This window comes from Corallococcus terminator (assembly GCF_003611635.1).
In the GTDB taxonomy this organism is placed as follows: domain Bacteria; phylum Myxococcota; class Myxococcia; order Myxococcales; family Myxococcaceae; genus Corallococcus; species Corallococcus terminator.
The window spans coordinates 55887-104813 of record NZ_RAVZ01000003.1; the positions used below are offsets into that span (position 1 = coordinate 55887).

The window sequence follows — 48927 nt, forward strand, 5'->3', positions numbered from 1 at the left end:
CGAAGATGAGCAGTCCTCGTGAGGAATCCACGACGTAGACGTGGCCGTCGCCGGGCACACGGACGCCGTAGACACCCTCGAAGATGCTGTCGCCCCGGTGGGGGTCGCCTTCGCGGAAGGTGTTGTAGTGCGCCACCTGCGTGGGCTTCGTGGGGTTGGACACATCCAGCACGCGCAGGCCCTCGTGGTACCAGGCCACGTAGAGGCGGGTGCCGCGCAGGATGAGGTTGTGGATGGAGGTGATGGACCGCATGCGGAACTCGCCCAGCTTCACGATGCGGGCGGGGTCGGTGACGTCGAGCACCCGCAGGTGGGAGCTGTTGAACTCTCCTCCTTCGAACGCGAGGGTCCGGCCTGCGAAGGCCCCCACCGCGCTGTGGTGCGAATAGGCGAGGTCCGGCCTGAGGTACTGGCCGAGGGGCTTCACGTCGTCCAGGTCGGTGACGTCCACGACAGTGTAGGGACCGAACGCATTGCTGACATACAGGCGGTTCTCATACGCGAACGTGTCATGGGGCCCACCTGAATCCGGGTCCCCGGGGACGGTGATGCGAGCGCGCTGCACGGGATTCAGCGGCTGGGACACGTCGTAGACGAAGGTGCCGGTGTTGGGGACCATGGCGTAGAGCCGCTCCCCGTCGACGAGCACCGTGTGGGCGCCGTAGGTCCCCGTCGGCAGGTTCCGCACGAAGGTGGGCTCCGCCGGATTGGAGATGTCGTAGACGAGCGTCCCCATGATGCTGCTGGCCACGTAGAGGGCATCGCCGTGAGCCCAGACGCCGTTCCAGAAGTTGTCGCCCGGCAGGTTGATGGAGGTCTTGAAGAAGGGGTGCTTCGGGTCGCTCACGTCGAAGACGGTGAGGCCTCCGGCCCGGCCGAGGTAGGACAGGGAGACGACGTAGGCGTGGCCCTTCGTGACGTAGACATCCACGGGTTGCCCCAGCTCCACGTGTCGCTCGGAGAGCAGCGTCAAGCCGCCGGAGGACTCCGGCTCGCCCGCCCATTTCGCGACACGGTGGGCCTCGAAGGTGCCCTGCTGGGTCAGCTTCCCCCGGCGGCAGGAGGCGAAGCAGCCCGTGATGATGTCCGGGGCCGGCGTCTGGCAGCCCACCATGGCGACGGTGAGGCCCAGGCGCGTGTGCTTCCCGACGACGGAGAAGCGCCCGCCCTGTGTGTCCCGCTGGAGCAGCGGTTCGTTGTACATCGTGCTCGGGCCACCGTCGCTCCGGAGCTGGAAGCCTTCGGAGCCGTTGCTGACGAGGATGCCGCCATCCTCCAGGCGCTTTTCGTTCCGGGTGTCGGCCAGGTAGATGCCCTCCTGCTCAAGCGCGGCCAGGGCCTCTGGGTCGCACCGCGACACGTCGAAGCGCGGCAGCTCCTCGCAGGCCGTGGTGGACGCGTCCCGGGCGTCGAAGCCGCACGGCGCGAAGGGACCCTTGTCGACCCAGTCTCCGTGCTCTTCAAGCTCGGTGTAGGTGCCGTCCCAGACATAGGGGCCGGCGTCGGGGACTCCCGCGTCGCTGGAGGGTCGCGGGGGCGGGTCATCACAACCGGCAAGCAGTTGGAGGGACAGGACGGCCAACAGGGGCCGGAGGGCGCGGCGGACGGTTGCCATGGAGGACCTCGCGAGAAGCTCGCCCCACGACGATTCGTGGGGGGCCCCGGGTGAACGTGCCTGGCTCGCCCGGCTCCTCACCTTCCTGGCAAGACAGGTCTGGGTTCAACCCCGTTGGGGACGGGGCCCGGTGCGGCGTTCACTGAGGGTGCGTTAGGCTGGGGGCCCTCATGGTCAAGATCACCCGGTCCCTCGCCCCGAAACCGTCACGCGTCTCGAAGGCGGAGGCGCCTGTCTCCCAGACGCCCCCCACGACGGTTTCCTCGCGCGCTCCCACCCGCGCCGCCTCTTCCATGGCGGCTCCCGTCGCGGCCGGCGCGAAGGCCCCGGCGCGGCAGAAGGTGGAGCAGCGGGTGTCCTCGCTCCCCGAAGGCATGACGCGTCAGGCGCTGCTCCAGGCGCTGTCTGGAGGGATGCCTGCGGCGGATGTCGATGCGGTGACCACGGCGCTCGCGGACTTGAGCCCCGCCCAGCAGAAGGAGCTGGCGAACCTGTTGTCAAAGGCAGGCGTCAGCGCCACCGCGTCTCCTCGCGCCGATGCGGGCGCCGAGCGCGCGTTCCTCTTCAAGGCCATTGCTGGCGGCGCGAAGGGCGCGACCCTCAAGCGTCTGGCCGACCAGATTCGCGGGCGGCCTCCCACCAACCAGGCCTTCGCGTTCAATCCGATGTCCGCGGGGGCCGCGAAGCGCACGGTGAGCGCCAGCCCCGTGGATGCGGCGGCGGCGAAGCTGAAGGCGGCGATGGATGACATCTGGGGCACCGACGAGGACGCCGTCTTCGAGGCCCTGGAGGGACTGGACCCCGCCCTGCTGCCCAAGGTCGCGGAGAAGTACCAGAAGCTGACCGGCACCTCGCTGCAGGACGCGCTCGCCCTGGAGCTCGAAGCGGAGGACCTGAAGCGCGCGCTCGCGGCCTTCGAGCCCCAGGTGCCGGTGGCCACCACCGCTCCGGTGAAGACGCCCGCGAAGGTCTCCGCGGCGGCAAAGACCTCCGCCTCCGACATCCAGAAGAACCTTGATGCCATCCAGGTCACGTCCCGGGACGAGGGGGTCATCCAGCGTGGAAACGCCGTCGAGCTCAACAACCTCATCCCTATCAACGTCGCGAAATGGAAGCCTCCGAAGGCCGCCATCTACAAGCCGCTGAAGGAGGCCGTGAAGGCCCGAGGCGATGCGCAGGCGGCCGTGGACAAGGCGACCACCGAACCGGCGAAGAAGGCCGCGCAGGCGAAGCTTGAAGCCGCCGACAAGCAGGTCGCCGCCGCGGGCGAGAAGATCAAGGGGTGGTTGAAGGAGCACATCAACGCGAATCCGGAACTCGGTCGCGCCAACACCGCCGTGAAGCACGCCAAGGAGCAGGTCGCCGCGTTGGAGAAGAAACACGCCAAGGCGAAGGTGCCGAAAGAGCCCGAGGCCGCCGAAACGCTCAAGCGCGAGCAGAAGACCGCGCTCGATGCGGCGAAGGCGAAGCTCACCGCGGCCCAGACCCATGCGCAGTCGGTGAAGGACGGCCTGATGGCCCGCATTGACGGGTACACGCCGATGGTCGACGTGCACCAGACCCGTTCCGACGTCACGGTGGACGGGACCACCGTGCGCATGCGCGATGGCCGGGAGACCGCCTACACGAACTCGTGGAAGGCCATCGATGGCGGCGCCACCCAGGGCGACTCGCACACCGACGTCGACACCCAGCTCGCGAAGAGTGGCATCAGCGAGGACCGGCAGAAGATCCTGGCGTCCATCTCCGGGCTGGAGGGCACCTTCAGCAAGGTCAACACCTGGGACACCGGGCGCGTGTCGTGGGGCTTCACCCAGTGGACGCTCGGCAAGAGCGGCAACGGCACGCTGGCCGACTTCATGCGGGACCTGAAGAAGACCGACCCGGCGCAATACGAGAAGAGCTTCGGCAGGTACGGGCTCGACGTCGATTCCAAGGGCGTGGTGCTCACCCGCGCGGATGGCACGGTGCTCAAGGGTGTCGAGGCGGCCGAGGCGATCCGCACCGACGTGAAGCTGTCGGCCGTCTTCATGGCCGCGGGGGCCGACCCGGCGATGCAGCAGGCGCAGATCCGCTTCGCCAACGAGGGGAAGATTTCCGACGTCCGTGACCGCTCGGTGAAGGTGTCGGGCAAGAACGCCAGTGGCGAAGCCGTGAGCGCGAAGCTCCATCTGAAAGACGTCGTCACCAGTGAGTATGGCAACGCCATCATGACCGACCTGGCGGTCAACGCCGGTTCGGGCGGAGCCGTGGCCGCCGCCGCGCTCGAGAAGTATGTGAGGGACCACGGCGTGGATCCCGCGAAGGTGGCGGAGTGGGGCCCGGACGCGGAGAAGGCCATCATCGCCGCGCTCGAACATGCCTCGCGCGCGGAGCGGTTGAGGCACCACGCGAAGGCGGGTTTCAGCAAGGAACCCGGCTCGTTCGCAAGCTGACCCGGGACGGGAAGTCCCATGGGCCCGTCCGGGCCACAGGATGGGAAAGGGATTGCCCAGGGCGTGGACCGGAGGTCCCCGTCGCTGTCGGCCTCATGGCAGCGCGCTGCCACCTCTGGGAGGTGAACCGTGCAGGGGTCCGATGGTTAGCCTCCTCCCTCCGGAGGCGGGAGCTTCCGGCCGGGAGGCATCATGTCGCAGGTGAGGGATTGGGTGGGCGTCGTGGCCCTGGCGTCCATGTTCATGGAGGGGGGCGCCGCGCAGGCCCAGGGCAACGCGGTCCGCTGCGGTGACACCCTCACCCAGCACACGCGGCTCACGCGCGACCTCTTGTGTCCCGGCACGGAGGCGCCCGCGCTCCGAGTCGTCGGGACGGGCATCGTCCTGGATCTGGGCGGTCATACCGTAGGCCGCACCGGCCCGGAGATGGGGGACTCGCAAGGCATCGTGGTCGAGTCCAACGGCACGGTCCGCAACGGGACGATCCGCGGGTTTCGTTGGGGCTATGTGCTCGACAGTGGAGCGGACAGCGTGCGGCTGCACGAATTGTCGCTCGTCGACAACGGGACGGCCGTCTACCACCGGGGCGGCTATGCGCGCTTCCTCATCACGAACTCCCGCATGCAGGGGAACACCACCGGGATGAGCAGTGAGTTCGACGCGGCCACCGGTGAGTTCAACATCCGCTCTTCGTTCTTCACCGGCAACGGGCGCGTGATGTTCGTGGATGCCCACGACGTGGATGTGCTCGGGTCGACCTTCAATGCGAATGCGAACGTCATCGAGTGCTTCAATGGCAACATCCGCATCCGCTCCAGCACCCTGGCGATGAACACCGCCGTAGGCTCGCTGGCGTTCGACCCGGCCGGCGGCTTCGATTTCTGTTCGGAGCTGCGGTTCGAAGACACGCTCATCGCGAACAACACCGCGCTGGCCCCTCCGGAAGCTCCGGTCTGGGGGCCGTTCCGGTTCGTGATGCGCAACTCGTGGGTCGTCAACAACGGCAGTGGGCTCCACGCTGGAAGCCGGACCGTCTACCTGGAGGGCAATACCTTCTGGGACAACGCAGGTGGCCTGACGCTGGCCGACCTGCCGGAGACCGTTCCGTATCCCCTCAAGGGCATCGTTCGCGGCAATCACTTCCTGCGCAATGCCGGCGACGGCTTCCGCGTCCTGGAGCCCAGCAAGCCCACGGTGGAGGACAACACCGCGATGAACAACGTGGGCTGGGGCATCCACGCGCCGAACGCCTACGACGGGGGGGGGAACGTCGCGCGAGGCAATGGCGCGGGCAACTGCGAAGGCGTCTTCTGCTCCGACTCCTGAGCGCGCACCTGGAGGCGCGGACTTCGCGATAGAAGGCGGGGACCATGAAGACTCCCCGACTCCCCGTGAGCCCACCCCGCACAGCGATGCGGCTCGAGGGCATGGAAGGCAAGGCCCGTGTTTTCTGGTCCTACGCGCAGCACGGCGAGCGCCTGGACCTGCACCACGGCAAGCAGGGCACGGATGGCAAGCGCGAATCGCGCACCTTCCCTTCCGCCGAGGCGGCCGCGGCCTTCGCGCGCAAGCAGGTCTGGGTCCGGGTGGACAAGGGGGCCTGGTCCAGCGACCTGGCCTTCGAGTCCACCACCTGGGAGCAGGTGAAGGACTCGGTGCAGGTGCCCGGCAACTCCGAACAGGACGACGACCGGGTCCTCGTGCTCACCGGGGATGTCGTCGTGCCCCATGACCTGTGGCTCGACTTCCATCGCGGCATCTTCGCCCAGGACGACCCGGACGCGGAGCCCTTCACCGGACTCCTGGTGCGGGGCAACCTCACCGTCGAAGGCTGTGTGTTCAACGGGGAGAACGACTTCGGACCGTTCCTCCAGGTGGACGGCAACCTCGTCGCGACGAGCATCGCCATCGGCGGTTCGCGGCTGCGCGTCACGGGCGACGTCACGACCGGGGACTTCGTGGCGGTCTACAACCACGGCAGCGTTTCCATCGGGGGCGGGCTCGTCGCACGCACCATCGCCTCGGACTACACCCTGAAGGTGGAGGGCCCCGTGGATGCCTACCGCTATCAGGGACAGGGCTCGAAGGTGTTCGCGGTAACGGACGGGGTGGAGGACACGCAGGATCCCTATGAGGTGAAGGGCGTCTTCCTTCCGGCGGCGGTGTCCGGCGAGCGCGTCCTGCTCGACAAGGCGCGCAAACTGCTGGCCGTCGGCAAGCCCATCTCCCGTCCTGGATTCACCAGCATCCGGGCCGCGTTCCGCCAGCTTGTCTCCAAGAAGATGGCGGAACCCGACAAGGTGAAGAGCCTGTCGCTGAACAGCAAGAGCCTCAAGTCCCTGCCGGACGAGCTCTTCCTGTTCCGCCGCCTGGAGAAGCTCAGCCTCCAGAGCAACGAGCTGAGGACGCTTCCCGAAACCCTGGGGCTGCTCACGGAGCTGCGCGAGCTGGATCTGCGCAGCAATGGCCTGTTGGCGCTGCCCGAATCCATGGGGGCGCTGAAGAAGCTCCGGGTGTTGAACCTGGAGACCAACTGCCTCTGGCGGCTCCCGGACTCGCTGGCGGAATGCGTGGAGCTGCGCGCGGTGTACCTCGTGAACAACCCGTATGCCTACGTCCGGAGGGCCTTCGGGGCGTGGAGCAAGGTCCAGCTCATGTGGGAGCTTCCGGAGGTCCTCACGCGGCTGCCGAAGCTGGAGGTGTTGAAGTTCGAGGGCACGCCGCTGCGCACGCTGCCGAAGCGCCGCTTCGACAGCGCCGCCCTGACGAATGCCACCGTGTGCCGGTCGCTCATCACGCAGGTGGATCCGGACCTTCATTCCCAACTCGACGTGGTGGACGTGGCGTCCAGCCCCGGGAACGCGGCCGCGTACATCGGCTACTGGTTCAAGCGGGAGAACGTGCGCCTCGAACACATCCATGACGTGAAGTCGGGCCGCTATGACTTCACGGAGGTCATCGCGCTGCTGGGGCTGCTGCTGCGCCTCAACATCCCCACGGCTGCGCCCTATGATGAGGCGCTGAAGAAGTTCCGGGAACAGAGTGAGGACATCGCCCGGAGCATGGACTGGGAGGGCGCCTATGCCCACCATGTCCGTGCGCTCTTCCTTGCCCTGGGGGACGCGCTGGGGCCATTGGGCGAGCCCCATCCCGGCAATGCGCTCATCGCCGGGCTGAGGGACATCTTCTCCGTCCATGCGCGCAGGGGCCTCTGAGCGCTCAGGGCGCGGGCTTCGCCGCCTTGCTCAGGATGAGGTCCCGCACCGCTTCGGCCGTGCCGGTGGCGGACTGCGGGTTCTGTCCGGTGACGAGCCGGTCATCCACCACCACCTTGGCCGTCCAGTTGGCGGCGGGCTGGTGCTTCGCGCCACGCTCCTTCAGCGTGGTGGCAAGGAGGAAGGGGACCACCTTCTCCAGCTTCACCGCGCGCTCCTCGTCGTCGGTGAAGGCGCTCACCTGCTTGCCGGCGACCAGGTACTTGCCGTCGCTCAGCTTGACGTTCACCAGCGCCGCGGGACCGTGGCAGACGGCGGCGACGACGCGGCCGGCTTCGTAGACTTCACGCGTCACCCGTTGCACCGCCGGGCTGCCGGGGAAGTCCCAGACGGCGCCGTGGCCGCCCGCGTAGAAGACGGCGGAGTAGCGGGCCACCTTCACGTCGTCCAGCTTGAGGGTGGTGCGCAGGGACTGCCGGAACGCGGGGTCGTTCCAGTAGCGCGCGTTGGTGGCGTCCTTCAAATCCAGGCCATCCACCGGAGGCTCACCGCCCTGGATGGACGCGAACTCCACCGGGATGCCGGCGGCCTGGAACACGGCCAGGGGGTGGGTGACTTCTCCCAGGTAGAAGCCGGTGGGCTCGCCGGTGCTGCCCTTGGTGGCGTGGCTGGTCATCACGATGAGGACGGGGGTGGGGGAGGGCGCGGCCGGCCTGGCGGTCGGCGCGGCGGCGGTGGCCACCCCGAGCAGGGAGGCGGCAAGGAGGGAGGACATGGTTGGGACTCCTGAGGGAAGGGCCTCGCGCGGGGCCGGTCTCGTCACTCAAACTATTGTCGCCGCCGTCGGCGATAAATGGGGGTGAGGGCATGTCACTTTTGCTACGGAGGCATGAATGGGCCGGCGCTTCGACCATCTGAACGACGTGGAGGCCTTCATCGCGGCGGTGGAGCGCGGTTCGCTGACGGCCGCCGCCACCGCGCTGGGGACGACGCCGTCGGTGGTGAGCCGCGCGCTCGTCCGGCTGGAGCAGCGGCTGGGGGCGCAGTTGCTGCGGCGGACCACCCGCAGCCTGAGCCTGACGGACGCAGGGCGGCTGTACCTGGAGCAGTCACGCACCGCCTTCGGCCTGCTCGCGGAAGCCGAGCGCGCCATCCAGGGGCAGGGCGGCGAACTCACCGGCAGCGTGCGCCTCAGCGTTCCCACGACCTATGGCCACTACCGCCTGCCCGCGAAGCTGCGGACCTTCGTGCGTCGCCATCCGCGCGTGCAGGTGGAGCTGAGCATCTCCAACCGCAACGTGGACCTGGTGGCGGAGGGCTTCGACCTGGCCATCCGTCAGGGAGAGCTTCGCGACAGCGGGCTGGTGGCACGGCGGCTGGAGGATGCGCCCCTGTGCCTGGTCGCATCGAAGGCGTACCTGAAGGAGGCCGGGACGCCCCGAACACTGGCGGACCTGTCAGGCCATACGTGTCTGAGCTTCGTCATGCCCAGCACCGGACGCGTGCCGCCGTGGAGCCTGCGCGAGGACGGGCGCGACGTGGACTGGACGCCTCCCGCCTCGTTGCGGGTGTCGGACGACGTGCTGGGGTTGGTGTCGCTCGCCGAGCAGGGCATGGGGTTGTGCCAGACGTATGACTTCATCGCCGCCGACCGTCTGCGCCGGGGCACCCTGGTGGAGGTGCTGCCGAAGCTGCGGGGCCGCTCGCGGCCCTTCTCCGTCATCTACGTTCCGCACCGCAGCCTGTCCGCGGCCTCGCGTGCGTTGATTGCCGTGTTGACGGAGGCGGCTTGAGGCGCAGGGACGCGTTCAAAGCCCGAGCGCCGCCCGACACGTCTTCGTGTAGAGGTCCCGGAAGAGGTTGTCCGGGTCGGTGCGCTGCTTCACCGATTGATAGGTCTCCCGGTTCCAGATGCTCCAGAAGGTCTCCTCGTCATAGTAGTTGTACGAGATGAGCGTCTTGGTGCCGTTGACCCGTTGCAGCGCGTCCTCGAACTCCTTGTAGAGGTTGCGGCCGGACGGCTGCTTGAGGCCGTAGACCGCGAGGTCGAGGAACAGCGGGTCGCTCATCCCGGACCACCATCGCGGCGTCAGCCATTCATAGTCACGCGTCCGCCGGAAGGGCACGCACCACACCGGGTAGTGGCGCATCTCGCGGTGATACCAATCCATGAACTCGGCCGTGCGCGAGAAGGGGACGAACACGTCCACGATGACTGGCGGGTCCTTCTCTGGCAGCAGGAGGTTGTGGAAGCGGTTCGCGGCCCTCAACACGCTGTCGGAGTGGATGAGCTTGCCGAACAGCGCCCGGGCCAGCAGGTTCTGGGGCCTGGCGTGCGTGACGCCCCGGTTGTAGCGGAAGAGGTAGTCGTACGTCGTGAGGTAGTCCTCGGCGCGGCGCGGGATGGTCTCGCAGTACGCCGTGAGCCATTCGTAGCGGCTCACGTACGGGGCCTTCTCCACGAAGTGCCCCACGCACAGCACGTGCTTCGTGGGGGAGAAGATCTGCCCGTCCAGGTAGTCCGTGTCCTTCGCGCTGAAGTGACGCCAGATGGCCTGCTGGAAGGCTTCGAGCGTGGGGTACGTCTCATACGTCATGCGCACGTAGGGCGCCGCGCGCACGAGCTTGAAGCGGATGCGCGACAGGATGCCCAGCGTTCCGAACGAGCCGTGGAGCATCTGGAACATCAGCGGCTGGTCCGTGGGCGAGCAATGCAGCACCTCGCCCTTCGCGGTGATGATCTCGTATTCCAGACAGGTGTCGTGGAAGCCGCCCTGGCGGAACGACATGGACTCGATGGAGCACCCCGCGATGGCGCCCCCCAGCGTGATGGTCTTGTGTTCCGGGACGATGAACGGCACGAGCCCCAGGGGCAGCGTTGCTTGCACCACCTGGTCGAAGGTCACCGCGGGCTCGGCCGTGCAGGTCAGCCCCACCGGATCGATTTCGAGGATCTGATCCAGGTCCCCCAGGTCCACCTTCTCGTCGCCGCGCCGCGAGTCGTTCCGCTTGGGCACCTGATGGGGCGGCGACTTCTTCTTGAAGGAAGCGGGCCCCGTACCCTTGCGCTGCCTCAGTTGCCTGGCGATGGCTTCGACCCTGGCCGAATGCAGCGCCTCCCGCAGTGAGGACTCCCCCGACCCCCGCACGCTGGAAACCGACTCCATGGTCATCCGCCCCTCCGTCCTTCGTTCGCTGGAATGTGGGGACTGTACGGTGGCGGGTGGGCTTTGGGCTGACAGCCCTGGCCACCCCTGGTCGGCTGCACGACGGGCGGGCGCGGGGCCCGCGGGTCCTGGGCTTTGAACTGTAATTTTCCGTGACGGTCAGAATGGCAGCCGGCGAACACGTATGGGAAAGCCCTCTCTTCCGGTTCGCACGCCTTTGAGTGGATGATCAGGAATTCGTGCCTTGGCGGCAACCCCGGGAGTCTCACATGACTGTCAACGGAACCCGCAGCAACAACAGCTATCGCGTTCGTTCGGGCGACACGCTCGGTGAGATTGCCCAACGCCACAACACCACGGTCGACGCGCTCGTCCGTGCGAACAACCTCTCGGATCCGAACAGGATCCTCAGCGGAACCCAACTGACCATTCCGGGCGCCACCGACGGCTTCGAGCGGGCCCCCCTGCGGATGTCCCCCGCGTCGCAGTCCCGGACGTCGCCGCGCAACGCTGACGGCTTCGACAGGGGCACTCCGGCGGGCGGCAGGATCGCGCCCACGCCCCGACCGCCGTCCGAACGTCCGGCGGCGCCCGCGGTGGTGGCCCCCGTGCCCCTCCCGCTGTCCCAGCGCCCGGCGGCGCCCGTGGTCAATGACAGCAGCGCGACGCCGACCGACTTCAACGACACGTCCGTCATCGCTCCCGCCACGGACCTTCCTGACGTCCGGACGGACACTCCGTGGATCAGCCAGTTCGATGGCTCGAAGGTCCCGGATTCTGGCAATCTGGCCTGCTTCCGCGCGGCGACGGTCATGGCCCGCGAAGCAGGCGTCACGGTGACCGACTTCGAGAACCGCATCCAGGTCGCGACGTCGGAAGGGCCGGATGGCATCACCGTGAATCGCCAGGCGGCGGAGCAGGGGCGCGACTACATCGACCAGCAGCTCTCCCTGGGCCGTCCCGTGGTCGTCGGTGTCGACCATCGCAACAACGATGGTCAGAACAAGGACAACCGGGATGGCATCACGGACCACTTCGTGGTGATCACGGGGCGCGGAACCGACGAACAGGGGCGCGTCTTCTACACGTTCCACGACCCTGCCACGAGGCACCCCTCCAAGGGGGCCGACACGAACCCCGACAACCGGTTCTTCGTCGACGAGCAGACCGGGAACCTGTACCGCCCGGGCTCCCGGGAAGAGCGATACGTCACCGATCGTGGCTTCCAGGTGTCGATGGTCCGCCCGAACGCGTAGGCCGCGCTCGGGCCTCCCCAGGCGTCTGTTGGGAACCGCGCCTGGAGGCCGGGCCCACTTCGCGCGCGCACCGCGGAGACATTGTCACGGCCACGCAACAAGTCATCGGTTTTACCGAGAATTCCGTGCTTTGTTGTAAGTCCGGGTCGCGTATGACCTGAACTTCCCCCCCCACGTACGGAACGCCTCCCCTGATGACTCCCTCGGTTCCCCGAACGAACTGGCGCCACGCGCTCGTCGTGTTGCCCGTGTTGCTCACCCTGGCCTGCGGCGGCGAAATGCCCCCCGAACCGCTGGCGCCCCTGGACCGCGCCAGTGCCGCCCTGGGCGCGCCCACCACCGTGTCCTTCCAGGAGCAGGTGGCCCCGTCGACCGCGTACACCGGCGCGTCGGATGCCACGCTCTTGCAGAACACCCCCACCGTGAACCTGGGCGCGGACGCGCTCATCCGGTTGGATCGTGACTATCCGACGAGCTCCGGGAAGGTCAGCAACGGCCTGCTGCGCTTCGACCTGGGCGCCATCCCCGCGACCGCGACGGTGCAGTCCGTCCGGCTGACGGTCAACGTGAGGAACTCCACCACGGGCGAGGGCTACTTCGTCCACGCCGCCGGCCGTGCCTGGACGGAGTCGCAGGCCACCTGGAACAACGCGACCAGCACCACCGCCTGGGCCACCGGCGGCGCCAGCGGCGCTTCGGACCGGGGCGCCACGTCCTTCGCCACGCTCAACCCGGGGGCGACCGGGTCGTACGCCGTGGACCTCAACGCGGCGGGCATCGCGGCCGTGCAGGGCTGGGTGCAGGGCGCGGCCGGAAACCACGGCTTCGTGCTGGATGCCATCACCAACATGGACGGCCTGGAGCTGGACTCGTCGGAGGCCGCCATCGCCGCCAACCGTCCGAAGCTGACGGTGACCTATGCGCTGCCGGACGAGCCGGGCAACCCTGGCATCCCCGGTCTGGACAACACCGGCCAGACGATTCCAGACACCAACTACGCCATCCCCTCGGGCGCCATCTTCCTGGCGACGAATGGCAATGACAGCAACGCGGGGACGCAGGCCGCCCCGGTGGCCACGCTCAACCGCGCCATTGCGCTCATCCCCTCCACTGGCGGCACGATCGTGGTGCGCGGCGGCACCTACCGCGACTGGTTCAACAACGGCGCTGGCAACTACAAGGTCAACACCAAGCCCATCACCTTCCAGGCGTATCCGCGCGAGCAGGCCTGGTTCGACGGCACGGACCTGAAGCCCGCCTCGGCCTGGACCTCCGACGGCGCCGGCCACTGGTACATGGACTGGAGCACGCCCAGCTTCTGCAATGGCGGCTACTACAACTTCAAGTACGACGCCCAGCCGACGACGAACCAGGGCCCGTGCAGCCACTTCGACATGTATGGCGATCCTGCGAACCCCGCGGCAGGTGACCCGCAGATGGTCTTCATCGACGGTGCGTACGTGCACGAGGTGAAGACGCTGGCGGAGGCCACGCCGGGAAACTTCTTCTACGACTGGGACAACCGCCGCATCTACATCGCGACCCACCCGTCGGGCCACACCGTGGAGGTGGCCGCGCGCCCCGTCGCCATGGTGCTGGGCACCACGGGCCACAAGGTGAGGGGGCTGGGGTTCCGGCGTTACGCGACGAACGAGTACAGCAACACCACGAACGCGGCGCTCTACATCGGCGCGACGAACTCCCTGGTGGAGAACTGCGTCTTCACGCAGATGGCGGCAGGCTCGCTCAGCATCAAGCCCCAGGGCGGCGTGGTGCGCGGCTCGGTGTTCGCCAACAACGGCTTCACCGCCATCGGCTCCAACGGCTCCACCAACTCCGGCACGGTCGTCACCGACAGCTTCCTGCTGGAGGAGAGCGTCATCAACGCCAACAACACGGAGCGCTTCGGCACCAACTGCTCGCGCTCGTGCGCGCAGGCGGGCGTGAAGATCGCCCACATGAATGGCTTCACGGTGCGCAACAACGTCTTCGAGAACAACCTGAACGGCGCGGGCTTCTGGTGTGACGAGGACTGCCGCAACGGCGTGATGGTCTACAACATCTTCCGCAACAACAAGATTGGCATCTTCTACGAGGTCTCCGACACCGGCATCATCGCATCCAACCTCATCTACGACAACACCTACGCTGGCATCCAGGCTTGCTCGTCGAACACGAAGATCTACAACAACACCCTGATCAACAACGCGGCCATCAACATCTGGATCTACGACGACTCGCGCAACGAGCAGGACAAGCGGGGCTCGGACATCGGTCCGGACACGATGAACGTGGACGTGTCCAACAACATCCTGTCGGGCGGGAACATCACCACCCTCAAGGCGTCGCGTTCCGACAACAACTTCACCAACACCGGGCCGAACACCTTCTTCTCCGGCCTGGACTACAACAGCTACTACCGCTCCGGCGGCAGCACGAAGTCGCTGATCAACTGGGTGGACACGGGCGGCGTGAACTACACGTCGCTCGCCGCGGTCCGCACGGCTCGGGGCTGGGAGAACAACGGTCACGACCTCGCGTCGGGCGGGGATCCGTTCTTCGTGAACCAGGCGCTGCGCAACTACGTCGTGCGCTCCACCAGCCCCGCGTACAACAGCGGCAGGCCGTTGCCCGCGGACGTGGCGCAGGTGCTCGGGGTGCCCTCCGGCACGGTGACGAGCCGGGGCGCGCTGAGCTGGCCAGGCCGGTAACCCTGTCCGCGTGAAGGCAGGGCCCGGAGCCGGGTGGTTCCGGGCCCTGTGTCCTGGCGCGCGGTGCCCTACGACGCGGGCGCTTCGAGTTGCTGGCGCAGTTCGGTGGTGCTGATGACCTGGGTGCCTTCACGGTCCAGCAACGCCTGTCCATCCTCGGAGTAGAGCGCCGGGCGCCGGTACAGCATGCGCAGGGCGCGCAGGTGGGGGTAGACGATGGACGCGCGGGGGTTCATCTCCCGCAGGTGTTTGCGCAGGAGCGGCGCGTACTTCGGGCTCTGGGCCGGGAAGATGTGGTGTTCCTGGTGGTAGCTGAAGTTGAAGTGCAGCCAGTTCATCACCGGGTGGGTCTCCACGCTGGCGGTGTTCACGAAGGGGTTGTCCGTCTCCTCCGCGGCCGGCTGCATCCAGTGGTTGGTGGCGATGTAGATCATCAGCGTGACGTTGCCGATGAGCAGGGGGAGCACCAACGCGTAGAACGCGGCGCGGGGGCCCAGCACCCAGCCCAGCGCGCCCCAGCCCACGGCGAGGAGCACCGTGAGCACCCGTTCCCGGACGTGGTGCATGTGCACGTGCCGGAACGCGGGCAGCCGGCTGTGGTACCAGAGGAAGGCCTGGCCCTGGGCGGTGAAGAAGACGCTGAAGCTGATGAAGCTGAGCCACGTCCCCGACCCCGGGGAGATGAGGTGGAACAGCTTCGCGAACCCCTGGGTGTGCCAGTCCGTCCGCCGGGGAAGGATGTCCGGGTCGCGGACGTGGACGTTGGCGGCGCTGTGGTGCGCCTGGACGTGCCAGGCCCGCCAGTTGCCGGGCGTGACGAGGAAGGGCGCGAAGCCCGCCCAGCCGAGCACGCTCTCCAGCGTCCGGCTGTGGAACACCGAATGGTGCAGCGCTTCGTGCGCGGCGAGCCCCATCGCTGTGACCATCTGCCCCAGCACGAGCGCGAGCAGGAGACACGCCCAGTCGGGCAGGGGCTGGCTGCCAATGAGCCAGATCAACGCCGCCATCACCGGCACGAGGCCGAGCGCGACGATGCCTCGCAGGGGCTGTCGCTCGAAGGCCTCGGGGGGCAGGACGCGGCGCAGTTCCGAACGCAGCCGCTTGGCGTCATCCGGAGGGATGGAAACCGGGGTCGGAGGAAGGTCGTTCATGGGGTCGTCCGGGGAATGGGGCTTCAGGCCATGGGGCGGGCGATGCCACCTTCGATGAGCATGCGCAGCCGTCCCGCTTCGTCATGCGCCGCCGCGCTGCCGCAATGGAGCAGGTCTCCTTCCACGTGCGGCGCGAGGGCCCGCAGGGAGAGGTGGCGGGGAGCGTCGTGGTTCCCCGTGAGCAGGTCCCGGTCGAACGTGGCCCGCCGGACCTGGACGGGCGCGAACACGTCGTCCGATACGCCCTCCACGTGCATCGCGCTCAGCCGCAGGGCCGCGTCCAGGACGAGCGCCGGCACGTGTGTTCCCGCCTGCCGGGGTGTTTCCGGCAGCCCGAGCCGCGCGAAGCGGGCGGACCCTTCCAGACGGATCTCCTCCAGGCAGTCGAACATCTTCCTCAGTTCGATGGGGGAGCCGGTGGCGCAGTGCGGGTCGTGCACGGCCAGTCCGTTCCCCGACGCCGTGGCGGCGGCGAGCTGGGGTGTTGTCCGGGGAGGCTCCGCCGTCAGCGTGAAGCGGGCTTCGGCGTAGACGAGGTCGCGTTCGAGCACCACGCCGGACGCGTGGACGATGTCGCCGGTGAGCCGGACCTGGACGCTGTGACGGCCGGGGTCGTCGCTCAGCGGGGTGCACTCGGCGCGCAGGGCCTGCTGTCCTCCCGGCTTCACGCGGATGAAGCGGGAGAACCGCGCGTCCTCGATGGTGACCGTCCGCAGCTCCGGGCGGCTGTCGCCCAGCGCGCTCTGGAGCATCAGGTCCAGGGCCCACGCGCCCGGCAGGGTGGGGGTGCCTCGTACGAGGTGGTCCTCCAGGCAGGGCACGCTCGCGGCGTCGACCATGAGGTCCTTTCGCGTGGGCCGGGGTGGTTCGGGAGGCCGAGGGGGCGGGGCCAGCAGCTCCAGGCCGTAGAAGGCGCGCTCGCTTTCGGTGAGCTGCACGTTGATGGGCTGGCACGGCAGGCCATCCACCAGTTGGAGGAAGAGCGCTTCGCCCTCGTCGGCGCGGATGCCGCGCAGCTTGCGGCTGGCCCCGAGCACCCGGTACTCCGAGCCGCGCGTCATGCCGATGCCGTCCCAGGCGAGCCAGCCCACGCTGCACCACTGGACCTCCTGGCGCGCATCGCTGACCCAGGCGCAGAGCCGGTCCAGGGCCTCGTTGGCCGCGCCGTAGTCCGCCTGTCCGTCATTGCCGATGAAGCTGAACGCGGACGTCAGCACATGGAAGGGCACCGGCCGTGCGAGGCGACTCGCGCAGGCCTCGCGGAGGTTGCGCAGGCCGAGCAGCTTGGTGTCCAGCGTGCTCCGGAACTCCGACAGCTTCCGGCGGTTCAGCTTCTTGGACACCTGCGTTCCGGCGCCATGGACCACGAGGTCCAGCCTGCCGTGCTCCCGGAGAAGCTCCTCCACCACCCGGTCCACCTCCTCGGGGCGAGTGACATCCGCGGCCCGGTAGTGCATCTGGCCGGGAAGCCGCGTGAGTCCGTCGAGCGTGGTCCTCAGCTCGCGCACGGCCAGGTGCCGTTCGAAGCGTGCGCGCAACGCCGGCATGCGCTGGGTGCGGTCGCGGGCCAGCTCGGCGGCGTAGAACTCCCGCTCCACGCTGCCCAGCTCCTCGTCGCGGGCCTGGAGCACGCGCTGGGGCGCGTCGGACGGATCGCTTCGTCCCAGGAGTACGACCTTGCACCCGTAGCGCTTGAGGAGCGCCCCGGCGAGGACCGCGGTCACGCCGCGGCCTCCTCCCGTGAGCAGCACCACCGAGCCGGAGTCGAGTCCGGTCGCGGGGTGGGCGGGCACCTCGGTGGGTTGGAGCAGCCGGACGCAGCGCAGCGCTCCATCGAAGCAGACCTCGACGGGGGCGCTGTCGTCCTCCGCGCCTGGTTCGGTGGCGACGCGGTCGAGCGCCGCCGGGAGTGGCAGCGGGGTTGTAGAGAAGGCCCGGATGCTTCGTGCCGGGACCTCGCGCCCCAGCGACTTGAGCAGGCCGGCGAACAGGCCCGTCATCGGATGCAGGGTCCGGTTCGGACCGACGCCCCCGATGCACAGACTGGCCAGCTCCACCGTTCCGGCGCTCAGCCCGGCATAGGCACGCCGCGCGCACAGGAAGAGCAACTCCAGGGCTTCATGGCGCAAGGCCGTGTCCGCGACCACCGAGGCTTCGGCCGAGACGGGCTCCACCCGGCAGACCGCGAGGATGACCTGCGGCTCGAAGCCGAGCGCATCCAGGCCGGCCTCTGCGGTCTCCTCCCGTGACAGGTCGATGCCGTGGAGCCGTGCTCCCGCATCCGATGCTCCCGCGAGCAGGATGCGGAAGTCAGGTCCGCACACGGCCTGGGCATGGGAGGCAAGCTCACGGGCCAGGGACTCGTCCTGCGCGATGAACAGCACCCGCCGGCCTTGCAGCCGTGAGGGTCCGCCTGTCCGGGCCGGACGCTCGACCAGGACCGGTGCGTGGTAGTGGATGGGCGCCGAGTGGTCGAAACCTTCGGACGCTTCCGACGTCGAGGGGACCGTGTCTGGCTTCACCGCCTGGGCTTCCGGCCTGATGGGGGGAGGGCTCTTCGGCGCGGATGCCGCAGTCGGAGCGCTGGCGAAGTCCGTGGGGGTCCTTGACGCGGCGGCCCCGGGGAGGAGCTGAAGCTCCAGCCGGACACCTGTCGCGACATCTGGATGGAAGCGCAGCGTGGAGGCGCGTCCCTCGGCGGCGGCGAGTACCGCCCGGAGGACTTCCAGGGACTCACCGGCCGAATGGGGCGGCAGCGTGAGGTGTGGCCCGGAGCCGGCTTTCCCGTCGGTGGACATTCGCAGGAGACACAGGGGCTTCAGGCCACGCTGCGCCGCCTTGGCGGCCGTGGTGACGGCCAGCATCGCCATGCCCTCTTCCGGCGTGGACGGTGCAGGTCCCCCTCCCGGGAGGCGCACGTGGGGGCTGCCCACGAGCACCAGGTCGAACCCGCTGGCCAGCAGGGCCCGCGAGGCCCGCAGCGACGCGGCCAGCGAGTGGGCCCCTGCGTCCACCACGAAGTTCGGTCCCTTGGTGTCGAGCGCTCCCGCCATCCGTCCCGGGGTGACGTTGGGCATCATCCCCTGGAGGGTGTACGGCCCGGACGGGCGCAGCGTGCCCACCACCGCTTCATGGAGGCGCTCCGCCAGGGGCAGGACTTCCGGAGCGCGCCGGGCATGCTCGCGCAGCCTGCGCAGCGTGGACGCGGCCAGCACCCGCTGGGTGGCCTCCACGCCCCGGCGCGTCTTTCCCTCCAGCCCCAGGACGATGGCCGTCCCCGTGCGCAGCGTGTCGAAGCCTTCGAGCTTCCGCACGAGAGAGCTCGCGACGATGAGCCCCAGGTGCTGTGTGAAGTCCATGTCCTCGGTGATGTCCGGCAGCAGCCGCACGGACGCGGGCAGACGGAGGGCACCGGTGTCGAACCGCGCACCCGGCGCGTCCGGCACCCCTGCCACCGGGGCCCCGTGGGCATCCGGGAACACGCCTTCCGCGGCCACCACCACGAGCTCCTCACCCGCCGGGGCCGCGAGTCTGGGACGTGGTGCGAGCGCACCGTCCCGGTACTCCTCCAACACCAGGTGCGCGTTGGTGCCCCCGAAGCCAAAGCCATTCGTGGCCGCGCGGCGCGGATGGTCGCCGTTCTCCGGCCACGGCTGTTCGCGCGTGCTCACCTCGAAGTCCGGCCCGAGCGCGCGCAGCCCGGCGCCCGGACGGTCGAAGTGGGACTGCTTCGGAAAGCGCCGGTGCTCCAGCGCCTTGCACAACTTGATGACCGACGCCGCGCCCGCGGCCCAGCCGACATGGCCAATCAACGCCTTGACGCTCGCGAGCTGGAAGCCCTTGCGCTTGCCCCCGAAGACACGGCCAATCGATTGCAGTTCGGTGGTGTCGCCGGCCGGCGTGGCCGTCCCGTGCGCCTCGATGTACTGGATGGAAGCGGGTTCGACCCGGGCCGCCGCGTAGCAGGCCTCCATCGCGGCCACCTGTCCGTCCGCGCGCGGGACATTCGCGGAGCTGCTGCGCCCGTCGCTGGAGAGCCCCGCGCCACGGATGACGGCATGGACCTTCAATCCCGCCGCGACCGCATCCTCCAGGCGCATCAGGCCGACCACGCCCGCGCCTTCACCGAAGATGACGCCATCCGCGCGCTCATCGAACGGCCGGCTGCCGGTGGCGGACAGGCCCTTGAACTGGGAGAACAGGCAACTGTTGCCCGGCCCCGGAGAGAAGACGCCGCCCGCGAGCACCAGGTCGGCTTCGTCGCGCTCCAGGGCCTTCATCCCGAGGGCGATGGCATAGAGCGACGAGGCACAGGCCGCGTCGAGCAGCATCGTGGACACGCCTGGGCCCATCACCTCCGTCACCACCGCCTGGAGGGTGGGGTGCGGTGCCAGGTCGGAGGCCCGGGCCTGGATGCCGAGGGCGGCCTTCGCCACGGCGTTCAGCGCGGCAAGCTCCGAGGCCTTCTCACCGCGCGCGCGAAGCAGGGCTTCTCCCGCCTCCAGGCACAGCGCGTCGTCGTATTCCGGGGACCCGTCTCCGGTGGAGCCGAGCAGGCACTGGATGCGCTCCGGTGCGCGCGGTCCGGTGGACCGCAAGGCTTCCACTGCCTGCGTGAGCGCGATCGCCAGCAGCTTCTGCTCCCGGCCATAGCGCTGGAAACGGACCGCATCCATGCCGGGAGGCGGGACGAGGTCGGCGTCATGGACCCGCCCCGTGAGCAGCGTGTACGTGCGGTCCGGGGTGCCCGCCGGGCCCACGAAGTCCGCCACCTGTTCCGGATGCCGCACGCCCGTGTCGACGATGCCGCTGATGCCCTGCTGGATGTTCCTCCAGTAGGTCTCCGGATCCTTCGCCCCACCGGGAAGCATGCAGCCCAGGGACACGACCGCGATCTCCGGCACCCCGTCACCCACGGTGTCACGCGAGGCCGGGGGCACTTCAGGCCTGGCGTCGGGAAGCATGCCGTCCAGCGAGGCCAGGGCGACGGGCGAGTCCGGAGGAAGGATCCGCTGGACGATGCGCGACAGCCGTCCTCCCGTCCCGCAGTCCACGAAGCGGGTGCACCCCGCCCGGACCAGCGTCTCCACCGTGCCGAGGAAGTCGAAGGGTCGCACCAGATGGGAGGCGAGTGCCCCGGCCAGCTCGGCCTGCCCGCCGGCATACACGCGCCGCTCGATGGGCGAATAGATGGGGCCACGGGGCGGGTGCACCGTCAGGCCCGCGAGGCTTTCGCGAAACGCGGTGACGGCGGGCGCCAGTCCCCGGTGATGGAAGGGATAGCGGCTGGGGATGAAGGTGAGCCCCTTGCCCTGTCGCTCCAGGAAGGCGCGGAGCTGCTCCAGCTCCGCGCGCGGTCCCGCGACCACCGTCTGCCGCGCGTGGTTGCGGCCGGCGACCTCCAGATCCCGGGCCCCGCAGTCCTTCAGGGCCTGGACGGTCTCCGGTTCGGAGAGCGCGATCGCCGCGAGCGTGCCCAGCTCGTCCGGGACCCGCTGGAGCGCCCGGATGCGCAGGCACACCACCTCCGCCCCCGTGCGCAGGTCCAACGCCCCGGCCGCCGTCATCGCGGCGATCTCCCCGAAGCTGTGGCCCACGAACACGTCCGGCCGCACGCCCTGACGCTGCATCCACCGGGCGCCGAGCACCCCGGACAGGAAGATGCCGAGCTGATCCAACAACGGCGCCCGCTCCAGCGCCCGGGTGACCGAGGCGGCGTCCTCCGCCGCGAGCAGCGGCGTGAGGTCCATGCCCAGCGGCCGGCACGTCTCCGAAACGGTCGCCAGCTCCTCGCGCAGCTCCGGCTGGAGCGCCTTCAAGCGCAGGAAGCGATCCGGCTCGAACGTGCCCTGTCCCGCGAACAGGAACGCCGTGGCCCCAGCGGGCAACTGGGGCTCCCGCGCCGGCTCCGGCGCAAGGGCCGGAAGGGTGACGCGGCGGGAGACGCCGCGCGGTTCGGAGTCCGCCAGCAGCGACCTGGCCAACTGTCGGACAGGTTCCGGGAACAGCGCCTGGAGGGCGCCGCCGCCCTGCAGTGCGCGGTCCCGGAAGCTCTTCGGACCTTCGGGCTCGTGGATGCTGGCCAGGGATTCGAAGCTGCGCTGGAAGGACTCCGGGAAGGAGCGCAGGGTGCCCTGTGCCTTGTCCGCGCAGAGCACGGTCTGGTAGCCGCAGGCCACCGGGGTGCCATCGCTCTTCAGCGTCCGGAAGCAGAAGCGCAGGGAGACCTCGCCCCGCTCCTCCAACGACGTCAGCACCACCAGCCGGTCCCCGAGGGCCGCCGGGGCCAGGTTGCGCGAATAGCCCTCGTAGGTGAGCAGCAGCACCTGGTCGAAGTCGCGCCGGAACTCCGGCACCTCGAAGGCGTGCGGACTGAAGAGCAGGTGCTCCCGGCCCGCGCACTGGAACTTGAAGTTGGTGAGGAAGTGATGGCTCCCGTAGGCCATCGTGTCGTCGAAGTGGATGTCGTACGGGACGGCGAAGAAGTCCATGGCAGGGGCTCCTGGTGCGAGGTTCAGGAAGGACGGGCGGCCGGCAGCAGCCCGTCGACGGTTCCAGACAGACCGGCGTCCACCACCCAGATGGCGCCATTCACCCGCTGGGTCTTCGGCCCCAGCAGCAGCTCGGTCACGTCGGCGACGTCGTCCGCCGTGCACAGCCGTCCCCCGGGCGTGGCCGCCTCCCAGCGGGCCACGCGGTCCGGCGCGTCGGGGAACATCCCCAGCAGGTCCCCGTGCACGGGACCCGCGGACACGCAGTTGGTGCGGATGCCGTCCGGCGCCAGCTCCGCGGCCAGATAGCGCGTGAGCGATTCCACGCCCGCCTTCACCACGCCCTGGCATCCCAGGTCGTGCATGTATCGCTGGGACATGGAGGTGGACATCGTGACGATGCCGCCGCCCCCGCGCGCGGCCATCAACGGACGCGCGCGCATCGCGCACTCATACGTGCCGGTGATGCAGGTGCGGAACGCCTTGTCCCAGTCCCGAGGAGAGATGCGGTCGAACGGGCCGATGAGGCCGTTGGACGCGTTGCACACGAGGAAGTCGAGTCCTCCCAGCTTCTCCCCCAGCTCGGAGAACATCCGCTCCAGGTGCTCCTCGTTCGCGACGGAGCCCCACAGGTGCAGCGCCTTCCCGCCGCTCTCGACGATGTCGCGCGCCGTCTTTTCTCCGTCGTCCCGGGAATGGAACGAGTTCACGACCACGGTCGCTCCCGCCCGGGCCAGCCGGGTGGCGATGACCTTGCCAATGCCCTTTCCAGAGCCCGTGACGAGCGCGACCTTCCCGGCGAAGGGCAGGTCCAGCCGTGACGGGAGCGGCGCGGCCATGACGTGCACGGGCCGGCCCACCGGAGCGCTGGGGACAGGCTCGGCGGAAGGCAGCAGGGCGCGCGCGGCCTCGCAGATGGCGGCCATCGTCCTCAGGCGCTGGGCTGGCTTCGGTCCTTCGGAGAGCCCCAGCTCCTTCATGAGCACGGCCATCACCTCCGCCTGCTTCACGGAGTCGATGCCCAGCTCGTCCTCCAGGTCCGCGTGCAACGTCAGCAGGTCCTCGGGGTAGCGGGTCACCCGCGCGAACACGGCGCGCACACGCGACTCCAGGTCGGGCCCGGCACTCACGCGCTTTCCCGACTCCGTCGCGGCGTGCACGGGAGCGGCGGGGGCAACGGGCGCGAGGGCCACGGGAGATTCGCCCAGCACCTGGGTCACCAGCCCTGCGATCGCGCCGAGCGTCGGCGCCTTCCCCCCGCGCGGCAGCCGGTCGGGGGGCAGGTTGAATTCGCGCGCGACGACCGCGGCGATCTCCGCGAGCTTCACGGAGTCGATGCCCAGTTCATCCTCGAGCTGCGCATCCCGGGTGAGGATGTCGAGCGGATAGCGGGTGACGGACGCGGCGCAGTGGCGCACCCGCTCGAAGATGTTCGAAGGCGCACCGGCGCCCTGCTGCGATGGATGTGCGGACATGCTGACCCCTGGCTGTTCAAGGCTTGAGGGGGCGCAATGTGCAGCGGGGGTCTGACACGCACCGCGAAGCAGCCCGACAGGCGCGAGGTGGACCCACGCCCGGTGCGTTCGCGGAATAATCAGCGCGGTCGCGGGAACTCCGCTCGCTGATCCACCGGGGGCTCCGTGGGGACCGTCACGGCCGCGCGCCGCCAGCCCAGCCACAGGGCCATCAACAGGGCTGGCAGTGTGAACAGGTCCGTGACATCCACCGTGTGCAACGTGGGTTGGATGCGGGGAAGGGGCGCACCCGCGAGCACAGCCCCGAGCATGCGGAAGGGCCATTGCAGCCCGCCCAGGGCCCAGCGCCACACATTCCCCGCGCTGTCCGAAAGCTTCGTCGCGGAGAAGCACAGCCCCGTGAGCAGCACCGCGCCCGTCACCACCGCGCGTGAAGGACGGAAGTCCCGCGCACGGTGCCGCGACAACTGCTCCCAGAGCGCCTGGAGCAGCAGGGGGAACATGGCGAGCCCCGCGACGTCGGAGAGCTTCCCCGTCCACCACGACGGCCAGCGCGCCTTGAAGACGTGGTCGTTGAGCAGGAGCAGGACCACGGCCCCCAGCACGCAGGGGTGCAGGAGGCCGCTGCCGGGGAAGGGTTTCAGGTGGCGCACGGGCACTCGCTACAACTCTTCGAGCGTCACGGTGAAGCCACGAGGTGCCTCTTTCTGCCTCGCGGACATCCGGGCCGTCGCATCCACCATCACGTCGACCGTGCCCGGCGGAGCGTCCGCCGCGGTTTCGAGATGGAGGTCCACGCGCCACTCACACGCCGTGCCGGCCTTGAGTGCGCATTCGGCCGCGAAGTGCTCCGTCATATCGTGGCCCACCGGCTTGCCCAGTCCGGTCAGGGGCAGAGACGGGCCCGGGCCCGGGACGGCTCCCTCCTGGGTCAGCGAAGGCCGGAACCACGGGCCCGTCGTGTGCGTCGGAGCCACGGGTTTCCAATGCGCGGTGACGACGACATGGACATGACCATCAAGGAGCTGGGATGGCTGCTCCGCGGTGACCCGGATGAGGAAGGGCTTCGTGACCCTGGGCGTCTGCGCCGACAGGCGCACGGGGCCAATGGAGAGCCGTCCCGAACTGACGGGAGCCATGGTCGCCTTCGACGTGGCCACCGAGCCGGCGCAGGCCACCAGCAAGGCCAGGCGCGCGGCCCAATGCCGCAGGCGGGAAGGGGACTGTGTCGTTCCGCTCATGGCTTCGAACTGCCTTTCTCCCGGGTGTCCCGGCCACGCTCAGGCAAGGGGGACGCGATGCCGAGGCCCGGCCTCAGAGCAAACAGGATGCCATGTCCTTCGAAGAGGGAGGCTGCGTCCCAGGGCGCTCGGTGTCAGGGCCCGCGCACGACACGGCTGTCACATCCAAGCGCCCTTGCCGCCGCTGGGGCATAAGGCGTCCGGGCTTCACCGGTCCGAACGCGGAGGGACGATGTTCCAGCGAGTGGCGCTGTTGCTGTTGTGCCTGACGGCCTGCGGAGGCAAGCGGCTGCCCACGGGGCCGGGCTCTCCGCCGGACCGCACCGATGATGGCTGGGAGGTGGCCTCCTTCGAGGACCAGGGCCTCCAGCGCTCGTGGTTCGACTGGCTGGAGCACGACGTGGCGGAGGCCACGGTGGAGACGCCGGACGCGGTGGTCGTCGCGCGCAATGGCCGGCTCGTCTACGAGCGCTACTGGAACGGCTTCGCGCGGGAGGAAGCGCACGACCTGCGCTCGGCCACCAAGAGCCTCACGTCACTGCTGGTGGGCATGGCGCACGAGCGCGGAATCCTCCCGGACCTGGACGCGCCCGTGCTGTCGCTCCTGCCGCACCTGCTGCCGGTCCGGAACCCGGACCCCCGCAAGGAGCGCATCACCCTGCGCCACCTGCTCCAGATGCGCACGGGGCTGGCGTGTGACGACTGGAACCCGGACTCGCCCGGCAACGAGGAGCGGATGGCGGACACCGGCGACTGGGTCCGCTTCATCGTGGATGTCCCCATGCAGGACGAGCCGGGGACGGTGACGCGCTACTGCACGGGGGGCGTGGTGTTGCTCGGCGCGGCCCTGGAGCACGCCAGCGGCCGTTCCGTCGCGGACCTCTCCCGCGAGTGGTTGTTCGCGCCGCTGAAGGTCCAGGACTTCACCTGGCAGCCCGCCGGCAAGAAGGGGACGGACACGGGAGGCCACCTGCGCCTGCGGCCTCGCGACTTCCTGAAGACAGGCCAGGTCGTCCTGGAGGGCGGCGTGTGGCAGGGCGAACGCCTCGTGTCCGCGGAATGGGTGGCGGAGTCCGGCAAGGCCCTGGGGGCGCTGGGGGATGCGGGCTACGGGCTCCTGTGGTGGAGCACCCGCTTCGTCATCCAGGGCGTCCCGGTGGAGGTGACCTTCGCGCGTGGCAACGGCGGGCAATACGTCTTCGTCGCGCCCTCGCTGGGCCTCACCGCGGCCTTCACCGCCAGCCACTACAACGGGGCCGGTTCGTCGCTGCCGCTGGACCTGTTCGGGCGGTACGTGCTGCCGGCGGCGCTCGGGCTCGAACGGCCGGGCCCGGAGGCCGCTGGCCGGAAGTAGAAGAGGGGGCCGGCGCAAAGGGCGGCCCCCTCTGGGGGCTCGCTACCCGGACTTCGCCGAGGACTCGGACGGGGCCGGGGTGCACTGCGTTTCGAACACGGTGACCAGCTTCTTGAACTGCTGGCGCGCCTGGTCCGAGGTCCGCTCGTGGAGCATGTCGAGCGCGCGACGCGCCATCGACACGGCCTCCCGGCAGCGTCCGACCTGGAAGAACAGGGCGGCCTGGGTGTTCAGGATGGCGGCGTTGCCCGGCATCAGCCGCACCGCGCGCAGGGCCGGGGCGAGCCCCTTCTGCGGCTGTTCGGTGCGCGCGTAGTACCAGGCCAGGTCGTTCTGGGCGGCGGGGCTGTCCGGCAGCAGTTGGGCGGTGCGCAGGCGGGCCTGCTCCTGGGGTTCGCCCTTCTCCCCTTCGGCCTCCAGCGCGTTGGCGAGCAGGTCCCACGCGAGCCCGTCCTCCGGATGCTTCTCCACCAGCAGCCGCGTGAGCTTCAGCCGCTCGGCCTTGTCCAGCTTCTCCACCCGCAGTCGCTGCGTCTCCACGTGGGTGGGGTCCTCCTTCAGCGCCTGGTCCAGTTCCAGGTCCGCCTTGCGCTGACGCTCCGCCGGAGGCACATCCCCCGGAGCCGACGTGAAGAGGTTGGCGCGGATGACGTGCACGTCCGCGGACGCCAGGGCGCGCGTCTGGGTTTGCGTGGGCACCGGAGGCAGGGGCTGGGTGGAGATGGCATAGCGCCCGAGCTGCACGTAGTTGGCGAGGGCCGCCTGGAAACCGGTCTCCCCCTGGAAGGCTGCCGCGAAGGCGCTCCTGGGCTCCTCGCCCCGGGCCAGCCGGTTCTGGAAGGCGCTGAAGCGATCGCCGTATTCATTGATGAGGTAGTGCACCCACAGCCACGACGAGGCGTAGTGGCGCTGTAGCTCCGCGGTGCTCTGCTGGGTCTGCCCGTCCCACTGCCACAGCTCGTCCAGCGTGAGCCAGCCGTGGGTGCGCACGTACTGGAGCAGCGGACGGCTGGCCTGCCCCAGCACCACGTCGCGGGTGCTGGGCTTGATGGTGACGGTTTGCAGGTAGGAGGCCAGACCTTCCGCCACCCACCGGGACTGGCGGGGCAGGGCGAAGGCACTCAGGTAGTGCGCCAGCTCATGCGCCTGGGTCTCCTTGTCACCCGGAGCGTCTGGCAACAGATAGCCGCCGCCGCCCGTCATCACCATCCGGGGCCCGTCGCCCGTCTGTCCAACGAAGCCCGCGTAGCGACCGTCGGTGAACTCCTCCAGGTCGCGGGGATTGCTCAAGAGGATGACGTCCACCGTGCCCGGCGGGTCGAAGCCCGGTCCCCACGCCAGCAGCAGCGCGCGGCGGAACTCCTCCAGCTCCACCGCCGTCTGGACCGCCGCCTTCTCTTCCAGGTTCGTGCGCACGCGGAAGTGCGAGCTGCGCACCTCACGCCACGGGAGGCCGCCCTCGGCGGGGCACAAGGCCCCCCGGCTCGTCACGCAGCCTGAAAACAACGTCAATGCCAGCCCCAGAAGCCCCAAACGCAAGGTCATGTTGGCGGCTTCTGCCATATCCGTCTGACAAAGGACAGGGACCCCGGGGCCGAAACGGGGCATCAATGGCTGCCAGGTTCTCCCGAGGTCCAGAGCACTTCCGCTTCTATCCGGGAAAACCGCCACCCCTGCGGCGTGCGAACCGCCTGGAAGCGGTGGGCGATTCCCGCATCGAGATGCGATTGGGGCCTGCCTTCCTGGTGGACGTGGATGGAGAAACGGTTCGCCAGGACCGTGGCCCGGTCACCTTCCAGCTCGATGAGGATGTTCGTGCTGGAGTGCTGGGTGCGCCAGAACTTCGTCATCCGCTGGCGTGCGAAGCCCGCCAGCACGTCGACACCCTGCACCCGGCCCACGCTCATCGGGAAGTCAGCGACCACATCCTCCGTGTAGACGGACCGCAGGTCGTCGAAGCGCTTCTCGTCCAGGAGCAGGTCAAGGCGACCGACCAGCTCCGTGAGCGCCTGGCGATCCGTGAGTGCCTGGATTTGATGGGCCAGCGACGGGGTGACTCCCTCTGCGCTCAGTGTGCTCATTCCTGCACCTCGTGGGTGTTTCCAACGTTGGTGTTGCCAATGGTATCGGCGAATCGTTGGACGCGCCAATGAATTCTGCGAGGCTGACGCCATGACGATGTCCACCGAGCTGGCCCCTTCGAGGTTGCGCAGGTTGCCAAGCTGGATGCTGAACCAGACCGCGGCGCTGGCCCACCGGTTGGTGACCGAAGGGCTGGGCGCGGTCGGCTTCCACCGCTACCACTACGCCTTGATGTCGACGCTGGAGGAGTTTGGCCCCACGAGCCAGGCGGACCTGGGTCGTCGTTCCGGGCTGGATCGCAGCGATGTCGTGGCGGTGCTCGATGTGCTGGCCGAGCGGAAGCTCATCGAGCGTACGCCGGATGTGTCGGACCGCCGACGCAACACCATCACGCTCACGTCCGCCGGGGTGCGACAGTTGCGGCAACTGGATGGCGAGCTGGCGCGGGCCCAGGACGCGCTGCTCGCCGCGCTTTCATCTTCCGAGCGCGAGCACCTGGCGCGACTCCTCGACCGGGTCCTGGTCTCCCACGCGCCCTCGCCCGAGGCCGCCAGCGAACCTCGCCAGAAGGGCCCCTGACCGCCGTGTCTCCTTCCGGACGGTGAGCGGGCGCGCGCATCGGGATTCCGACGTGATGCCCGCGTAGGGAGTGATCTCTCGGGGGAGGGTGGGCAATTTCCGCCCCGGCATGGCTCCTCCGAAAACGTCCCGCACCCGAAAGACCCCCGACCTCGCCGGCTTCGTGCGCGTGCGCGGGGCCCGTGAACACAACCTCAAGCACGTGGACGTGGACCTTCCGCGTGATGCGCTGGTGGTCTTCACCGGGGTGTCCGGCTCCGGCAAGTCGTCCCTGGCGTTCGGGACGCTGTACGCCGAAGCGCAGCGGCGCTACTTCGAATCCGTGGCCCCGTATGCCCGGCGCCTGATTGATCAGGTGGGCGTGCCGGAGGTGGACTCCATCGACGGGTTGCCTCCAGCGGTGGCGCTCCAGCAGCACCGGGGGGCTCCCAGTTCACGCTCGTCGGTGGGCAGCGTGACGACGCTGTCGAACTCCGTGCGCATGCTGTATTCGCGCGCCGGGACGTACCCTCCGAAGCTGGGCAGGCTGGACTCCGACGCGTTCTCTCCGAACACGCCCGCGGGCGCGTGTCCGCAGTGCCACGGCATCGGCCGGGTGTTCGAGGTGACCGAACGCTCGATGGTGCCCGACGACAGCCTGAGCATCCGCGAGCGCGCCGTCGCCGCGTGGCCGCCCGCGTGGCATGGACAGAACCTGCGCGACATCCTGGTGACGCTCGGGTACGACATCGACAAGCCCTGGCGTGAATTGTCGAAGAAGGACCGGCAGTGGATCCTCTTCACCGACGAACAGCCCAGCGTCCCCGTCTACGCGGGCTTCACGTCCGCGGAGGTGAAGCGGGCCCTGGCTCGCAAGGAGCCGCCCAGCTACATGGGCACGTTCACCGGCGCGAAGCGCTACGTGATGACGACGTTCGCGACCACCGAGAGCGCGATGATGAAGAAGCGCGTCGCCCGGTACATGGTGAGCAGTGATTGTCAGGTGTGCCACGGCAAGCGTCTGCGCCGCGAGTCGCTGTCGGTGAAGTTCGCGGGCCTGGACATCGGAGAATTGTCGCGGCTGCCATTGGAACAGGTCGCGGACCTGCTGCGCCCCACGGCGGAGGGGAGGGCGGAGGGCGCGGAGGCGATGGCCCGCGAACATCCGGAGAAGGTCATCGTCGCCGAGCGCATCACGAAGGATCTGCTGGCGCGCATCCAGGTGCTGACGGACCTGGGCCTGGGCTACCTGTCGCTGGAGCGCACCACTCCCACGCTGTCGCCCGGAGAGTTGCAGCGGCTGCGGCTCGCCACGCAGATCCGTTCCAACCTCTTCGGCGTGGTGTACGTGATGGACGAACCGTCCGCGGGCCTGCACCCGGCCGACACGGAGGCGCTGCTGACGGCGCTGGACCGGTTGAAGGACGCGGGCAATTCGCTGTTCGTGGTGGAGCACGAGGTGGATGTCATCCGCCACGCGGATTGGATCGTGGACGTGGGCCCTGCCGCCGGTGAGCACGGCGGGCGCGTGCTCTACAGCGGACCGCCGGAGGGGTTGGCGAAGGTGGAGGCGTCGCGGACGCGGCGCTACCTGTTCGAGGAGGAGGCCCTGCGCCGCCGCTCGCCCCGGAAGGCCACGGGACGTCTGCGATTGGAGGGCGTGAAGCGCAACAACCTGCGCGGGCTGGACGTGGACTTCCCGCTGGGGGTCTTCACCACCGTCACGGGCGTGTCCGGCTCCGGCAAGTCGAGCCTCGTGAGCCAGGCGCTGGTGGAGCTGGTGGCCGCGCGGCTGGGGCAGACGCTGGCGCCGGAAGAGGAGGAGGGCGAGCCGTTGGACCGCGAGCCGACGGTGGCGAGCGAAGGCCACATCGCGGAAGGGATGCACGCGCTCAAGCGGCTGGTGACGGTGGACCAGAAGCCCATTGGCCGCACGCCGCGCTCCAACCTGGCGACATACACGGGCCTGTTCGACCACGTGCGCAAGCTGTTCGCGGCGACGCCCCTGTCGAAGTCGCGCAAGTACAGCGCGGGCCGCTTCTCGTTCAACACGGCGGGAGGCCGCTGCGAGACGTGCGAGGGCGAAGGCTTCGTCAGCGTGGAATTGCTCTTCCTGCCCAGCGTGTACGCGCCGTGCCCCACGTGTCACGGCACCCGCTACGACCCGAAGACGCTGGAGGTGAAGTACCGCGAGCGGAACATCGCGGACGTGTTGGGGATGACGGTGGATGCGGCCTTCGACTTCTTCGCGCAGGAGCCGTCCCTCTTGCGCGTGCTCAAGGTGCTGAAGGATGTGGGCCTGGGCTACCTGCGGCTGGGACAGCCCGCGACGGAGCTGTCCGGCGGTGAAGCGCAGCGCATCAAGCTGGCCACGGAGCTGCAGCGCACCCAGCACGGCGACACGCTCTACGTGCTGGATGAGCCCACCACCGGCCTGCACCCGGCGGACGTGGACAAGCTGATGACGCAGTTGGAGGGACTGGTGGACGCGGGCAACACGGTCATCGTCGTGGAGCACGACCTGCGCGTCGTCGCCGCCAGCGACCACGTCATCGACGTGGGGCCCGGTGCAGGGAACGCCGGGGGCCGGGTGGTGGCGCAGGGCACGCCCCAGGAGGTGGCGAAGGTGAAGGCCAGCCGCACCGCGCCGTACCTGGCGCGCGTCCTCGGTTGATGGCTTGTTCCTGGATTGAGCGATGGGCGAGGGATTGGCCATGACCTTCAAGGCCGCGGCAAGGGCCGTGCTGACCGTGGGTGTGGCTTTGACGAACGGCGCCTGGATGGTCAGCGGTTCCGTCCAGGACGCCCCGGCCCTACGGTCGCGGAGGGCAATGAGAGCAACAACGGGCTCGCCGTCGGATTCACAGTCGTTCCGTAGGATTCCAGGTGAGCTGAAGCGCAGAGGGGCGGCCCGGGACCTCAATCCCCGGGTCGTGATTGACAGCCATTCCCTGGATGGTTTGTTTATAAGGAGCTGAGATTGCCCAGACGGATGAATCTGTGTAGTGATTGGGCATGACAATGAAAGCAGCGGCCAGGGCGCTTCTCTTGATGTGTGTCGTTGTGGCAGGCCCGGCATGGGCGAACGTCAACTTCATCTCGATGAGCGCGCCTGCCAATGTCGCGGCTCCGCTCAGCGGGTTCAGCATCAGCTATAAGCTTGGGGGCTCCAATCTCCTGGCCACTGCCCAGGTGAGGTTCTATCTGTCGGAGACTCCGACTGGGAGTACGGGCGTCTGGCCATTGTTCTCGACGCAGGTCCTTCTGGGGCGCACCGCGGGAGGCCTCTATATTCCGTCCCCCGAGACCCGGACGGCCTATGTGAGCCGCTTCTCCATGGAGCCCAATGCGGTTGCCTTTCTCGAGTCGATCGCGGCCGATTGCGTGTCACGCAACATGTACCTTCTGGGAAGGGTCGACTTCGAAGCCTTTCAGTCGCGGACGATGGTCGTGGGCCTCAACGAACTGCCTGACTTCTCCTTCACGGCCGGTTCGTTGACCCCGGGGACGATCCAGCCGGGCGGTTCCACCAATCTCACTTTCGACGTCCATACGCGCTGCCCGGCGGCAACGACATCCACCGTGGGGCTCTACCTGATGGATGCCAATTACCAGGTGCTGTCCGTCATCGGAGGCGTCGGCATCCCCAGTGGCGGTGGAACCTCCCGGTTCCCGCCCACCGCCATCTCTTTCTCCGCCAGCATTCCGCCGGGCAGCTACTACGTCGCGCTGTTCGCGGATGCGAATGAAGTCATCTACGAGAGCAACGAGAACAACAACGTCGGGGTCATTCCGCTGCAGATCACGTCGGCCCTGGCCGCGACGGAGGCTGCTCCGCAGGAGCTGGTTCCGGACGTGACGCTTCCGTCCGAGGTCGCCGGCGGTGCCCGGAATCCGCCTCCTGGCGACTACGTCCAGCGACTCGCGCCGCAGGAGGCGCTGTCCGTCGAGACGCACTGAAGGCCGTCTTCAGGGCGGGCATGCAAGAAGGGCCTGGAACCGCATGGGTTTCCAGGCCCTTCGTCGTCACGGGACGTCTAGATAGGGTAGATCCGGGGCCCGTGACTCCCTCTCGCCCCTCGAAGGTGATGACGTGAACGACCGACTCCTGCGCACGGCGCGCCGCCAGCCCACCGACACCACCCCCGTGTGGCTGATGCGCCAGGCCGGCCGCTACCTGCCCGAGTACCGCGCCATCCGCGGCAACATCGCGTTCCTGGACCTCTGCAAGAACCCGGACCTGGCCGCGGAAGTCACCGTGCAGCCCGTCACCCGGCTGGGCGTGGACGCGGCCATCATCTTCTCCGACATCCTCATCCCCGTGGAGGCCATGGGCATCCACCTGGAGCTCGGGGACAAGGGGCCGCACTTCCCCAACCCCCTGCGCACCGCCGCGGACATCGACAAGCTGGGCGTGCCCGACCCCGTCGAAGGCACCGGCTTCGTCGCCGAGGCCATCCGCCGCACGCGCAAGGCCCTCAACGACTCCGTGCCCGTTATCGGCTTCGCGGGCGCGCCCTTCACCCTGGCCGCGTACATGGTCGAGGGCGGCGGCTCCAAGAGCTACATCGTCATCAAGCGCCTGCTCTTCGAGCAGCCGGAGCTGGCCCACCGCCTGTTCCAGAAGCTCACCGACACCCTCATCCCGTACCTCAAGATGCAGGTGGAGGCCGGCGCCAGCATCGTGCAGATCTTCGACTCCTGGGGCGGCGAGCTGTCCCCCTACGACTTCGAACGCTTCAGCCTGCCGTACCTCACCCGCATGGTGCAGGAGCTCAAGGCCACGGGCGTGCCCGTCATCCTCTTCGGCACCAACATGACCCCGCACCTGCCGCTCTTGAAGCGCACCGGCGCGGACGTCATCGGCCTGGACTGGCGCGTGAACGTGGACGAGGGCCGCCGCATCCTGGGCCCGGACGTCGCCACGCAGGGCAACCTGGACCCGCTGCACCTGTTCCTCCCCCGCGAGGAGCTGGATGCCCGCGTGAAGGACATCCTCGGCCGCGCGGGCCCCGTCGGGCACATCTTCAACCTGGGCCACGGCATCCTCCCGCCCAGCGACCCGGACGCCGCGAAGTTCCTCGTGGACGCCGTGCACCGTCACGGTGTCGCGCTCCGCCAGGGCATCGCCCTGCGCTGAAGGCCTGTGTAGGCGGGCGCCCCCGCTCGCCTGCCCGCCTGACCGGCAATTGACTCTTGAGTCAATCCGGCGTTGACGCGGCGCATTGTCGGTCGTTAGAAGCGCCTCACTCGTCGCACAGAGGGTGAGGCACACATGGCAAGCGAGAAGCGCAACGGCCACCGTCGGGTGGCCATCGTTCGCGGATTGCGGACGCCGTTCGCGAAGGCGGGCACCGTCTTCGCGGGGCTGACGGCGCTGGACCTGGGCCGGATGGTGGTCCAGGAGCTGGTGCAGCGCAGCGACCTGGATCCGAACGAAATCAACCAGGTCGTCTTCGGTCAGGTCATCCCCACGCTGACCGCGCCGTCCATCGCGCGCGAAGTCGTGCTGGCGGCGGGCCTGCCCAAGCGCATCGACGCCTTCACGGTGGCGCGCGCCTGTGCCACGTCCATCCAGGCGCTCGTGGCGGGCGCCAACGCCATCGCGCTGGGGGACGCGGACGTCATCATCGCGGGCGGCACCGAGTCCCTGTCCGACGCGCCCATCTTCACCAGCCGTCCCCTGGCGCACGCGCTGGCCGCGTCGTCCAAGGGCAAGAGCCTCCCGGACAAGCTGCGTCCCTTCCAGAAGCTCAAGGGCAAGGACCTGCTGCCCGTGCCCCCCGCCATCGCCGAGTACTCCACCGGCGAGACGATGGGTGAGAGCGCGGAGAAGATGGCCAAGGAGAACGGCATCAGCCGCGAGGAGCAGGACCTCATCGCCTTCAACTCGCACCAGAACGCGGCGAAGGCGTGGAAGGAAGGCTACTTCGCCGACGAGGTGATGCACGTCCTCGTGCCGCCCAAGTACGAGCAGTCCGCCACGAAGGACAACATCGTGCGCGAGGACACCAGCCTGGAGGCCCTCTCCAAGCTCAAGCCGGTGTTCGACCGCCGCTATGGCAGCGTCACCGCCGGCAACGCGTCCCCCCTCACCGACGGCGCCGCGGCGCTGCTCCTGATGAGCGAGGAGAAGGCGAAGGCGCTGGGCTACGAGCCGCTGGGCTTCCTGCGCTCGCACGCGTTCGCGGCGACGGACCCGGGCGACCAGTTGCTCCAGGGGCCGGCGTACGCGGCGCCCGTGGCGCTCAAGCGCGCGGGGATGAAGCTTGCGGACATCGACCTCGTGGAGATGCATGAGGCGTTCGCCGCGCAGGTGGCGAGCAACATCCAGGCGCTGGCGTCCAGGGAGTTCGCGAAGAAGGCGGGCTTCAGCGGGCCGGTGGGTGAAATCGACCGGTCGCTCTTGAACGTGACGGGCGGCTCCATCTCCCTGGGCCATCCGTTCGGTGCCACCGGGGCGCGCATCGTCACGCAGGCCCTGAACGAGCTGAAGCGTCGGAACAAGAACACGGTGCTGTGCACCGTCTGCGCCGCGGGCGGGCTGGGCGCCGCGGTCATCCTGGAGCGTGCGTGATGGCGACCAAGCATGAAGAGGTCGAGGCGAAGCAGGGCTTGAGCTACGGCGTCACCGACGGCGTCGCGGTCATCACGGTGGACCTGCCGGGCGCGGCCGTGAACACGCTGTCCCCGGAAGTGGGCACCGAGTTCACGCAGCTCCTGTTGCAGGCGGAGCGCGACCCGGAGGTGAAGGCCGTCGTGTTCATCTCCGGCAAGAAGGACAACTTCGTCGCCGGCGCGAACATCGACTTCCTCCAGACCATCAAGTCCCCGGATGACGTCGTGGCCATCAGCCGCGCCGCGCACGCGGAGTTCGAACGGCTGGAGGAGTTCTCCAAGCCCGTGGTCGCGGCCATCCACGGCGCGTGTCTGGGCGGCGGCCTGGAGTGGGCGCTCGCGTGCCACTACCGCATCGCCACCGACAGCCCCAAGACGAGCCTGGGCCTGCCAGAGACGCAGTTGGGCCTCATCCCCGGAGCGGGCGGCACGCAGCGGCTGCCCGCGCTCATTGGCGCGCAGGCGGCCCTGGACCTCATCCTCACGGGCAAGAACGTGAAGGCGTCCAAGGCGAAGAAGCTGGGCATCGTGGACGAAGTGGTCCCCGTGCCCATGCTCAAGCGCATCGCGTTGCAGCGCGCGGCGGAGCTGGCGGCGGGCACGCTCAAGGTGGAGCGCGCGCACCAGGGCTTCAAGGCGGTGGCGGCGAGCGGCAAGAAGAAGGGCCTCGCGGGCATCTTCCAGGGCCTCATCAGCAAGGACCTGTGGGCGGAGGCGGCGCTGGAGGACAACCCGCTCGGCCGCAAGGTGCTCTTCGACCAGGCGAAGAAGGCGCTCCTGAAGAAGACGCGCGGCAAGTACCCGGCGCAGGAGAAGGCGCTCCAGGTGATTCGCGTGGGCCTGGAGTCCGGGCGCAAGGCGGGCCTGGAGGCCGAGGCGAAGGCGTTCGGTGAGCTGGTGTTCACGGACGTGTCGCGGCGGCTGGTGGAGATCTTCTTCGCCACCACGGCGCTGAAGAAGGAGAACGGCACCGCCAACGCCAACGTGAAGCCGCGCGAGGTGAAGAAGGTGGGCGTGCTGGGCGGCGGGCTGATGGGCGGCGGCATCGCCTACGTGGCGGGCGTGCTCCAGGGCGTGCCGGTGCGCGTGAAGGACAAGGACGACGCGGGCGCGGGCCGCGCGCTCAAGCAGGCGCAGTCGGTGCTGGACGAGCGCGTGAAGCGCCGCTCGCTCACCCACCGCGAGTCATCCGCGAAGATGTCGAACATCACGGCGGGCACCGACTACAGCGGCTTCAAGTCGGTGGACCTGGTCATCGAGGCGGTGTTCGAGGACCTGAAGCTCAAGCACAAGGTCATCGCGGAGGTGGAGGCCGTCACCGGTCCGGACACCATCTTCGCGTCCAACACCTCCAGCCTGCCCATCACGGAGCTGGCCAAGGGCAGCAAGCGGCCTTCGCAAGTCATCGGGATGCATTACTTCAGCCCGGTCCACAAGATGCCGCTCTTGGAGATCATCACGCACCCGGGCACCGCGGAGTGGGTGACGGCGACGTGCGTGGACGTGGGCCGCAAGCAGGGCAAGACGGTCATCGTCGTCAACGATGGGCCGGGCTTCTACACGTCGCGCATCCTCGCACCGTACATGAACGAGGCGGCGCACCTGCTGGCGGAGGGCGCGGACATCGTCCAGTTGGACAAGGCGCTCGTGGACTTCGGCTTCCCGGTGGGCCCCATCACGCTCTTGGATGAGGTGGGCATCGACGTGGCCCAGAAGGTGGGCCCCATCATGGAGGCCGCGTTCGGCAAGCGGATGGCGGCGCCCAAGGCGCTGGACGGCGTCATCTCCGACGGTCGCCTGGGCCGCAAGACGCAGAAGGGCTTCTACCTGTACGAGGACGGGAAGAAGAAGGAGGTGGACCCGGCTGTCTACCTGCTCCTGCCGCACGGCAAGGACCGCAAGTCGTTGGACGCCGCGGAGATGGCGGAGCGCTGCGCGCTGCAGATGGTGAACGAGGCCATCCGCTGCCTGGGCGAGGGCATCCTGCGCAGCCCCCGCGACGGTGACGTGGGCGCCATCTTCGGCCTGGGCTTCCCGCCGTTCCTGGGTGGCCCGCTGCGTTACGCGGACAGCCTGGGTCCCGCCCACCTGCTGCGCAAGCTGGAGCACTACCAGGACAAGTACGGCGAGCGCTTCACGCCCGCGCCGTTGCTGGTGGAGAAGGTGCGGACCGGCAAGGGCTTCTACGACGCGTGAGGTCGTGACGGACCGGGCAGGGGAGGGGGCCCCGCAAGGCCTCCCCCTGGCCTGGAGTCTGGGCCCGGCTTGACGGCGGGTGCGGTTCTGGACCAAGGGGCATGCCCTCCATGGTCCGCTCCGCTCCCCGCGCCGTCCTGTCCGCTGGCCTCGCCGCCCTGGTGGTGTGCACCGCGCTGGTGACGGTGTCCGCGCTCGCGTTCCCCCTGGGCTACAGCCCCGCGCGGCCCACGTGGCCCGGGGCTCCCACGCTGCTGGGCTGGGCGCACTTCGACGCTGGCTGGTACGCGCACATCGCGACGCAGGGCTACAGCTACACGCCCGGCCAGCAGAGCCCGGTGGCGTTCTTCCCGCTGTACCCGCTGGTGCTGCGTGGCCTGGGCCTGCTGCACGTGGACACGTTCCTCGCGGGGATGCTCGTCACGATGCTGTGCGGGCTGGGGGCGCTGTACGTCTTCACGCAATGGGCGCGCACGCGGGCGGACGAGGACGCGGCGAGAAACGCGGGCCTGCTCCTGGCGTTCTACCCGTTCGCGTTCTTTCTCTACGGGGCGATGTATTCGGACGCGCTGTTCCTGCTGCTCGTCATCGCGGCGTTCCTGCTGCTGGAGCGGGGGCAGTTGGGGTTCGCGGTGCTGCTGGCCGCCGTGGCCACCGCGGCGCGGCCGGTGGCGCCCGCGCTGGTCGTCGGACTGCTCGCGCGGCGGCTGGAGTGGAAGCACGAGCGCGGCCAGAAGTGGGGCCTCGTGGACCTGCTGCCGGTGTTCGCGGCGGCGGGCTTCGTGCTGTACGTGCTGTACCAGTGGAAGGCCTTCGGTGAGCCCTTCGCTTTCGTGAAGGTGCAGTCCGCGCCGGGGTGGGATCAGCAGCCGGGCTGGCGCACGTGGGCGAAGCTGCGCTGGTTCCAGGGCTTCAGCCGGGACATGGCGCTGTCGGACGGCCTGCGGTTGGTGGGGCACGCCGTCTTCACCGTGGGGGCGCTCGCGCTGGTGTGGCCGTGCGCGAAGCGGCTGGGGTGGGGCTATGGCGTGTACACGCTGGCCATCGTGGGATTGCCCGCCATGTCGAGCAAGGACTTCATGGGCATGGGGCGCTACCTGCTGGCCGCCTTCCCGTTGTTCCTCACGCTGGCGCTGCTCTTGCGCGAGCGTCCCAGGTTGAGGTGGGGGGTGCTCGCGACGAGCGTGGGGTTGATGCTGGCGCTGACGGTGGCGTTCGGTGCCGCGGAGTACGTGTCATGAGCGGGCTCCTGGCGCAGGCGCTGGAGCGGTACGCGGGGCTGCCCCCAAGCGAGCGCTTCCATGTGCACGCGCGGGCGTCGTCCGCGCCGCTGATGGCGGTGGCTTCACGGCTGCCGGCGGGGACGGTGGCGGACATCGGCTGTGGGCACGGGTTGCTGTCCGCGCTGATGGCGCTCGCGGTGCCGGAGCGCCGGGTGCTGGGCGTGGACCTGGATGCGCGCAAGGTGCGCTGGGCGCAAGAGGCGCTGGCGGGACTGCCCAACGTGACGCTGTCCGTGGGGTCGGTGGAGAAGCTGGCGGCGGAGCATCCCGGGACGCTCGACGCGGCGGTGGTGTGCGACGTGCTGTACCTGCTGCCGGAGGCGCAGTGGCTGGGGTTCCTCAAGGCCGTGCGCGGCCTGCTCAAGCCCGGGGGCCGCTTCCTGTTGAAGGAGGTGGAAGGGGACCGCTCCTGGAAGCACGCGAAGGCGCTCGCGCAGGAGTGGGTGATGGTGTCGCTCCTGGGGCGCACGAAGGCCAGCGGCGGCATGGTGCTGCGGCCGCGCGTGGACGGCGTGCGGATGCTGCGCGACGCGGGCTTCGAGGTGCGCGAGGTGGTGGGGCTGGGCGAGGGCTACACGACGCCGCACCTGCTCTACGACGCGGAGGCGCGCTGAAGGGGCTTCAGCGCAATGTGACCGGGTTCGCGAGCACGAGGTCGCTCTCTCCCCGAGCTTTGACGTTGCCGGGGCTCGTGAGCCCCTCGCTGCTCAGCTCAATGCGCCGTAGTTCGCGAGCACGATGTCGCGCTCCACGAGCTTCGCCTTCACCCGGGGACTTGTGAGCGCCGCCAACTCCGCGCCCCAGCCATAGCGCCATGCCGGATCCTCCGGCACATGCGGCGCGCCTTCTCCCGGATGGCACCCCAGTTCGAAGTCCCCCGGCGGCAGTGCATCCAGCACCGCCAGCAGCGCGGCCTCATCCAGCCGGCCCGCCTCGAACACGCCCCCCGCGCTCACCCGGCGCACGCCCGTCCTTGCCCGGGGCGCCGTGCGCGCCAGCACGGCGAGCACCGTCGTCTTCAACGCCGGCCCGGGAGCGCGCAACCACGACGCACGCGGAAGCGCATCTGGCCACCTGAGGGGCAGTGCCTCCCGTGCGGCGATGCCCTCCACCACCGAACGCACCCCCGGCAAGAGGTGCAGGTGCTGGTGCCCATCCAGGTGGTCCACCCTGGCGCCCAGCTCCCGCGCGCGGAAGAGCTGCGCGGACAACTCCCGCTCCAACTCCTCGCGCCGAACCTGACCGGTGAGCCACGCCCGGGCGAAGTCCGCCCAGCTCGCCCGGAGCCGCCCGTCCGGCGCCACCGTCCGCACCGACTCCGCGGGCGCGGCGCACCGAAGCCGCGTGGACAGCGCCAGATGCACGCCCACCGCCAGCCCCTGCGCCTTCGCGAGCCCCACGGCCTCCACCGCCGAAGGCCCCGTGGCCAGGAGCGTGGCGCTGGTGACGATGCCGTCGCGGTGGGCCTTCAGGATGCCCGCGTCCAGCGACGGGTGCAGGCCCAGGTCATCCGCGTTGACGATGAGGCGCGTGCGCGGCGGCATGGCAGCGTCCTACCCGCGCCCCGTGGTGCCCGTCACGGGCCGCAGCGGCTGCACCGACGGCGGCAGGCGCACCGGCTGCACCGGCGGCGTCGGCGTGCGCGTCTCCGGGTACAGGCTCACCAGCTCCTTCACCATCTTCAGGATGACCGACGGCGAGGCCAGCGTGGAGATGCCGCGCGTGCGCGGGAAGTAGTCCACGCCCATCTGGAACACGCGGAAGCCCTTGCGGATGGCCTTCACCACCAGCTCCGCGTCGATGAACGAGCCCTGGCTCTTGAGCTCCATGGACTCCAGCACCCGGCGGTGCATCAGCTTGAAGCTGAAGTTCACGTCCTTGATCTGGATGTCGAACAACGCCCGGATGAGCAGGTTGTAGACGAACGAGTACACGATGCGCTTCGGACCCTCGCTCGTGCGGTCGAACCGGAAGGCGCAGATCATGTCCGCCTCCAGGTACTCCATCAGGTGCAGCGCCCGCTCCACCTCCCGCATGTCGAACGGCAGGTCGATGTCCGAGTACAGCACCAGGTCCTTCGTGCTCGCCGTCAGCCCCGTGCGCATCGCTCCGCCCAATTTCAGATTGACCGGGTGGGTGATGACCCTGAGCTGCGGCACCTTCGCCGCCAGCGCTTCGCAGACCTCCTGGGTCCGGTCCGTGGAGGCGTCGTTGACGACGATGATCTCGAAGTCGTCCGTGAGCTTCGGCAGCACTTCGAGTGCGCGGCTCACCGCGCGCTCCACGTAGTCCTCCTCGTTCCAGGCGGGGAAGAACAGGCTGATGCTCGGGTACTTGGCCACGGTCGTCATCTCGCGTCGTTCCGTCAGAAAGGAAACGGCGCTCGGTACCAGAGGGTGTGGTTCCGAGGCAAACCCCATGGCCTTCCCCGTGACAAACCCCTAGAGTACCGTCTAGTCATCATTTTACGGGGACACGGTGAAAACCAAGCCCTTCACGCTGCTGGTCGTCGATGATTCGCAGGCGCTGCCTCCCCAACTGGTCCGCACGCTCGGCCCCGAGGACTTCACTCTCCGGGTGGCGCGCTCCGGGCCGGAGGTCCTGGGTCTGACCCAGGAGGTAGACGGCGTCCTGCTCTGCCCCGGCGAAACGAACCCCAAGGAGGCCCAGGCGCTCCTGGAGGCACTCACCCCACCTGTCCCCACGACGTCCCGGCCTCCCGTCCTGGTCATCTCCCCACCGGAAGACAAGGCCCTGAGGCTCGCCGCGCTCCGCAGGGGGGCTGAGTTGATTTTGACCCCATGGGACGAGGAAGAACTGCGAATCCGGCTTTACCGGAGCCTCGAAACGCACCGAAAGTGGACAGAACTCCACTCCCAGGTCGAGGAACTGCGGCGGCTGGCCGTCACGGACGGCCTGACCCAGGTGCACAACCACCGCTACTTCCAGGAGCGGCTGCGTGAGGAGTTCCGCCGCGCGCAGCGCTACGACGAGAGCCTGTCGCTCATCCTGGTGGACCTGGACCACTTCAAGAACATCAACGACGCCCACGGCCACGGCGCCGGGGACCGGGTGCTGCGGGAGGTGGCCGCCTCGCTTCAGCACAGCGTGCGCGAAACCGACCTGGTGGCCCGCTACGGGGGCGAGGAGTTCGCCATCCTCCTTCCCTGTACCCACCTGCCGGGAGCCCTCACCGTCGCGGAGCGCGTGCGCAGGGGCGTTTCCGACCTGCATGCGGGCCCGGAGGGGGCCCTGCGCGTCACGGCGTCCCTGGGGGTCTCCAGCTTCCCCCACCGCTCCATCCTCACCCCGGAACAGCTCCTGCTGACCGCCGACGAAGCCCTCTACCGCGCCAAGCGCGAGGGCCGCGACCGCATCTGCCTGCACCCGCCCGCACCCCTGTTTTCAGCCCCACCCTCCCGGGTTGGCTGACCCGGGGGGGTCATGCACCCAGGGTCGGACTTGACCCGTTTGGGTGTGGTGGGTCTATGATGACCTTGCCCCTTTTTGTCAGGTCCTGGAAAATGGGCGTGATTCCCGGGGCTTATCCAAATCTCGGGTTTGGCAAGGCCATTGCAAATGTCGGAACCCGGAAACTTCATGGGAACCCTGGTGGCACAGGCACAAGCGCAGGATCCGGTCGCCCGAGGGCGGCTGCTGCTCGTGGACGACGAGGAGAACATCCTCAAGTCCATCCGGCGGGTGCTGCGGCGGGGTGAGTGGGACATCGAGACGGCGACGGACGCGGAAGCGGGCCTGCGAACGCTGGAGCGGTTCCACCCGGAGGTCGTCATCTCCGACTTCCGCATGCCGGGGATGAACGGGGTGGAGTTCCTCACCCAGGTGAAGCAGCAGGAGCCCCGGGCCCAGCGCATCATGCTGACGGGGCAGGCGGATCAGCAGGCCATCGAAGAGGCCATCAACCGCTCCGAAATCTTCCGCTTCATCTCCAAGCCCTGGAACGACAGCCACCTGGTGCTCACCGTCAAGAGCGCCTTCGAGCAGCACGCGCTCCAGACGGAGAACGACCGGCTCTACCGCGTCACGCAGGAGCAGAACGCGGAGTTGAAGCGCCTCAACGCGGACCTGGAGGAGCGCGTCGCGGTGCGCACGCGCCTCTTGTCCACCGCGAAGCGCGAGTGGGAGCTCTCCTTCGACTGCATGGAGACGCCGCTCGCGGTGGTGCGCGCGCGGGACTTCGCGGTGCGCCGCGCGAACGTGGCCTACGCGCAGGTGGCCCGCCGCTCCATCGAGGAAGTGCCTTCCGACGTGCCGTGCCACCAGTACCTCTTTGGCCGGGACACGCCGTGCACGGGCTGCCCGCTGCCCTCCGCGATGGAGAGCGGCAAGGGCGCGCGCGGGGAAGTGCAGCAGGGCGGGCGCAGCTATGTGGTGGCGGCCTATCCGTTCGCGGGCGACGACCGCGCGGTGTGCACCTACCGCGACGTCACCGAGGAGCAGGCGATGACGCGCCGGCTCATCGAGACGGAGAAGATGGCGGCGGTGGGGCAGTTGGCGGGCGGCGTGGCGCATGAAATCAACAACCCGCTGGGCGGCATCCTGGCCTTCGCGCAGCTCATGTCGCGCGACGCGGGGCGGAGTGCCAGCGACCTGGAGTCGCTGAAGCTGATTGAAGAGAGCGCGCTGCGCTGCAAGCGCATCGTGGAGAGCCTGCTGAAGTTCAGCCGGCACAGCCGCGTGGAGGACCGCCGCCTCTTCGACGTGTCCAAGTGCGTGGAGGACGCCGCGGTGCTCTTCCGCGCGCAGCTCAAGTCCATGCCCAGGGTGGAGCTGAAGCTGGGCCTGAAGGACGCGCTGCCCAAGGTGTACGGCGACGCGGGCCAGCTCGCGCAGGTGGTGCTCAACCTGCTGCAGAACGGCCTGTACGCGCTGCCCGAAGGCAAGGGGCGCCTGTCCCTGGAGACGGGCCGCGAGGGCGACCGGTGCTTCTTCGCGGTGGCGGACACCGGGACGGGCATTGAAGAGCGCCACCTGCCGCGCATCTTCGAGCCGTCCTTCACCACCAAGCCTCCGGGCGAAGGGACGGGCCTGGGCCTGTCCATCGCCTACCGCATCGTCCAGGACCACGGGGGCACCTTCCAGGTGGACACCCACGTTGGCACTGGCTCCCGCTTCACCGTCTTCCTGCCCATTCCCCTGCAGCTCGAGAGGTTGCCGTGAACCAAGTCAAGCGCGCCAAGGTCCTCGTCGTGGATGACGACTCCGTCGTCCTCAAGGCCGTCACCCAGATCCTCCAGCGGGAGGGGCACCCCGTCGTGGCCATCGACGACGCGGTGGAGGGGCTCGCGGCGGCGAAGGATCCGTCCATCGACGTGGTCGTGCTGGACATCAAGATGCCGCACCTGTCCGGCATGGACCTCTTGCGCGCCATCAAGGCGGACCGCCCGGACGTGGAGGTCATCATGATGACGGCCTTCGCCACCGTGGAGACGGCGGTGGAGGCGGTGAAGGCGGGCGCGTACGACTACCTCACCAAGCCCTTCGAGAACATCGACGAGGTGAGCCTCACGGTGGCCAAGGCCGCCGAGCGCAAGTCCCTCAAGGACCGCACGCGCGCGCTGGAGGAGGCGCTCACCGCGCGCAGCCAGTTCGAGGACCTCATCGGGCAGTCGTCGCAGATGCGCGCCGTGTTCAAGCTGGTGGAGACCGTCAGCCACTCCACCGCCACGGTCCTCATCCAGGGTGAGAGCGGCACGGGCAAGGAACTTGTCGCGCGCGCCATCCACTACCGCAGCGCCCGCCGCGACAAGCCCTTCGTGGCCGTCAACTGTTCGGCGCTGACGGAGACGCTGCTGGAAAGCGAGCTGTTCGGCCACGTGAAGGGCAGCTTCACCGGCGCCACCGGCAACAAGAAGGGCCTCTTCGAGGCGGCCGACGGCGGCACCATCTTCCTGGACGAGATTGGCGACGTGCCCCCGGCCACCCAGGTGCGCCTGCTGCGCGTCCTCCAGGAGGGTGAAGTCAAGCGCGTGGGCGCCAACGAGCCCGTGAAGGTGGACGTGCGCGTCATCGCCGCCACGCACGTGGACCTGTCGCGCGCCAAGGAGCAGGGCAAGTTCCGCGAGGACCTGTTCTACCGGCTCAACGTCATCACCATCGACCTGCCGCCCCTTCGCGACCGCCCGGAGGACGTGCCGCTGCTCGCGCACCACTTCCTCAAGGTCTACACCGGCAAGGCGGACAAGAAGGTCAACGGCATCAGCCCCCGCGCCATGGAGGCCCTCACCTGCAACCGGTGGACGGGCAACGTGCGCGAGCTGGAGAACGTCATCGAGCGCGCGGTGGTGCTCACCGCCAACGAAGCCATCGACGTGGAGGACCTGCCGCCCGGCTTCCAGGCCGCGCCCCAGGCCGACTCGGCGGTGGAGGTGTTCAGCCTGGCGCACCTGCCGTACGCCCAGGCCAAGCGCCTGGCCATGCGCGCCTTCGAGCGCCGCTACCTGTCCGCGCTGCTGGAGAAGAACAACCACAACGTGTCCAGCGCGGCGCGCGCGGCCGGCGTGGACCGCTCCAACTTCCGCCGCCTGCTCAAGCAGTACGAGGTGGCCGGCCGGAGCATGAAGCCGCGTCAGACCAAGGGGCCGGATTCGGACACCGGGCCGGGCCTGCCCGCGCTCGAAGCCGTGTCCTGAGGTTGAAGCCCCCTGACGGGAGGACGGCGCTTCAGCCGTCCTCCCCGGGCTCCCGCTCGCCGGAGGCTTCACGCCGGGCGGCGAGCTGCTGTTGGATGGTCTCGTAGCGCTCGGACAGCTCCGCCTCGAAGCCATTGCGCGTCGGGGTGTAGAAGCAGCGGGCGCGCAGCGCTTCGGGCAGGTAGTCCTCCGGGACGTAGTTGCCCTCGAAGTTGTGCGGGTACTTGTACCCGCCGCCGTAGCCCAGCGACTTCATCAGCTTCGTGGGCGCGTTTCTCAGGTGCATGGGAACGGGCAGCGCGCCCTCCTTCGTCACGGCCTCGCGCACGGCGGCGTAGGCGGCGATGACGGCGTTCGACTTGGGCGCCAGCGCCAGGTACGTCACGGCCTGGGTGAGGGGCAGGGTGCCTTCGGGCAGGCCCATCAACTGGAAGGCCCGGAGCGCGTCCACCGCCACACCCAGCGCGCGGGGGTCCGCGTTGCCCACGTCCTCCGACGCGAAGATGACCATGCGGCGGAAGATGAAGACGGGGTCCTCGCCCGCCTCCAGCATGCGCGTCATCCAGTACAGCGCTGCGTCCACGTCGCTGCCGCGCATGGATTTGATGAAGGCGCTGACGACGTTGTAGTGCTCCTCGCCGCCCTTGTCGTAGAGCAGGAGCTTCTGCTGGAGCGCCTCCTCCGCCACCTTGCGGTCCACCACGGAGCCGCCATGCGCCGCGGCGGCCTCCAGCGCGGTGAGGGCCTTGCGCGCATCGCCTCCGGCCGCGTCCGCGATGAAGTCCAGCGCGGCGTCGTCCACCGTCACCTTGCCGCCCAGGCCCCTGGGGTCCGCCACCGCGCGGCGCATCACCGCCACCAGCTCCTCCTGCTCCAGGCCGCGCAGGGTGATGACGCGGCAGCGGGACAGGAGGGCGGCGTTCACTTCGAAGGACGGGTTCTCCGTGGTGGCGCCGATGAGGGTGACGGTGCCCTTCTCCACGTGGGGCAGCAGCGCGTCCTGCTGTGACTTGTTGAAGCGGTGGATTTCGTCGATGAAGAGCAGCGTGCGCTGGCGGTGGAGCTTCCAGCGGTCCTGGGCGCGGGCCACCGTCTCGCGGATGTCCTTCACGCCCGCGAGCACGGCGGACATCGTCTCGAAGGCGGCGCCGGTGGAGCGCGCGACGAGCTGGGCGAGCGTCGTCTTGCCCGTGCCCGGCGGGCCCCAGAGGATGAGGCTGGGCACCTGGTCCGCCTCCAGGGCGCGGCGCAGGAAGCGGCCCTCGCCGGTGAGGTGCTCCTGGCCCAGGTATTCGGAGAGGGTGGTCGGCCGCATGCGCTCGGCGAGCGGCGCCAGGGAGGCCGTTTCCTTCTGGCTGGCGTGGTCGAACAGGTCCATGTCGTCCCTGAACCTAGCGTCCCAGCGGCTCCCGCGCCCTCCTGATGTCCCGGCGGGGATGTCCGGCGGCGGGCAGGTGCGTCAATTCCCTTGCACCTCTGGCTGGCCGCCTGGACTAGAACCCGGGGGGCGTGCAGACCCTGGTCATCGTCGCGAAGCGAGACACCCCGCAAGCCGTGGCCCTGGCGGCGGAGATCCATGAGCGCTACCCGCACCTGACGGTGCTGGCGGACCGTGCCCTGGCACATGCGCTGAACTGGCCGCGCGTGGAGGACCGGGAGCTGGCGGCGCGCGCGGAGGCGGTGGTGGTGCTGGGCGGTGACGGCACCCTCATCTACGCGGCGCGCCTGTTGGGTGGGCGCAACGTGCCCATCATCGGCGTGAACCTGGGCAGCCTGGGCTTCATGACCGAAGTGCCGGTGGAGGAGCTGTTCACCCGGCTGGCGGACGTGCTGGCGGGCGACTTCCACGTGGACTCGCGGATGAAGCTGTCGTGCCGGCTCATGCGCGGGGGCAAGGTCCTCATCGAGGATGAAATCCTCAACGACGTGGTCATCAACAAGGGCGCGCTGGCGCGCATCGCGGACCACGAGACGTCCATCGATGGCGTGCCCATCACCACGTACAAGTCGGACGGAATCATCCTGGCCACGCCGACAGGCTCCACCGCGTATTCGCTGTCCGCGGGCGGCCCCATCGTGCACCCGTCGGTGGACTGCACCATCCTGTCGCCCATCTGTTCGCACGCGCTGACCCAGCGGGCCATCGTGGTGCCGGCGGACCGGACCATCCGCATCACGCTCAAGAGCGAGACGGCGGACACGTACCTGACGCTGGACGGGCAGACGGGCCACTCGCTTCAGACGGGGGACTGCATTGAAGTCGTGCGTTCGCCCAACCGCGTGGGCCTGGTGCGCAACCCCCGCGTGGCCTTCTTCACCATCCTCCGGCAGAAGCTCCACTGGGGCGAGCGTTGAGCCACGCCGCCGGGTGTGGGACTCCCCTCGTGGCGTGAGGGTAGGGTAGCCTCCGCCCCCGTGACGACGGGTTCCCACACGACGCGGTTCGGGAAGTACGAATTGCAGCAGCGCCTGGGGGCGGGCGGGATGGCCGTGGTGCACCGCGCGCGCTTCACGCTGGCGCCGGGCGTGTCCCGCTCCGTGGTCATCAAGCGCGTGAGGGACCCCTACGCGCAGGACCCGGCCTTCGTGAAGATGTTCCTCAACGAAGCGCGCATCTCCATGGGCCTGAGCCACGGCAACATCGTGCAGGTCTTCGACTTCGGCGAGGTGGAGGGCGAGTTCTTCCTCGCGATGGAGTGGGTGGACGGGCAGCCGCTGTCGCACGTGCTCAAGCGCTCGAAGCTGAAGGGGCTCGCGCACCTGCCCGCGCCGCTGGCGGTGGGGCTGGTGCTGGAGGTCTGCAAGGGCCTGCACCACGCTCACACGCGCCGCGACGAGGAGGGCCGTCCGCTGGGGCTGGTGCACCGCGACGTGTCGCCGGACAACGTGCTCGTCAGCTACGAGGGCGAGGTGAAGCTGTCCGACTTCGGCATCGCGAAGGCGCAGTTGTCGGACCGGCCGGAGACGGAAGCCGGCGTGGTGCGCGGCAAGTACATCTACCTGTCGCCGGAGCAGACGCGCGCGGAGGCGCTGGATGCGCGCTCGGACGTGTACACGGCGGGCGTGGTGCTCTTCGAGCTGCTCACCGGGCGCCGGCCGGTGGAGGGGGATGCGCACGCGGTGATGGAGCGCATCGCCAAGGGGATGCTGACGCCCGCGCACCAGTACGTGCCGGAGCTGGACGCTTCGCTCGTGGCGCTCGTGTCGCGGGCGCTGGCGCTGCGGCGCGATGACCGCTTCACGAGCGCGGAGGACTTCCAGCGGGCCCTGGCGGAGTGGCTCGCGTACCGGGCGCCCCTGTTCCCCGCCACCACGCTGCGCCACCTGATGGGCTGGCTGTTCGAGGAGGAGCTCAAGCTCGCGGGGCATGAGCCGCGCATTCCCGCGTCCTTCCTGCGCCAGGTGGCCATCTGGACGGGGGAGGAC

34 protein-coding genes (2 of these 34 running past the window's edge) are annotated in these 48927 nt (G+C 69.1%); 21 read left to right on the forward strand and 13 right to left on the reverse strand.

Annotation, left to right across the window (positions count from 1 at the left end; translation table 11 throughout):
* On the forward strand, positions 1–38 hold the final stretch of the coding sequence (locus D7V88_RS00930) for a DUF6285 domain-containing protein (RefSeq protein WP_120538680.1). The gene continues 370 nt to the left of window position 1, outside the view; 38 of the gene's 408 nt are visible here — the last part of the coding sequence; the start codon falls outside the window, past its left edge; the stop codon is at positions 36–38.
* On the opposite strand, the gene D7V88_RS00935 is transcribed toward D7V88_RS00930, so the two are convergent.
* Positions 1–1615, reverse strand: partial view of an LVIVD repeat-containing protein gene (locus tag D7V88_RS00935; RefSeq protein WP_120538681.1) — the 5' portion only. Its footprint begins 11 nt before the window's first position; only the first 1615 of its 1626 coding nucleotides appear in the window; its start codon is at positions 1613–1615; its stop codon lies beyond the left edge, outside the window. The two genes, D7V88_RS00930 and D7V88_RS00935, sit on opposite strands and share 49 nt — an antisense overlap.
* A 293-nt stretch (positions 1616–1908) precedes the next feature.
* On the opposite strand from D7V88_RS00935, the gene D7V88_RS00940 reads away from it, so the two are divergent.
* From D7V88_RS00940 to D7V88_RS00950, 3 genes are all read left to right on the forward strand, one after another.
* Positions 1909–4050 carry a hypothetical protein gene (locus D7V88_RS00940; protein WP_120538682.1) on the forward strand — a complete coding sequence of 714 codons (2142 nt, stop codon included), beginning with the start codon at positions 1909–1911 and terminating at the stop codon, positions 4048–4050.
* Positions 4051–4242: 192 nt separating this feature from the next.
* On the forward strand, positions 4243–5376 hold the full coding sequence (locus tag D7V88_RS00945; protein WP_120538683.1) for a right-handed parallel beta-helix repeat-containing protein: 1134 nt from the start codon (positions 4243–4245) through the stop codon (positions 5374–5376).
* A 44-nt stretch (positions 5377–5420) separates the two neighbouring features.
* Positions 5421–7265, forward strand: coding sequence for a leucine-rich repeat domain-containing protein (locus D7V88_RS00950; RefSeq protein WP_244237889.1), 1845 nt, complete (start codon positions 5421–5423; stop codon positions 7263–7265).
* 4 nt (positions 7266–7269) lie between these two features.
* Here D7V88_RS00950 and D7V88_RS00955 read toward each other — a convergent pair whose 3' ends face one another.
* Positions 7270–8040, reverse strand: a complete 771-nt coding sequence (locus D7V88_RS00955) for a type 1 glutamine amidotransferase domain-containing protein (protein ID WP_120538684.1) — start codon at positions 8038–8040, stop codon at positions 7270–7272.
* Positions 8041–8158: 118 nt separating this feature from the next.
* Here D7V88_RS00955 and D7V88_RS00960 point away from each other — a divergent pair, with 118 nt between their 5' ends.
* Positions 8159–9058 carry a LysR family transcriptional regulator gene (locus D7V88_RS00960; RefSeq protein WP_120538685.1) on the forward strand — a complete coding sequence of 300 codons (900 nt, stop codon included), beginning with the start codon at positions 8159–8161 and terminating at the stop codon, positions 9056–9058.
* A gap of 15 nt (positions 9059–9073) precedes the next feature.
* Here the strand turns inward: D7V88_RS00960 and D7V88_RS00965 are convergent, their stop codons facing one another.
* Positions 9074–10438 carry an FAD-binding oxidoreductase gene (locus tag D7V88_RS00965; protein ID WP_120538686.1) on the reverse strand — a complete coding sequence of 455 codons (1365 nt, stop codon included), beginning with the start codon at positions 10436–10438 and terminating at the stop codon, positions 9074–9076.
* Positions 10439–10701: 263 nt separating this feature from the next.
* Here D7V88_RS00965 and D7V88_RS00970 point away from each other — a divergent pair, with 263 nt between their 5' ends.
* Together D7V88_RS00970 and D7V88_RS00975 are read left to right on the forward strand one after the other, a co-directional pair.
* Complete coding sequence (locus D7V88_RS00970; protein WP_120538687.1) at positions 10702–11688, forward strand: LysM peptidoglycan-binding domain-containing protein; 987 nt, start codon at positions 10702–10704, stop codon at positions 11686–11688.
* A gap of 194 nt (positions 11689–11882) precedes the next feature.
* On the forward strand, positions 11883–14399 hold the full coding sequence (locus D7V88_RS00975) for a DNRLRE domain-containing protein (protein WP_120538688.1): 2517 nt from the start codon (positions 11883–11885) through the stop codon (positions 14397–14399).
* 68 nt (positions 14400–14467) lie between these two features.
* Here the strand turns inward: D7V88_RS00975 and D7V88_RS00980 are convergent, their stop codons facing one another.
* The 5 genes from D7V88_RS00980 to D7V88_RS01000 all read right to left on the reverse strand — a co-directional run bounded on the left by D7V88_RS00980 (position 14468) and on the right by D7V88_RS01000 (position 24757).
* The gene (locus D7V88_RS00980; RefSeq protein WP_120538689.1) at positions 14468–15550 is read right to left on the reverse strand and encodes a fatty acid desaturase family protein; all 1083 of its coding nucleotides are present in this window, start codon (positions 15548–15550) and stop codon (positions 14468–14470) included.
* Positions 15551–15573: 23 nt separating this feature from the next.
* The gene (locus D7V88_RS00985) at positions 15574–22041 is read right to left on the reverse strand and encodes a type I polyketide synthase (RefSeq protein WP_120538690.1); all 6468 of its coding nucleotides are present in this window, start codon (positions 22039–22041) and stop codon (positions 15574–15576) included.
* A 23-nt stretch (positions 22042–22064) separates the two neighbouring features.
* The gene (locus D7V88_RS00990) at positions 22065–23516 is read right to left on the reverse strand and encodes an SDR family oxidoreductase (protein WP_120538691.1); all 1452 of its coding nucleotides are present in this window, start codon (positions 23514–23516) and stop codon (positions 22065–22067) included.
* 119 nt (positions 23517–23635) lie between these two features.
* Positions 23636–24169 carry a hypothetical protein gene (locus D7V88_RS00995; RefSeq protein ID WP_120538710.1) on the reverse strand — a complete coding sequence of 178 codons (534 nt, stop codon included), beginning with the start codon at positions 24167–24169 and terminating at the stop codon, positions 23636–23638.
* A 9-nt stretch (positions 24170–24178) separates the two neighbouring features.
* Positions 24179–24757 carry a hypothetical protein gene (locus D7V88_RS01000; RefSeq protein ID WP_120538692.1) on the reverse strand — a complete coding sequence of 193 codons (579 nt, stop codon included), beginning with the start codon at positions 24755–24757 and terminating at the stop codon, positions 24179–24181.
* A 232-nt stretch (positions 24758–24989) separates the two neighbouring features.
* Between D7V88_RS01000 and D7V88_RS01005 the strand changes: the two genes are divergently transcribed.
* The gene (locus D7V88_RS01005; protein ID WP_120538693.1) at positions 24990–26111 is read left to right on the forward strand and encodes a serine hydrolase domain-containing protein; all 1122 of its coding nucleotides are present in this window, start codon (positions 24990–24992) and stop codon (positions 26109–26111) included.
* 42 nt (positions 26112–26153) lie between these two features.
* Here D7V88_RS01005 and D7V88_RS01010 read toward each other — a convergent pair whose 3' ends face one another.
* Together D7V88_RS01010 and D7V88_RS01015 are read right to left on the reverse strand one after the other, a co-directional pair.
* Positions 26154–27656, reverse strand: coding sequence for a hypothetical protein (locus D7V88_RS01010; protein ID WP_120538694.1), 1503 nt, complete (start codon positions 27654–27656; stop codon positions 26154–26156).
* Between the two features lie 62 nt (positions 27657–27718).
* Entirely contained in the window at positions 27719–28192 is a 474-nt protein-coding gene (locus tag D7V88_RS01015; RefSeq protein WP_158624961.1) for a nuclear transport factor 2 family protein, read from the reverse strand.
* Between the two features lie 91 nt (positions 28193–28283).
* Here D7V88_RS01015 and D7V88_RS01020 point away from each other — a divergent pair, with 91 nt between their 5' ends.
* The 8 genes from D7V88_RS01020 (at position 28284) to D7V88_RS01055 (ending at position 39462) form a co-directional block, all read left to right on the forward strand.
* Positions 28284–28772, forward strand: a complete 489-nt coding sequence (locus D7V88_RS01020) for a MarR family winged helix-turn-helix transcriptional regulator (RefSeq protein WP_208726052.1) — start codon at positions 28284–28286, stop codon at positions 28770–28772.
* A 109-nt stretch (positions 28773–28881) separates the two neighbouring features.
* A complete protein-coding gene (gene uvrA / locus D7V88_RS01025; RefSeq protein WP_120538697.1) occupies positions 28882–31425 on the forward strand; it encodes an excinuclease ABC subunit UvrA in 2544 nt (847 codons plus the stop codon).
* Positions 31426–31766: 341 nt separating this feature from the next.
* Positions 31767–32711: a hypothetical protein gene (locus D7V88_RS01030; RefSeq protein WP_147448555.1), complete on the forward strand. Its 945-nt coding sequence runs from the start codon at positions 31767–31769 to the stop codon at positions 32709–32711.
* Between the two features lie 133 nt (positions 32712–32844).
* A complete protein-coding gene (gene hemE, locus D7V88_RS01035; protein WP_120538699.1) occupies positions 32845–33891 on the forward strand; it encodes a uroporphyrinogen decarboxylase in 1047 nt (348 codons plus the stop codon).
* 135 nt (positions 33892–34026) lie between these two features.
* Positions 34027–35328, forward strand: coding sequence for an acetyl-CoA C-acyltransferase FadI (fadI, locus tag D7V88_RS01040; RefSeq protein WP_120538700.1), 1302 nt, complete (start codon positions 34027–34029; stop codon positions 35326–35328).
* Positions 35328–37565, forward strand: coding sequence for a fatty acid oxidation complex subunit alpha FadJ (gene fadJ, locus D7V88_RS01045; RefSeq protein ID WP_120538701.1), 2238 nt, complete (start codon positions 35328–35330; stop codon positions 37563–37565). Before fadI ends, fadJ begins: the two co-directional genes overlap by 1 nt.
* A gap of 101 nt (positions 37566–37666) precedes the next feature.
* Entirely contained in the window at positions 37667–38806 is a 1140-nt protein-coding gene (locus D7V88_RS01050) for a mannosyltransferase family protein (protein WP_244237890.1), read from the forward strand.
* The gene (locus tag D7V88_RS01055; protein WP_120538702.1) at positions 38803–39462 is read left to right on the forward strand and encodes a class I SAM-dependent methyltransferase; all 660 of its coding nucleotides are present in this window, start codon (positions 38803–38805) and stop codon (positions 39460–39462) included. Before D7V88_RS01050 ends, D7V88_RS01055 begins: the two co-directional genes overlap by 4 nt.
* Before the next feature lie 93 nt (positions 39463–39555).
* Here the strand turns inward: D7V88_RS01055 and D7V88_RS01060 are convergent, their stop codons facing one another.
* Positions 39556–40392: a ChbG/HpnK family deacetylase gene (locus D7V88_RS01060; protein ID WP_120538703.1), complete on the reverse strand. Its 837-nt coding sequence runs from the start codon at positions 40390–40392 to the stop codon at positions 39556–39558.
* Between the two features lie 9 nt (positions 40393–40401).
* On the reverse strand, positions 40402–41190 hold the full coding sequence (locus D7V88_RS01065) for a glycosyltransferase family 2 protein (protein WP_120538712.1): 789 nt from the start codon (positions 41188–41190) through the stop codon (positions 40402–40404).
* Between the two features lie 136 nt (positions 41191–41326).
* Between D7V88_RS01065 and D7V88_RS01070 the strand changes: the two genes are divergently transcribed.
* The 3 genes from D7V88_RS01070 (at position 41327) to D7V88_RS01080 (ending at position 45501) form a co-directional block, all read left to right on the forward strand.
* Positions 41327–42280 carry a GGDEF domain-containing response regulator gene (locus D7V88_RS01070; RefSeq protein ID WP_120538704.1) on the forward strand — a complete coding sequence of 318 codons (954 nt, stop codon included), beginning with the start codon at positions 41327–41329 and terminating at the stop codon, positions 42278–42280.
* Positions 42281–42448: 168 nt separating this feature from the next.
* Entirely contained in the window at positions 42449–44029 is a 1581-nt protein-coding gene (locus tag D7V88_RS01075; RefSeq protein WP_120538713.1) for an ATP-binding protein, read from the forward strand.
* Positions 44026–45501, forward strand: coding sequence for a sigma-54-dependent transcriptional regulator (locus D7V88_RS01080; protein ID WP_120538705.1), 1476 nt, complete (start codon positions 44026–44028; stop codon positions 45499–45501). The genes D7V88_RS01075 and D7V88_RS01080 overlap by 4 nt, the downstream gene beginning before the upstream one ends.
* A 31-nt stretch (positions 45502–45532) precedes the next feature.
* Here D7V88_RS01080 and D7V88_RS01085 read toward each other — a convergent pair whose 3' ends face one another.
* The gene (locus D7V88_RS01085) at positions 45533–46879 is read right to left on the reverse strand and encodes a replication-associated recombination protein A (RefSeq protein WP_120538706.1); all 1347 of its coding nucleotides are present in this window, start codon (positions 46877–46879) and stop codon (positions 45533–45535) included.
* A 131-nt stretch (positions 46880–47010) separates the two neighbouring features.
* Here D7V88_RS01085 and D7V88_RS01090 point away from each other — a divergent pair, with 131 nt between their 5' ends.
* Both D7V88_RS01090 and D7V88_RS01095 read left to right on the forward strand, forming a co-directional pair.
* Positions 47011–47856, forward strand: a complete 846-nt coding sequence (locus tag D7V88_RS01090) for an NAD(+)/NADH kinase (protein ID WP_120538707.1) — start codon at positions 47011–47013, stop codon at positions 47854–47856.
* A 60-nt stretch (positions 47857–47916) separates the two neighbouring features.
* On the forward strand, positions 47917–48927 hold a 1011-nt coding region (locus D7V88_RS01095), incomplete at its 3' end, for a serine/threonine protein kinase (protein WP_244237891.1).

Coding starts and splice junctions, on each gene's coding strand:
- D7V88_RS00940 (WP_120538682.1), top strand. CDS start 1,909: ATGGCGGCTCCCGTCGCGGCCGGCGCGAAGGCCCCGGCGCGGCAGAAG.
- D7V88_RS00945 (WP_120538683.1), top strand. CDS start 4,243: ATGTCGCAGGTGAGGGATTGGGTGGGCGTCGTGGCCCTGGCGTCCATG.
- D7V88_RS00950 (WP_244237889.1), top strand. CDS start 5,421: ATGAAGACTCCCCGACTCCCCGTGAGCCCACCCCGCACAGCGATGCGG.
- D7V88_RS00955 (WP_120538684.1), bottom strand. CDS start 8,040: ATGTCCTCCCTCCTTGCCGCCTCCCTGCTCGGGGTGGCCACCGCCGCC.
- D7V88_RS00960 (WP_120538685.1), top strand. CDS start 8,159: ATGGGCCGGCGCTTCGACCATCTGAACGACGTGGAGGCCTTCATCGCG.
- D7V88_RS00965 (WP_120538686.1), bottom strand. CDS start 10,438: ATGACCATGGAGTCGGTTTCCAGCGTGCGGGGGTCGGGGGAGTCCTCA.
- D7V88_RS00970 (WP_120538687.1), top strand. CDS start 10,702: ATGACTGTCAACGGAACCCGCAGCAACAACAGCTATCGCGTTCGTTCG.
- D7V88_RS00975 (WP_120538688.1), top strand. CDS start 11,883: ATGACTCCCTCGGTTCCCCGAACGAACTGGCGCCACGCGCTCGTCGTG.
- D7V88_RS00980 (WP_120538689.1), bottom strand. CDS start 15,550: ATGAACGACCTTCCTCCGACCCCGGTTTCCATCCCTCCGGATGACGCC.
- D7V88_RS00985 (WP_120538690.1), bottom strand. CDS start 22,041: ATGGACTTCTTCGCCGTCCCGTACGACATCCACTTCGACGACACGATG.
- D7V88_RS00990 (WP_120538691.1), bottom strand. CDS start 23,516: ATGTCCGCACATCCATCGCAGCAGGGCGCCGGTGCGCCTTCGAACATC.
- D7V88_RS01000 (WP_120538692.1), bottom strand. CDS start 24,757: ATGAGCGGAACGACACAGTCCCCTTCCCGCCTGCGGCATTGGGCCGCG.
- D7V88_RS01005 (WP_120538693.1), top strand. CDS start 24,990: ATGTTCCAGCGAGTGGCGCTGTTGCTGTTGTGCCTGACGGCCTGCGGA.
- D7V88_RS01010 (WP_120538694.1), bottom strand. CDS start 27,656: ATGACCTTGCGTTTGGGGCTTCTGGGGCTGGCATTGACGTTGTTTTCA.
- D7V88_RS01015 (WP_158624961.1), bottom strand. CDS start 28,192: ATGAGCACACTGAGCGCAGAGGGAGTCACCCCGTCGCTGGCCCATCAA.
- D7V88_RS01020 (WP_208726052.1), top strand. CDS start 28,284: ATGACGATGTCCACCGAGCTGGCCCCTTCGAGGTTGCGCAGGTTGCCA.
- uvrA (WP_120538697.1), top strand. CDS start 28,882: ATGGCTCCTCCGAAAACGTCCCGCACCCGAAAGACCCCCGACCTCGCC.
- D7V88_RS01030 (WP_147448555.1), top strand. CDS start 31,767: ATGACAATGAAAGCAGCGGCCAGGGCGCTTCTCTTGATGTGTGTCGTT.
- fadI (WP_120538700.1), top strand. CDS start 34,027: ATGGCAAGCGAGAAGCGCAACGGCCACCGTCGGGTGGCCATCGTTCGC.
- fadJ (WP_120538701.1), top strand. CDS start 35,328: ATGGCGACCAAGCATGAAGAGGTCGAGGCGAAGCAGGGCTTGAGCTAC.
- D7V88_RS01050 (WP_244237890.1), top strand. CDS start 37,667: ATGCCCTCCATGGTCCGCTCCGCTCCCCGCGCCGTCCTGTCCGCTGGC.
- D7V88_RS01055 (WP_120538702.1), top strand. CDS start 38,803: ATGAGCGGGCTCCTGGCGCAGGCGCTGGAGCGGTACGCGGGGCTGCCC.
- D7V88_RS01060 (WP_120538703.1), bottom strand. CDS start 40,392: ATGCCGCCGCGCACGCGCCTCATCGTCAACGCGGATGACCTGGGCCTG.
- D7V88_RS01075 (WP_120538713.1), top strand. CDS start 42,449: ATGGGAACCCTGGTGGCACAGGCACAAGCGCAGGATCCGGTCGCCCGA.
- D7V88_RS01085 (WP_120538706.1), bottom strand. CDS start 46,879: ATGGACCTGTTCGACCACGCCAGCCAGAAGGAAACGGCCTCCCTGGCG.